Raw genomic sequence first — 57671 nt, 5'->3', positions numbered from 1 at the left:
AAATCCGCTCGGCGCACCCCGTCTCGACACAGACCATCGACATTTTCTCGTTCGTCGACGCCGAGCAGATTCCGCTGCAGAACATCGACACGCCCTATTACCTGGCGCCAGACAAGCGCGGCGGCAAGGTCTACGCGTTGCTGCGCGAAACCCTGAGCAAAACCAACAAGGTCGCCCTCGCCCGCGTTGTCCTGCATACCCGTCAATACCTGGCCGCGTTGATGCCGCTGGAGTCGGCGCTGGTTCTGGTGAAACTGCGCTGGCCGCAGGAAGTGCGCAGTCTTGATGAACTGGCGCTGGGCAGTGAAGTGACCAAACCGCAATTGGCCAAGGGTGAGCTGGACATGGCCAAACGTCTGGTTGAAGACATGACCTCGGAGTGGTCGCCTGAGGACTACAAGGACGAGTTCGAAAACAAGATCATGGCGCTGGTCGAGAAAAAAGCCCACGAAGGCAAGATCGAGGACGTCGAGACCACCACTGGCGAGGAAGAACGCAAGACTGCCGATGTTATCGACTTGACCGAGCTGCTCAAACGCAGCCTCGGCGGCAAGGCACCGGCCAAGCCCAAGGCCAAATCAACCAGTAAGGCGGCGCCGGCGAAGAAGACTCGGAAGGCGTCCGGGGAGTAAGCGTTGGGCCAGCTAGAGGTATGTTTGAAGTGAGGCCGCCTTCGCGAGCAGGCTCGCTCCCACAGGGAAACGCATTTCAAAATGTGGGAGCGAGCCTGCTCGCGAAGAGGCCGGTACTGACACCGCAAGTCTCAGATCAGAATAAAGATCGCCAACAACGCCGCAAAAATCGCCCACTTCTCCAGGTAATACCGCGTACGGTTGCGCTTCTTCAGCTCTTTGCCGCGCAAACGGATCTTGTAGATCTTGGTAAACAAGCGGTTGATACCACCGGTCTTGTCCCCCGCATCATTCGGCGCGCCTGCCGCTGACATCACGGTGCGGCTGAACCAGCGGTTGAACGCCGCCGCCCAGCGGTACTTCAACGGCCGCTCAATGTCACAGAACAGAATGATCCGGTTCTGATCCGTGGTGTTTTCAGCGTAATGAATAAACGTCTCGTCGAACATCACCGCTTCGCCATCGCGCCAGTGATAGTTCTCACCGTCGACGTTGATATAGCAGCCGGGATCATTCGGCGTATCCAGACCCAGGTGATAACGATAGGAACCGGCGTACGGATCGCGGTGGCGCACCAGCTTAGAGCCCGGTGGCAGCTCGGCAAACATCGCCGCCTTGATTGAGCCGATGCTCTGCACCAATTCAGTGGTGCGGGGGCACAGCTTCATCGCCGATGGATGGCTGTCGCCGTACCACTTGAGGTAGAAGCGCTTCCAGCCAGTCTTGAAGAAAGAGTTGAAGCCGACATCGTCATACTGATTCGAGCGCTTGATCTCGCCGGCACGCAACAGATTCTGGCCCTCCTCGCGAATCTCTTGCCAGTGCGCCTGCAACGGGCTCAGATCGGGAAAGTCCGCCGGGTTCAGATACGGCTTGTTGGGAATTTTCGAAAACAGATAGAGGAAGCAGTTGATCGGCGCGAGGAACGTCGAGTGGTCACTCAGTTGCCGCCCCAGCTTGTGGCGCACGCGTCCACGCAAGTGAACGTAAGCAATAGAGATGACATAAACAGCGGCAATGATGAGTTTCACGGAAAAGGGTCACACGTCAAAAGTGAACAAACTGCGCGCGTGGCGACCTGAGGCCCAGCGTCTTATGCAGCGGTCTTGATGCACAGGGCGCGTCCATGGCCCGCGCCGTTTCCGGGCGCTCGGTGAAAGGGTGGCATTTTAGCCACAGTTCGTAACCGATAGTGAACCCTCAACTGTGAAAAACTGTCTTGCCTGCTTTTGTGTAATGCCTGCGCGTCATACAAACAGGCGCAACGCCCGTTGCTCATTTCGATGGAACCACGCTTGGCACGCGCTCCTCTATCGCTTACCAATAACGGAGGAACCCCCATGATCGCCCCACAAACCGGTATGAAACCAGGTCAGCGCTATCGCATTGAAAGCGTCGAGCGCGCGCCGCAATTCTCTGGCTTTTTTCTCGATGGAAAGTATTACCTGGGGCCTGAATTGCAGACCGCCGTCGGCTGGCTTGAAGGGCAAATGTTTTTCTACGACCAGCTCGACCCGACCGGTGAGCCGGTTTATCCGGGCAGAATTGCCGGCACGATCGAAGGGCTGACGCTGGTGATGCCGGACGGCTTACGCCTGGAGATCGAAGAGGCGCCTTATCTGGCGGAACCTCTTGCGCCGGTGCGCGCCTCCCTCACCGGGCGCATCGAGCGTATCTCGCGGCAGCCGATTCGCCCTTCGCCGCTGTTGGTAGCCGGGGCCGCGATGCTGGTAGGGGTTTGCCTGCTGACGATCTCGCGCATCAGAAATCGCTGAAGGCCACCGCGTCAGCAGTGGCCCACACGTCGGTCACTGCTCCCGGGTTACCGTCAGTGCGACCACGGCGATTCGCTCGGCGCGCTCATATTCCGGCTTGAGCAATTCCTCACTGAACACGTCCGGATCGAGTTCACGATAAGTCCAGCCAAAACGTTCGCCCTTGAGCAGAGGCGCCACGGCCTCGCGGAACGGGTCCTGCCCGGCAACGATCGCTACGCCGGTATACACAAGTAACGTGCCGCCGACTTCCAGGCGCGGCAACGCCTCACGCACGATCCGCACCGACAAGCCCTCGCCCAGCGCCCCGCCGCCGTGGCGATAAGCGCGCTGTTGCTGGTCGTTCATATACGGCGGGTTGGCGATGATCAAGTCGAACTGACCTTCGACACTGGCGAGCAGATCACTGTGGTACACCGACACGTTGTTGGCCCCGGCCAGCTCAGCGTTGACGGCACTCATGCGCAACGCCTGCGGATTGATATCCACCGCCAGCACTTGGGCATCCGGCCTTGCTTTGGCGATGAGCACCGCCCCGGCGCCGCTGCCGCAGCCGATGTCTACTGCGCGCATGATCGGCGAAAAGCGCTGCTGCAACTGCGCTTCTATGGCCTGAGCGAAACGGTAGGTATCCGGACCGAAGAACACCGCATCGCTCGCGGTTGTCGGGAAGGCGGAATGAGCGAACAACCGCTCATTGAGCGTCGACCAGCGCACTTGACTGCGCCACACCGCGCCATCGCGTTCGACTACGCCGGCCTGCTCCAGCGTGGCCAGTTCTTCTGCGCGAAACAGCTCTGAAGGAAACGGCATCGACCAGCCAAACACATCACGCAGATCTTTCGCCAAAGGCGTGGCAAAGCGCTGCAGAAAACGTTCGTGGGTCAACGGCGTTGGGGTAATGAAGTGATAACCGCTGTCGAGCAGGCGCTTGCCCAGCTCGAACAGCGCTCTGTCCGATGTTTCTTGTGCCGACATGAAGCCTCCTTGTTTCAACGCAAGCGGGCGCGCAGTTGCATGAAGCGACGCGTCGCGAAAAGTCCGGCCGGACGCCAGTGCCGCTGGGGTTGCAGCCATGGCATCAACAATGACATCTGTTCGGCGGCAGGCTTGTCGGCCAGTGCCGCTTCCAGGTTGAGCAGATCGGCGTCATCGTCAAAGGTTTCTTCGACGGCAGCTTCGCGGCGTACGTAAGGCCGAGGCCGGGAGGCCGGGCAATCCTGAGTGATCCAGTCGCGCAACAGCTGTTTCTCATAACCGTTGAACACACCGAACATCGCCGCGTCGCTGCCGTCGATCAACCGCCAGAAGCGACTTTCTTCCACCGCCTCGCCGCGTTTGATCCAGCTTTTGCGCTCCAGCGCCGAAAGAAACTCGCCCATCTGTCCCGGCGTGGCCAGCCACTGATTGATGGTGCGGTTTTCGATGCGGCAGTAGTCGGAATGCATGTGCCGGCCAAAGACAGCTTTACGCTCAAGCATGGCGATGACTTCGTGGTCCAGATCAAACTCTGTGATGACGGCGGTTGTGCCTTTGCCCACGTCGTTGAGGCGATAACCGACGGCCATGCGCCGGTAGAACTCATCGCGTTCATCGCCAAGTGGCAACAGCTCGAGCATTGATTGCACTGCCTTGCGCGCATGGCCGGTGCTGGCGTTGTCGATGGTCACGTGCAGGCGGAAATAGTGCGGATCGATGCCCAGCTCCGCTAGCTCATAAGCACTGATCAACAAGTGCAGCGGCAGTTGCTCGTAGCCGAGGTTGAAGCCGATGACTTCTGGCAGAAACTGCCCGCCGAAACGTCCCAGTGCCAGCTGCACCGCGCCTTGCAGAAAATACTCGTCGGCAAGACCGCTCAGATCAGAGCATTCATGCTCGGCGAGCAGCTTGCGATAGATCACCACATGATTCTGCCGTGGCACGCCCTCGCCCAGCTCTTCAAGATAGGTATCGAGCAAATCGTCGAAACGCGGGTCCTGCCACTGCGGCAACAGCCCGGCCAACCAGGCGCCATCGACCTCTTTGGTCGGTGCCACATGCAAGATGAAATACAACGCGTGGGATTTGTTGCGGAAATAGCGGCGCGGCGCGCCCTGCTGACGTTGCTCGAGGTAATCGGCGTACTCGGCCGCCACGCTGGCGCAGCGGGTTTCCGACCATTGCAGCAGCTCTTCGGCGCTGGCCGGCAAATCGTCAGACAGCGCAGCCGCCTTGCTCAGCTGCCGGCGCAGGAAGTCCAGTGCCGCACGATCAACCGTGGAGTCTTCCGCCAGCAATCGGTCATAGAGCCGGCGCTCGGTATCCGCCGGCGTGGATGTTTTACCCGAAGACTTCCTGGTCGGGATTTCGATCAGCGACATGACTCATTCCCCTGCGTTATTGGCATTGCCTATAAACGAAAGAGTGATTGGCGCTGAAAAAAATTCCTTTTTTGTGCGAGACGATACGCTCAGTGGTGCACGTCGGTTTTTTAACCCAAAGCGGTATCGAGAAACATCATCACGCCGAAGCCAAGCATCAGCCCGAGCGTGGCCGGTGTTTCGTGGCCGTTGCGGTGAGTTTCCGGAATCACTTCATGCGACACCACAAAGATCATCGCGCCCGCCGCCAGGCCCATCGCCACCGGAAAACCCAACGCAAAACTATTGGTGATGCCCAAACCGATGATCGCGCCCAACGGTTCCATCAATCCTGAAGCGGCGGCAATCAACGCTGCACGCCCTGCGGAAATGCCGGTCACGCGCAATGCCAACGCGACCGCTAGTCCTTCTGGAATGTCCTGAATGGCAATGGCCGTCGTCAGCGGCAGGCCGATTTTCATGTCACCAGTGGCGAAGCTGACGCCGATCGCCATGCCTTCCGGAAGGTTGTGCAGGGTGATCGCCAGCACGAACAGCCAGACCCGATTGAAGCGCTTGGCTTCGGGGCCGCGCCGGCCGCTCTTTTCGTGTTCGTGGGGGACGAAGCGGTCGAGGCCGACCATCAACGCTACGCCCAAAGCCATGCCGGCAACTACGACGGCAGCGGCGAGCATGGGACTGCTCACCGCTTCCTTCGCCGCCGCAATCCCCGGCAGGATCAGTGAAAAGGAACTGGCAGCCAACATCATCCCTGCCGCAAACCCGAGCATGGTGTCTTGAGTTCGCGAAGTAATCGCCCGCAACACCAGGGCCAGCAACGCACCGATTGCCGTGGCGGCAAAACCCGACAGACCGCCGAGAGTGGCGAGGCGTAGCGTGTCGCGGCCGGTACTGACCAAACCGGTGTAGCCACTGATCAACAGCAACACGGTTACACCGACCAGGGTCAGCCAGAAAATGCGCCCTCCCCAGCCCGTGCGCGACAGGTTCACAAACCATGCTCGCACGGGAGCTGCGAACGAAGATGACGGTAGCGCCATGAAAAGTCCTCGGTTTCAGGTGGCCGGTACGAACGGCGTGGTTTCATCCAGCTGCGCCAGCGGAACATCGCTGCCACCCGGCGTCAGAATCACCTTGCGGCATTCTTCCTGCTTCTTATTGAAGATCTTGTAACCCTCGGCCGCCTGCTCCAGAGACAGCCTGTGAGTGATGATCGCTTCGGGCTGCAACTTGCCGGTTTCGATGTAGCCAAGCAGCTCCGGCAGAAAACGCTGTACGTGAGTCTGGCCCATTTTGAAGGTCAGGCCCTTGTCGAAAGCATCGCCGAACATAAAACCGTGGATGAACCCGGCATATACGCCCGGGACGCTGACCACACCACCGCGCCGGACGGCGGCGATGCACTGGCGCAAGGCCTTGCCGCTGCTGCCTTCAAGCTTGAGTGTAGCCATGACCGTTTCGGTGGTGCTGCCCTTGGCTTCAAGGCCGACGGCATCGACCACCGCATCGACGCCGCGATGGCCGGGAGTCTGGCTGGTAATGGTATCCGCCGGGTCATCGTCCTTATCGAAGTTGATCGGAATCACGCCGTAGGTGCGCTGGGCATAATCGAGGCGGTACTGGTGATGGTCGACCATGAAAATCAGCTCAGCACCGAGCATTCTCGCGCAGGCTGCGGTGAGCAAACCGACCGGCCCGGCGCCGTAGATCGCCAGACTCGAACCCTGTTTAACGCCGGCGTTGATCACCGCTTGCCAGGCAGTCGGCAGGATGTCAGAGAGAAACAGCACTTTCTCGTCCGACAGCGTGCCCGGCACCTTGAACGGGCCGGTATTGGCTTTCGGCACGCGCACCAGTTCCGCCTGGCCACCGGGAATTCCGCCATACAGACGGCTGTAGCCGAACAGCGCCGCAGGTGGCGGAATCATTTTCTTGTTCAGCGCCGCGCCAGGGCCTTCATTGGTGGTCTCGCAGGCGGCGTAAAGCTCTTGCTGACAGAAGAAGCAATCGCCACAGGCGATCACGAAGGGAATCACCACGCGGTCGCCGCGCTGCACCGCCGTGACGGCTGGGCCGGTTTCTTCGACGATACCCATGAACTCATGGCCAAAGATATCGCCATGTTCGACGGTGGGTATCTTGCCTCGGTACAGGTGCAGGTCCGACCCGCAGATGGCGGTGGCGGTGACGCGCAGGATGATGTCGTCGGCGGCTTCAAGTTTCGGGTCCGGTACGGTTTCGACGCGCACGTCATGAGCGCCGTGATAGGTCATTGCTCGCATGGCTTGTTCCTCACTCGATTGAACGAAATGGCTGCTGCTCCACTTTCCGAAGTGAAAATGGCCGAGTGAGTTCATTCGGTTTTTTGAGATTTTGATCAGCGGATATCAATTACTTCTCGGACGAGCCGATGCGAACGCCGGTTTGCCTGCCATATAACTGCCGTCTGAGTTATGCGACAATGCGCGCCAATGTCCAACAAGAACCCCGTACTCGTCGCTCAGCAGCTTGCCTTCAAAGGCCCCAGTTGCGGACGGCTTATGCGCGTTGGCTCAACTCAAGCACAGACTGGGGGGAGCTGGAAAAGCTCCAGATTGGTACTCAAGTTTGTACCAGGCACCACAGACCAGCTCTAACCCATTGATAGGTAAGGTAATTGATCTCCACAGCTAACATCACGATGCAGTTTGGCGCCAAGCCGCTGTTCGAAAACGTTTCGGTCAAATTCGGCGCAGGCAATCGCTACGGCCTGATCGGTGCCAACGGTTGCGGCAAGTCGACTTTCATGAAAATCCTCGGCGGCGATCTCGATCCGTCCGGCGGTCAGGTCATGCTCGAGCCGAACGTGCGTCTGGGTAAGCTGCGCCAGGATCAGTTCGCCTACGAAGAATTCACCGTGATTGACACCGTGATCATGGGTCACGAAGAGCTGTGGAAGGTCAAGGCCGAGCGTGATCGCATCTACTCGCTGGCTGAAATGTCCGAAGAAGACGGCATGGCCGTTGCCGAGCTGGAAACCGAGTTCGCCGAGATGGACGGCTACACCGCCGAATCCCGTGCCGGCGAATTGTTGCTGGGTCTGGGCATTCCGCTGGAACAGCATTTCGGCCCGATGAGCGAAGTCTCGCCAGGCTGGAAACTGCGCGTGTTGCTGGCGCAGGCGCTGTTCTCCGATCCGGAAGTGCTGTTGCTCGACGAACCGACCAACCACCTGGACATCAATACCATTCGCTGGCTGGAAAACATCCTGACCCAGCGTAACAGCCTGATGATCATCATCTCCCACGACCGTCACTTCCTGAACAGCGTGTGCACGCACATGGCTGACCTGGATTACGGCGAGCTGCGCCTGTTCCCGGGCAACTACGACGAATACATGACCGTGGCGACCCAGTCCCGCGAGCAACTGCTGTCGGACAACGCCAAGAAGAAAGCGCAGATTTCCGAACTGCAATCGTTCGTCAGCCGCTTCTCGGCCAACGCCTCGAAAGCCAAGCAGGCCACCTCCCGCGCCAAGGCGATCGACAAGATCCAGCTGGCCGAGGTCAAGCCTTCCAGCCGCGTCAGCCCGTTCATTCGTTTCGAGCAGAACAAGAAGCTGCACCGTCAGGCGGTCATGGTCGAGAAAATGGCCAAGGGTTTCGATGGCAAGCCATTGTTCAAGGACTTCAGCTTCCAGGTTGAAGCCGGCGAGCGCGTTGCGATCATCGGCCCGAACGGTATCGGCAAGACCACCCTGCTGCGCACCCTGGTCAACGAACTGACCCCGGATGCCGGTAGCGTGAAATGGACTGACGCCGCTGAACTGGGCTACTACGCTCAGGACCACGCTCACGACTTCGAAGACGACGTCACCCTGTTCGACTGGATGGGTCAGTGGACCCAGGGCGAGCAGATGATTCGCGGTACTTTGGGCCGGATGCTGTTCTCCAACGACGAGATCCTCAAGTCGGTCAAGGTCATCTCCGGTGGTGAGCAAGGTCGCATGCTGTTCGGCAAGCTGATCCTGCAAAAGCCCAACGTGCTGATCATGGACGAACCGACCAACCACTTGGACATGGAATCGATCGAAGCACTGAACCTGGCGCTGGAAAACTACCCGGGCACGCTGATTTTCGTCAGCCACGACCGTGAGTTTGTATCCTCCCTGGCCACGCGCATCATCGAGCTGAGCCCGAACGGCGTGACCGACTTCAGCGGCACTTATGACGACTACCTCCGTAGCCAGGGCGTCGTTTTCTAAGAGCAGCTTTTAGTTTCAAGCTGCAAGCTGCAAGTTAAAAGCCCTGTCCGTGTGACGGGGCTTTTTGCATTCGGCGTTTGGGAATTGTGGGTGCGCAGATATCCGCGAGCAGGCTCGCTCCCACAGGGGAATGCATTTCAAATGTGGGAGCGAGCCTGCTCGCGAAGGGGCCGTCAGCAGCCCCATCAATCCCAAGGGAAAGTAGTTAGCCTGCTTTCTTTTATCCCAGCCCCGCGCCATGATGTCGGCAACTCTCCCACCGCCGCCCGCGAACGAGTGCTCATGTCTGCGCAGCCACTGCCACCGCAAAGCTCCCTGGCGATCACCCTGCAGATCGTCTCCATCGTTTTCTATACCTTCATTGCCTTTCTCTGTATCGGGCTGCCGATTGCGGTATTGCCAGGTTACGTCCATGAGCAACTGGGTTTCAGCGCGATCATTGCCGGCCTGGTGATCGGTTCGCAGTACCTCGCCACCCTGCTCAGCCGGCCAATGGCCGGGCGCATGTCAGATACCCTGGGCACCAAGCGGGCGATCATTTATGGCTTGTGGGGGATTGTCCTCAGCGGCGCGCTGACGTTGCTGTCGACCTTGCTGCAAAGTTTTCCGCTGACCAGCCTGTTGATTCTGATTGCCGGGCGCCTGCTGCTTGGCATTGCCCAAGGCCTGATCGGTGTCGGCACCATCAGTTGGTGCATGGGCCAGGTCGGTGTCGAGCACACGGCAAAATCCATCGGCTGGAACGGCATCGCTTCTTACGGCGCGATTGCCATTGGTGCGCCGTTGGGCGTGGTGATGGTCGCTGAATATGGCTTTGTCAGCCTTGGCATCGCGCTTTCGGCGTTGGCGGCAGGTGCGCTGTGGTTGATCCGCAACAAACCCTCGGTGCCGGTGATTCGTGGCGAGCGCCTTTCGTTCTGGGCCGTGTTCGGCAAGATTGCGCCGTACGGCACCAGCCTGACGCTGGCCTCGATCGGCTACGGCACCCTGACCACCTTCATCACTCTTTATTACCTCAATCGAGGCTGGACCGGCGCGGCGTACTGCCTGACCGTGTTTGGCGTGTGTTTCATTCTCTCGCGGTTGCTGTTTATCTCGGCCATCGCCCGCTTTGGCGGGTTTGCCTCAGCCATCGTTTGCATGTCGGTTGAAACTGTCGGGCTGGTGCTGTTGTGGCTGGCGCCCTCCACTGCGTATGCGTTGATTGGCGCAGGGCTGGCGGGGTTTGGGCTGTCTCTGGTGTACCCGGCGCTGGGCGTTGAAGCGATCAAACAGGTGCCGAGTTCCAGCCGTGGTTCAGGGTTGGGGGCTTATGCAGTGTTCTTCGATCTGGCACTGGCGATCGCGGGACCGTTGATGGGCGCGGTGGCGTTGAATCTGGGCTATTCGTGGATTTTCTTCAGCGCGGCGTTGTTGTCGGTGACCGGGCTGGGCCTGACCTTGTTGCTCAAGCGTCGTGCACTTCCCTGAAAACAGACAATTCAATCTCCGTGGGAGCGAGCCTGCTCGCGAAGGCGTCGTGTCAGAGAAAGATGCGCTGGCTGACTCACCGCTTTCGCGAGCAGGCTCGCTCCCACAGGGGAATGCGGTGTTTGAGTTATTGATCCGCCGTCTGCATCCCCGCCCTGCTCGATTTACCCAGTGCCTGGGCAAAAAACCGTCCGGCCTCGGAGATCAGGTTGCGGTGAATATCCTCGCGATCCACCCCGTCGGCATCGGTACACAACGCCGGCATGGCGCGGATCTGCTCTTCGGTGCACGGCGCCATGAACACGAAGTGCCCTGCTCCGGCCAGCAATTTGAAGTCCGGCGCGGTGGGCAGTTTGCGCGCCAGGGCGGCGGCGTTTTTATCGAAGGCCACCAGTTTGTCGCCGTCGCCGCTGTAGAGCAGCACCGGTACGTGCACATCGGCAAGGGTGTGGCGGCCGAACTTCAGGCTCAGTGGCGCCATCAGCAATAACGCGTGAACCCGTGGATCGGCCACTGGCTGCAAGTCGTCGCGATCGACAATCAGCTCGCCCTGGGTGTTGCAGGCATCGTGATCGTCCGGGCGTTCCTGGCAATAGCGGCGCAGACGATCCAGATCCGGTTGCGCCCCGGAAAGAATCAACGCGGTCTCGCCTCCAGCCGAATAACCGATCACACCAACCTGATCAGCATTGACGAACGGTGCCAGCATGTTGTCTGCGAGCGTCGCGGTGATCGCTTGGGAAATCTGGATTGGCCGGCCGTAGAGATTGCTCAACGTGCCAAGTCGGCTGTGGTCGCGCCAGTTGTCGCCGGGATGAATCACTGCCACCACGACAAACCCCTTGCGCGCCAGCGAGGTCGCCAGATCATGCAAGGCCAGCGGCGTGCCGGTATTGCCATGGGAGAGCATCAACATCGGAAAGCGGCCGATGGCGACCTTGGTGTCTTCTCCAGCCTCGACCGAGTAACCCTCAAGCAAACTCATATGCTCACGGTCACTGGACGGGTAAAAAGCGATGGCGCGCATCGGTTGCAAATCGAGCGGGTCGAGAAAGGTCATCTCGTGATAACCGACGCTCCAGACAGGGTGGCGCCCCGGTGCGGCCTGCACTGAATTCAGGCTGCCCAGCAGGCAAATCAGCAACATTGCACAAAGATGCCTCATGAATGCCCCACCCTGTCGGACCACATCGTCGGATGTGCTGAAACTGCATAACCCGGGCCAGATTATGTAACAGCCAGAAACAAAAAACTCCGTAATCAGCCCTTGCGGAATCAGAATACAGAGTTTTTTGAGGATTGCCTGAACAGACGCTGTTCTTTACGCAAGCCTTACGCGGCGGCGAACAGTTGCTCGCTGATCTTTGCCTGCGCAGCGCTCATGGCGTTGTTGCGCACTTCTTCGCCATAGGCCAGACCTTCAGCACGGACGATCTCGATATCGGTGATGCCGAGGAAGCCCAGTACCAGCTTCAGATACTCTTCGTGAGCGATGCCGCTGGCCTGACCGGCATGGATGCCGCCAGAGGTCGACACGATTACCACTTTCTTGCCGCCGCACAGGCCTTCAGGGCCGGCTTCGGTGTAGCGGAACGTCTGACCGGCCACGGCGACGCGGTCGATCCACGCTTTGAGCTGGGTCGGAACGGTGAAGTTGTACATCGGCGCGGCAATCACCACGGCGTCGGCGGCGATGAATTCGGCCAGGGTCGAAGCGCTCAGCTCGGCTTCGTGCTGTTGCGCAGCGTCGCGCAGTTCGGCGGTGGTGCCGGCGGCAACCAGCGTGGTCGACGAGAAGTGGCTGATCGCATCTGCGGCCAGGTCGCGATAGGTAACCACGGCGCTCGGCTCGGCGGCTTGCCAGGCGTCGACGACTTGACGGCTCAACTGACGGGAAGCCGAGTTGTCGCCGAGAATGCTCGAATCGATGTGCAACAGTTTCATGTGGGTTCTCCTGAAAGAATCGCCGGCGGCGACGGAATGGAGACAATCCTACGCAACAAACCAATAGCTGATTAGTCGCCGACAATGCGATAGTTCGTCCCATTGATAGAACGACTGGAAACGCGCATGCAGGACCTCAACGATCTCTACTATTTCGCCAAAGTGGTCGAAGCCGGCGGTTTTGCCGCCGCCGGGCGCTTGCTCGGTATTCCCAAGTCACGGCTTTCGAGAAGAATTGCCGAGCTGGAAGAGCGCCTCGGTGCACGTCTGCTGCAACGCACCACTCGCCAACTGAATCTCACTGCCGTCGGTGAACGCTATTTGCGCCACTGTCAGGCGATGCTGCTGGAAGCAGAGATGGCTGACGAGGCCGTGGCGAGCATGTCCAGCGAGCCTCGCGGACGCTTGCGGGTGTCGTGCCCTACCGGTCTGGCCCATGAAATGCTGCCGACGGTGATCAGCGACTTTCTCGGCAAGTTTCCTCAGGTGCAGCTGGAGGTCGTCCTGCTCAATCGGCGAGTGGATCTGGTCACCGAAGGCATTGATGTGGCGTTGCGTGTGCGCGATCACGGTGATGAAGATCCTTTGCTGGTCACCCGCCGCTTGCGTCAGGCGCAAGCAGTGGTGATCGCCAGCCCGGCGTTCATGCAAGGCAAGACCATCAATCATCCGCAGGACCTGAAAAACCTGCCGGTACTCGGCGCGCTGGAAGCCGACCGCATGGTTCACGTCCGTCTGCTCGATCAGCAAGGCAAGAGCGTCGATCTGAGCATGGAAGCGCGGCTGGGCATTGATGACTTCGTGGTGCGCAAGGCCTGCGTGCTCGCCGGTCAGGGCTTTACCGTGCTGCCGATGATGTTCTGCGAAACCGAATTGCGTAACGGCACACTGGTGCAAGTGCTGCCGCAATGGTCATTGCCTGGCGGCTGGCTGCAAGCGGTCTATCCGCACCGGCGCGGGGTAATGCCGGCGGTGCGCGCATGGATCGATCACCTGGTCGAATCGTTCAATGCCTGCGGGGACAGATTTCTATGAAACAAGGAAGAATGAGCGAAGCCGAAGTTGCCGAGTTTTGTCTTGCCCTGCCCGGCGCGCGGGAAGATTACAAATGGGGCGGCGTGCGGGTGTTCTCGATTGCCGGCAACAAGATGTTTGCCTTGCAGGGATTACGTGGGGATTCGCTGGCGTTCAAGGTCGACAAGGATCTGTTTCTCGGCCATTGCGACCGCCCGGGGATTCATCCGGCGCCGTATCTGGCGCGGGCGCAGTGGATCATCATGCACCCGCCCTACCCGCTGGGTGCCGAGGAATTACAGGGTTTGTTGCAGCGATCGCATCAACTGGTGGTGGGCAAGTTGCCTAAGAAGACTCAAATCGGCCTGCTTTTGTAAGCATGCAAATCCTGTTGGAGCCAGCCTGCTCGCGAAGGCGGTTTGTCAGGCGACTCATCAGCGAGGATGAGATTGCGTTCGCGAGCAGGCTCCCTCCCACAGGGGATTTTCGGTGCACGTTAGATCAGCGACAGCAGGTTGGAACCGAGGAAAATCTGGTCAATCCAGAACACCTGATGCAACAACACGATCGCCCAGAACAGAATCTGAAACGATACCTTGCGCGTTTTGTGCCGGAATACCTGCTGCGCGATCAAAGCACCCGGCCAGCCACCCGCCAGTTCAACCGCATGCAGGATGTTTTCCGGCGTGCGCCAGGCGTCGGCGCGGGCTTTGCGTTTGTCGGCCCAGTACAGAAAGAACGCCAGCACACTGACAATCCCGTACGCCGCCAACGGCACCCGCGAGATGCCGCTGAACCACATCGACAGCGAGCCGAACAGCGGCAGCGCGCAGACGATCAGCAGCACCCCAAGCTTCAACTTCAGATGCTGAAGGCACCCGCCTGAAGGTCGTCCCTCAGGGCGGCGCGAGCGGGAATCGTTCATGCCTTGGCCGCCGACCAGTCCACCCAGCCGAACTGCCAGGTCGCCAGAATGAAAAGGCCGAAGGCAATCCGGTACCAGGCGAACGCTGCATAACTGTGGCTGCCGATGAACTTGAGCAGGCCGCGTACAGCAATCATGGCGAAGATGAACGCCGTGACAAAACCAATGGCGAATACCGGGAAATCCGCCGGTACGAACAGGTCGCGGTATTTGTAACCGGAATACACCGCCGCACCGACCATGGTTGGCATGGCGAGGAAGAACGAGAACTCGGTGGCCGTCTTGCGCGACAGGCCGAACAGCAACCCGCCAATAATTGTCGAGCCGGAACGCGAGGTGCCGGGAATCATCGCCAGGCATTGCGCGAAGCCGATTTTCAGCGCGTCGGTCCAGCGAATCTCGTCGACGGTTTCCGCATGCACTTCATGCTGGCGCTGTTCGGCCCACAACATGATGATCCCGCCGATGACCAGCGCCGCCGCGACGGTAATCGGGTTGAACAGGTATTCGTGGATCAGATCGGCAAAAATCACGCCGAGCACTACGGCCGGCAGGAAGGCGATCAGCAGGTTGGCGGTGAAACGTCGTGCGCTCGGCTGGGTCGGCAGGCCGATCACCACGTCGAGGATCTTGCGCCGAAACTCCCAGACCACCGCGAGGATCGCGCCGAGCTGGATGATGATGTTGAACGCCATGGCCCGTTCGCCGCCGAAGTTCAGCAAATCGGCGACGATGATCTGGTGTCCGGTGCTCGAAATGGGCAAAAACTCCGTCAGCCCTTCTACAACTCCTAGAATCAGTGCCTGCAAGGCGGTCCAAAGATCCATCAATCCCCCAAAGAGCGATGCACGCGGGCATGCCCCGATAGTATTTTTTCGTTCACTGCGTCCAGCGTAGCCGGTAAAAGCTGTAGCGATTGCGCGCGCACAGGATCCACACGAAACGGTAAAAATTCCGTGAAATATCAAAACCGGATTCAGGTTTTCGCGCGCGGGGCCGAAATCCTAACAGACAAGCCTTAATAGCGCTCCCCGCGTTAGGCGGCTCAAGTCGCGCAATCGCGAGCCCACAGCGGTGGCTGGATGCTGGCGATCGTTTATTACAAGAACAAGAATCCGGAGTGACAGCGTTATGAACAGCTTGCGCAGTGTGTCGATCAGCCGACGCTTGTGGCTCATCTTGATCGTGGCGGTGGTCATGTTGCTGACCTTGGGCGTGCTGATGCTCAAGCAGATCCATGACGACCTCTACCACGCCAAGGCGCAGAAAACCCAGCACGTGGTGCAGACCGCCAGTGGCCTGCTCACCTATTACCAAGGTCTTGAGACCGCTGGCACCCTGACCAGGGATGCCGCGCAAAAGCAGGCGCTGACCGCGATCCGTGGCCTGCGCTACGACCAGAGCGACTACTTCTGGATCAACGACCTCACGCCCGTGATGGTCATGCACCCGACCAACCCCAAACTCGAAGGCCAGAACCTTTCGGCGATCCGCGACCCGGACGGCTTTGCGGTGTTCAACGAAATGGTCGCCATCGCCAAGGCAAAAGGCGCGGGCATGGTCAATTATCGCTGGCCGAAGCCGGGAGCGACTGATCCCGTTGCCAAGACTTCTTATGTGAAGCTGTTTGAGCCGTGGGGCTGGGTGATCGGCTCCGGCGTGTACGTCGACGATGTGCAAGCCGAATTCCAGGGGCAGATGATCAAGGCGTCGGCCATCGGCCTGGCGATTGCGCTGATCATGGCGCTGCTGGTGATTCTGATCGCACGCAGCATCGTCCGTCCGTTGCAGGAAACCGTGAATGCGATGGCCAACATCGCCAGCGGCGAAAGCGACCTGACCCGCAGCCTCGATACCCATGGCAAGGATGAAGTCACCGAACTGGCCCATCATTTCAATGCGTTCACGGCCAAGCTGCGCCGAGTGATTGGTGATCTGCAGGTCTCGGCCAGCGCTTTGGGCCAGTCTTCCAGCGAGCTGGGTAACGATGCCTCGCAGGCGCAGCAGCGCAGCCAGCAGCAGTCGCAGCAGATGGAACTGGTGGCCACAGCGATCAACGAAGTCACCTACGGCGTGCAGGACGTGGCGAAAAACGCCGAACACGCCGCCGCAGAAATGCGCGATGCCGAAGCGCAGGCGCAACAGGGGCAGATCAATATTGACGGCAGCCTGCAACAGATCGACAAGCTCTCGGGCACGATCGATCAGGCGGTGGAAGTGATCCGCACCCTGGCGGCGGAGAGTACGCAGATTGGCAGCGTGCTGGAGGTGATTCGTTCGATTGCCGAACAGACCAACCTGCTGGCCTTGAACGCGGCGATTGAAGCGGCGCGCGCGGGAGAACAGGGTCGCGGGTTCGCCGTAGTCGCCGATGAGGTGCGCTTGCTGGCCCAGCGTACGCAGAAATCGACGGCGGAGATTCAGTCGATGATCGAGCGTTTGCAGAATCATTCGGAGGCTGCGGTGAAGGTGATCGGCGACAGCAGCAAGGCCTCGCAATTGACCATCGAACAGGCGGGACTGGCCGGGGCGAGCCTTAATGCGATTGGCCAGGCATTACGTAATCTCAACGGTCTCAATGCGTCGATTGCCAGCGCTACGCTGCAACAGGCGCAAGTGGTTGAGGACATCAACCAGAACGTCACCCAGGCGGCCGGGCTTTCCCATAGCACCGCGTTGGCGGCTGAGCAGTCCAGTGCAGCCAGCCTGCGGCTTGGGCAACTGAGCGAACAGCTCAACGGGTTGCTGCGCCAGTTCCGGGTCTGACCGGTCACCGAGGTGAGCCCACCCCTCACCCCAGCCCTCTCCCCGAGGAGAGGGAGCAGATCACTGGGCTTTTCATGATCTGCGTTCGACGCGTTATTCCAGGTCGGCGTACCTCGACCAAACAACGCGATCAGTTCCCTCTCCCTCCGGGAGAGGTCTCTACAGTGAGGGGCTTTTGATCGCAGATCACTGGGCTTTTCATGATCTGCGTTCGACGCGATATTCCAGGTCGGCGTACCTCGACCAAACAACGCGCTCAGTTCCCTCTCCCTCCGGGAGAGGGTCAGAGTGAGGGGCTTTTGATCGCAGATCACTGGGCGTTTCATGATCTGCGTTCGACGCGATATTCCAGGTCGGCGTACCTCGACCAAACAACGCGATCAGTTCCCTCTCCCTCCGGGAGAGGGTTAGGGTGAGGGGCTTTTGATCGCAGATCACTGCGCTTTTCATGATCTGCGTTCGACGCGATATTCCAGGTCGGCGTACCTCGACCAAACAACGCGATCAGTTCCCTCTCCCTCCGGGAGAGGGTTAGGGTCGGGCTTTTGATCGCAGATCACTGCGCTTTTCATGATCTGCGTTCGACGCGATATTCCAGGTCGGCGTACCTCGACCAAACAACGCGATCAGTTCCCTCTCCCTCCGGGAGAGGGTTAGGGTGAGGGGCTTTTGATCGCAGATCACTGCGCTTTTCATGATCTGCGTTCGACGCGTTATTTCAGGTCGGCGTACCTCGACCAAACAACGCGGTCAGTTCCCTCTCCCTCCGGGAGAGGGTCAGAGTGAGGGGCTTTTGATCGCAGATCACTGCGCTTTTCATGATCTGCGTTCGACGCGTTATTCCAGGTCGGCGTACCTCGACCAAACAACGCGGTCAGTTCCCTCTCCCTCCGGGAGAGGGTCAGAGTGAGGGGCTTTTGATCGCAGATCACTGGGCTTTTCATGATCTGCGTTCGACGCGATATTCCAGGTCGGCGTACCACGACCAAACAACGCGGTCAGTTCCCTCTCCCTCCGGGAGAGGGTTAGGGTGAGGGGCTTTTGACCTGACTAATGCAGTACAATCCGCCCCCTTCTCAACTCCCCCAAGGATCACTCATGTCCGGGCTTGAACTGTTTGCCGCTGCCCTCGGTGTCATCGCGGTGTGGCTGACGGTCAAGCAGAATCCGTGGTGCTGGCCGATCGGGCTGGTCATGGTGTTGCTCTACAGCTGGATCTTCTTTGAGGTGAAGCTGTATTCGGACATGTTGCTGCAAGTGATCTACGCCGCGCTGCAGATCTACGGCTGGTGGCAATGGACCCGCGCCGGGACGATGCATGACGGTCGCCAGGTTACCCGCCTCGATGCACGCTCGATGGTGCTCGGCCTCGGCGTTGGGGCGATCGGCAGTGTGTTGCTGGGCGCGGCGATGGCGCACTGGACCGACGCCGCACAGCCGTGGCTCGATGCCGCGCTCACCGGTTTCAGTCTGGTCGCGCAACTGTGGATGGCGCAAAAACGTCTGCAATGCTGGGCGCTGTGGTTCGTCCTCGATGTGATCTTTGTCGGCCTGTTCATCTATAAAGGCCTGCACCTGACCGCCGCGCTCTACGCGCTGTTTACCTTGCTCGCCGTGCAAGGCTGGCGGGAATGGCGCGCCGATCCGGCGTTGCGCACATGAAAGTCGTCGTTCTGACTGGCCCGGAATCCACCGGCAAGAGTTGGCTGGCGGCAGGGTTGGAGCAGCGTTTCGGCGGCGTGCGCGTTGATGAATATGTTCGTCGGTTCATCGAAGACAACCCACGCGACACTTGCCTTGCGGATATCCCGGCCATTGCCCAGGGCCAGTTGCAATGGGAAGATCAGGCGCGCGCAAAACAGCCCCCACTGCTGATTCTCGACACCCACCTGCTCAGCAACATCCTCTGGAGCCAGACTCTGTTTGGCGACTGCCCGGCCTGGCTGGAAACCGAGTTACTGGCGCGCCATTACGACCTGCACCTGCTGTTGTCCCCGCAACAGATCGACTGGACCGAAGACGGCCAGCGCTGCCAACCGGATCTTGCGGATCGCATGGCGTTCTACGAAGCCACCCGCGTTTGGCTGATCCAGCACCAACAGCCGCTGCAAGTGATCGAAGGCAATTGGGCCGAGCGCCAGACGCAAGCCTTTGCGGCGGTCGAGCGTTTGCTGTCCAGATGAGCCGCCCGGCGGCTTTTATCGCAAAACTGTCCGTTTTTGAAACACTCCCGACCGCGCAAAGGCCCCGCCCAAGCGTCATTCATCATTGCGTCACGTGATCTGTTACGCCGATGAAACACCTCGGCGCAAACCCTTGTTCCAGAGCTTTCCGGCGCCCATTGCCCCGCAAGCGATCCGCCCTGTGTCTCAGCGCTGAAACAGTGCCCGCAACAGGGAATTTCCCAAAGCATGTAAGCCGTTGAAATAAAAAGATAATTCAAAAACGGCACAGCTTTCGCTCTCTCCTTCACAACGCTGAATAACCCAGCCCACTGAAGAAGGAATTGCAGCCGTGGGGAATTTCAATAAAGGCCTGACCTGCCTCCTGCTGATCGGATCAGCCGCCAGCGCTTTGATCAGCGTCAGCGCCCAGGCTGAAGGCAACGGCGTGATCGTCCTCAACCGCGACGTTCAACCCGTCGCGATCGGGCGCAATGGCGGCAAAGACCCCTATCCGACCACGGTCAACGCCAACCCTTCGGCGCGGATCAACCAGACCCTCAGCAGTACCGAACTCACTGACGGTGATTTCGCCAGTGTCGCCAGCGGCTCATCGATTCGCGGCAACATGACCACGCCCAGTTCCAACCTGCCCGGCATGAACACCCTGACCAATCAGAACGGCCTGCCCGGCATGCGTACTGGCAGCGGCGGTGGTTCTGGCGCCTCGATCTCCAACACGGTCAACCGGGCAATGAGCACCGGGCTGGCGCCTCTGACTCGTATGGCCGGAGGCCAATGACATGAATCGCACCCTGCTGCTTCTTGCCCTGCTCGGCTGCACCAGCGCCATGGCCGATTCGGCTTCAGTCAACAAGGCAAACATTCAGGATTCCGGCGCTCAGTATCGCGGCAACTTCAATGTCAACCAGGCTGCCGGTGACCAGATGCAACAAGCCAACACCAAGGCGATTGCCATCGGCACCGAAGCCCATGCCACCACCAGCGTCAGGCAAACCATCGACACGCCCGCCAGCCGCGCCATCGACGCGAGCGCCAACATCGGCGGCAACTCTTTCAGCAATGGCAACGGCATCCTCGGTGTTAACCAGGGCGCCGGTGCCAACAACCAAATGGCCAACGTTACGCGCGTCAGCATCAGTGCCGGCCCGCAGAGCGTTGACGACAGCGCCCTTTCACAACAGAACGTGGCGTTTATACCGAGCTCAGGAGCAACTGGTACCTCAATCGGCAGTCGCCAGGTCACGACCAGTGATCAGGCCTTCACCGGCAGCCGCGGGGTAATCCAGGTGAACCAGAGTGCCGGGGTGGGGAACCGCATGGCTAACACCCTGAGCATCCGGGTCGCAGACTGACCCAAACAAAAAGCAGTGCAATTAGAAAAGTCCCAACACTTAACCAACTAATAAGCACGACGGAGAAACAACCATGAAACCTACAATGGCTCTCAAACCACTGGTTTTCGCACTCGCAGCAGTGATGGCAATGGCAGCACAGGCTGGCGGCCGTGGTGACAACGACGGTCATGGTAACGGGCACGGCAATGGTCACGGCCAGCCACAAGGTCCGAATCTTGAACAACTGCTGCAGATCACCGCAGGCGCCGGCGCCGCTGTACTTGACGCACAAAACAGCGACGGCAACGTGGTGAAAAACCAGGGCACCCTGAACAACGCCAATGCCAGCGACTCGCTCAACGGCTCCAACGGCAACATGGGTGCCAACGTGGCGGGCGGCGACGGCAACCAGCAGGACAACGCTGCTGCGCTGGCTACCGCTGACGAAAGCTTCATCTTCGGCAATGCTGTTGCCGCCTCGAGCGCGACTCAGGTGAACAACAACAACTACGTGAAAAACTCTTCCACCTTCAACAACGCCAACCTCACCAATACTGGCAACAACGGTTCCGGCAACATCGGCATCAACGTGACCGCCGGCAACTTCAACCAACAGAAAAACAACCTCGCCATCGCCGTTTCCGGTGGTCGTGTAGCGCAGGCTGCCGCCTCTGCCAACCAGTCCTCGACTGGCCTGGTCGTGGAAAACAAAGGCGTGCAGGCTTACAAAACCGACACCCTTACCGGTACTTATGCAGCCGCTGGCGTGTTCAAAGCCAAAGGCACTGCGACCATCGAAGACGACAACGACCATGGTGGTTGGGGTAACCGTGGCGGCGGCCATGGCGGCAACGATGATCAGAAAGCCAAGTTCGAAGCCGTGGGTACTTTTGGCCTCGCTGGCGTCACCACCCAACAAGTGTTGACCAAAGATGGCTGGAAAACTCCTGTCGTCAACAACGCCAACATGACCAACTCGATGAACAACTTCTCCGGCAACGGCGGAGCCAACGTCTCGGCGGGTGTGGGCAACCAACAAAGCAACTCGCTGTCCATCGCCGCAGGTTGCAAAGCCTGCATGTAATCGCGATCGAAACGAAAGCCCCGGCAACGGGGCTTTTCCTCGGTTCCACAAGGCGTATTCGATCATGCGGACTCCTGCCCTCCTCGCTCTGCTTTGTCTGTGCGGCCTGACTCAGGCGGCCCAGATGCCCGTCGCTGCCCTGCCGGGTGGCGTGCTGGTCTACAAGGATGTGCAAAGCATTCGTGAGCGCAAGTTTGCCGACATCGTCGAACAGAAAACCGACTTCAGCTGCGGCGCTGCTGCACTGGCGACGGTCCTGCGCCAGGCCTATTGGCTCGACGTCGATGAGGAGCACATCATCAAAGGCATGCTGGTCAACGCTGATCAGGACCTGGTGCGAACCCAGGGTTTCTCCATGCTCGACATGAAGCGCTACGTAGAAAGCATCGGCATGCGCGCCCGTGGCTACCGGATCCCGCCCGAGAAACTCGAAGCGGTGACCATTCCGGTGGTGGTTCTGATGGACATTCGTGGTTACAAGCATTTCGTCGTCCTGCAGCGTTCGGACAAGGATTGGGTCTACATCGGTGACCCGGTTCTCGGCCACAAGCGCTACAAGCACGACGACTTTGTCAAAGGTTGGAACGGCATTGTCTTTGCCATCGTCGGCCCCGGTTACGACAAGGCCAACGCCTTGCGCAGCCCTCCGGTGCCGCTGACGGCGAAGAACTCGCTGGACAGTTTCAACCCGGTCAAAGATGCGGAATTGATGGATTTCGGGTTCATTCAGAGCGACTTCTTTTAATCGCCGAGTTAGAGAATGGGACTGGATGTCCCGGGAGCAGCAGATGAAAAGCTCATACTGGCTGGCCGCCGCCTGCCTGGCAGCGAGTGCGTCAGGTTTAGCCCATGCCGGATTCAAACCCATCGAAATCAAGGACCAGGAGCTCGCCGAGCTGCGCGGTCGTTACGTCATGCCGGGGCGGATCATCAGCTTCGGCATTGTCATGAGCAGCACCTGGCGCAACGCCAGCGGCGACTTGATCGGGGCCACGACCTCGATGCAGATCCAGGCCGCAACCGTCAAACCGGAATTCTACGTCTCGACCATCAAGGAGTCGGGCAACGGCAGCGCCCTCACCGCAGGCACCGGCAGCGTAATCGGTGGCGCCGGCCTCAACAGCAGCCAGGGTGTGACGCAAAGCGTACGCGCCGCCGGCGATGGCAACACCGCCAACAACAACGTCGCGATCAACATCAGCGAAGCCAGTCAGGCGCCGGCACTGGTGCCATCGCAAGGCCAGGCCCTTATCGCCGGACAAACCATTACTGGCAGCAACGGCGCCGGCAGTGTCGCGGTTTCGGCCAATGGTGGTGGCGTGCAAATGGCCATTCAGGCCAGCGGCAATCAAGGCACGGCACTGCAACAAGTCGCCCAGGGCGGGCTGCTGCAGAACACCCGATTGCTGGGCAGCGCCAACGTGGTCAACAACCTTACGCAACTCAACGTCGTACTGAACAATAACGGCAGAAGCGCCGGTGCACTGGATTGCAACCTGACCCAACTCGGGGCCCTACGCAATATCGGATATTGAACTACGCTGAGTCTCGATCATTGGGCTTAAAGGGACGGCTTATTCATGTATCGATCAGTATCACTGCGTGCCGCAGTGTGTTTGAGTACCCTTCTCCCGGCGGCAATGCTGCAAGCAGCACCCGACGCCGATGTAGAAGCCCTGAAACGGGAACTTCTGGAACTGAGACAACGATACGAACAACAACAACAAGCGCTGGCGGTACTTGAACAACGGGTCCGCCAGGTAGAAGAAACACCCGCCGCCCCACCGCCAAAACGGCTGGCGAAATCGCCGTCTGACATGAAAGGCAATCGCGTCGCCGCCGGAGCCGCCACAGGCACCGGTGCGGCCGCTGCATCGGGAGGCGCCGCCGGGGGCAGTGGCGCTTCCTACGGTCAATCGCTGGCCGATGATTCACAACCGGCGCAGAGCGTTTCCAACCTGTATGACGAAGCCAGCGGTTTCTTTGGCGGCGGCAAGTTCAGCGTGGAAACCGGCCTGACCTATTCACGCTACGACACCCGTCAGTTGATCCTGAACGGTTTCCTTGCGCTGGATTCGATTTTCCTCGGCAACATCAACCTCGACCGGATCAAGGCCGACACCTGGACCCTGGACCTCACCGGCCGCTACAACTTCGATAACCGCTGGCAGTTCGACCTGAACGTGCCGGTGATCTATCGCGAGTCGACGTATCAATCCGGCGGCGGCAACGAGGGCGCGGCTGGCGTAACAACAGAAGAAACCGTCACCAAGGATCCAACCATCGGCGACGTCAACTTCGGTATCGCCTACAAGTTCCTCGACGAATCGGTCAACACCCCGGACGCCGTCGTCACCTTGCGCGTCAAGGCGCCGACCGGCAAAGACCCGTTCGGCATCAAACTGCGCCAGACCGACGCCAACTCCAACCTGTTCGTCCCCGACACCCTGCCCACCGGCAACGGCGTCTGGTCGATCACGCCGGGTATCTCGCTGGTCAAGACGTTTGACCCGGCGGTGCTGTTCGGCAGCCTTTCCTACACCCACAACCTCGAGGAGTCGTTCGACGACATCAGCTCTACGGTCAATCAGAAAAACCCGGGCAAAGTGCGCATCGGCGACAGCTTCCAGATCGGTGCCGGTATCGCCTTCGCGCTCAACGAGAAGATGAGTATGTCGTTCTCGGTCTCCGACCTGGTGCAACGCAAAAGCAAGCTGAAACAGGACGGCGGCGACTGGGAATCGGTGGTGTCCAGTGATGCCAACGCCGGTTACTTCAACGTCGGCATGACCATCGCAGCCACCGACAACCTGACGATCGTGCCGAACTTGTCGATCGGCATGACCGATGATGCGCCGGACTTTTCGTTCAGCCTGAAATTCCCGTATTACTTCTAAAAGCAAAAGATCGCAGCCTTCGGCAGCTCCTACAGTTCGTGTAGGCGCTGCCGAAGGCTGCGATCCTTTGATCTGTCGGCTTTTCGCTGCTGGTGCAACTCGCGACCACTTATCGGAAATACGTCCGCACCTGTCAGATCTGACAGGTGCGCCCTACCGCTGAATCCGCTTACATGACTCCAGCGCCTCGCACCTTGCAACAGGCCGTAACGGAGCATCGACATGAACCAGACGCCGGATGAAAACCGCATTCTCGCTCTGAATCCACCCTTTGTTTTGAAACAGGCCGTTTTGAAGGATGGGGGCTACGACGGTGGCATTTCGCTCGAGACCGTCGAAAATGATTTGCTGATCATCGTAGATCCGTGGGTAGGGATGGCGATGTATGACAACTGTAAAATGTATTTTGATGGCGTCGAAGTTGGGACAATTCCGGTCGATGAAAGCAACTTGAATAAGCGGCTCGAATTCAAAGTCCCCAAGGGTCAAGTCACCAATGGCGAAGCACTGATCGTTTACACCGTACAGCGCTTGGGTCAGGACCCGGTTAGCTCCGAGCCGGTACGGCGTGTGTGGGTCCAACTCACACAACCAGGTGGCACCGATAGCGACAGCGAAGAAGGCAACTCCGGCCTGATCTATACGCTTAGTCCGGATCCGTCCAATGGCGTGAATGAGGATTTGGCCCGGCGGGGAATCCGCATGAACATCGTACCCTATGAGAACATTGCCATCTTCGACACCATTCGGTGCCGTTGGGGTGATCAGGTGGTGACGTACTACCCGGTCACCAGAGAGCAGATCGACGATCCGGTCAACCATCCGATCTTCGCCACCTTCACCGAGGACGTCATCAGGGCGCAAGGCAACGGCAACAATATCGAAGTGAGCTATCAGGTCGTCGACCGGGTGGGTAATCTGCCGGATCCGAAGGCGCGGTGGGCGAAAATCACTTACGTCTCGGTGGATCTGAACAATCGCTTGCCGGCGCCGACGATCTGGGTCAACGGCCAGAACGTCACCACCATCGACCTGAAGGTACTGGGCACGAGCGACGCCGCCGCCCGGGTTTACTTCACAGGCGCCGACTACCAGGCTGGTGACAAGGTCGTCCTGACCTGGGCCGGTACGACGTCTGGAGGACAGCCCGTGACCGTCGGCCCGCTGGAAAAAACTGTCGACAGCGTGCCCGGCCATCACGACTTCCCGATCCCGAACGACAAGATCACAGCGATCGTCAACGGTTCGGCCAAGGTCGGCTTTCAGCTGCTGCGCGCCGGCGCACCTGCGCGCCCCTCCAATGACATTGTGATCGCGGTCACCGGCGAAGCCAGTCAGTTGAAACCGCCAACGGTTGTGCAGGCGCCCGATTACAGGCTGAACCCGAATCTGCATCAAAGCGGATTTACCGTGGTGTTTGACACTTCGACGTTTGGCGCCAATCACGAAGTGCAACTGGAAATCGCCGGCAGACCCGGCGCCGGCTCAGTGCCTCCCCAGCACAAGCCGGTGGCGGGACAGTCGAAAGTGCAATTCGATATCGATTCTTCTATCACCGGGGCAAATCTGCAGCGCAGTGTGGAATTGAAATACAACTTGATCGTCAATGGCCAGCCGACGCCTGTGCAGAGCGTGACGTTGTTGATTGGCGAGTTGCTGCAATCGAGCATGCCGATGCCGAAACTTGAGGGTTTTGATGGTGAGGTGCTGGATGTTGGAATGCTCAACGATGACACGAAGGTTTTGTGTGAGGCTTGGCCATTTCAGCAGGCGGGATTACCGATCTGGTTAAGGTATGTGGAGACGTTCACGAGTGGTGGAGAGCGCGTCAAGGAGCAGTTTGTCGGGGCGGCGCATGATCAGGTAGGGGGGCTTGATTATTTGGCTGAGGTGGAGTGGTTGCGCGGGTGTAAGGCTGATTCGAAGTTGGCTGTTGTATTGAAGGTGGGATTGCATGCGGGGGCGGTTGAGACTGACGCGGTGGCGTGTCGGGTGAGGAGTTATGGGGTCAAGGCTGGGTTGGATGATTTGACTACGTTTGATGGCTATGACTGGAATCATTGGGCGATTGGTGTTAGCGGAGGGTATCAATCCAAGATTTCTTATTCTTCAGATGAATACTATTTGGAGTCTCTACCAAGTTCTAATCCAGACAATACAACTTTATGGATCTGTAAGTCCTTTCATGGTATTGAGGCAGGCGATCTGGTCGAATTTAGCTTCGAATATAGAAGCCCAGGCATTTCAAGAGCATCATTCGCACAAAACAATAAGACCGAAATCATTACGGACGGAGTTCCATCTAAATTATGGCAGAAAAAAAGCTTGGCATTTTATGTTGCAGAATCTCCGACACCTCGCACGCTAATGTTGGTATTTAGTGCAGGATTTATCTCGCAGCCAACCCACGTGAGAAATATTAGATTAAGAGCAATGCGCGACTTGACTGACATGTCGGAGGCGGGAATGTAAAAATTCCCCTCAAAATTTTCTTCTAAAACCAATGGTATTTAAACTCAGGTTCACACTCACCTAATCTGATGCTTATGCAACAACCGATAAAAAGTAGGCCGCGAAACTCCGAGGACTTTCGCGGCCACACTCAAATTATCACTGTGTCGGTTCAACACATCACACAACGCCTGCCGTTCCGCCCGCGTCTTATAATCCTCCAGCGTGCCCATCGGCGTTGCGATCGAATGCTGGCTGATCAATCCCAAATCCCGCGCCTCGATTTGCCTCCCCTCCGCCAACACCAACCCACGCCTGACCCGGTTAGCCAGCTCGCGCACATTGCCCGGCCAGTCGTGCTTGCCCATGGCAATCAGCGCATCTTCGCTGAAGCTTCTTGGCCGGCGCCCGGTTTCATGGCTGTAGAAGTGCGAAAAGTGGTTGGCCAGCATCGACAGATCGCCATGACGTTCACGCAACGGCGCTGTGACCACTTGCAGGACGTTGAGCCGGTAATAAAGGTCTTCACGAAAGCGCTTCTTCTCGATTGCTGCTTCCAGGTCAACGTGGGTTGCGGCCAACACGCGTACATCGACCGGTATCGGCTGACTGCCCCCTACCCGTTCAATATGCTTTTCCTGCAGAAAGCGCAGGAGATTGGCCTGCAATTCCAGCGGCAGGTCGCCGATTTCGTCCAGGAACAATGTGCCGCCATTGGCCGCTTCGATGCGTCCGACCTTGCGCTGGTGTGCGCCGGTGAACGCGCCTTTTTCGTGGCCAAACAATTCGGACTGAATCAAATGCTCGGGAATCGCCCCGCAGTTGATAGCTACAAACGGTTTGTTGTGGCGCTGGGATTGGCGGTGCAAGGTGCGCGCGACGAGTTCCTTGCCGGTGCCGCTTTCGCCGCGAATCAGCACGGGCGATTCGGTCGGGGCCAGTTTGCTCAGCAGTTTGCGCAGTTCGCGGATCGGCTTGCTGTCGCCGAGCAGTTCGTGCTCCGGCTGATCGACATGAATCGTACCCTGCCCGCGCAGGCGTGCCATGCCGAAGGCGCGGCCGAGGGTGACCTGTACGCGGGAAACGTCGAAGGGCAAGGTGTGGAAATCGAAAAACCATTCACAGACGAAGTCACCGACGTTCTGCAAGCGCAGGACTTCCTGATTGAGCACGGCGATCCACTCGGTGCCGCTGCGGCTGATCAGCTCTTTGACGGCTTCGGGTCGTTCCAGGTGGTAGGGCTGCAAACGCAGCAGGCCGACATCGCAGGCCCGGGATGCGGCGTTTTCCAGATTACAACTGTCGACATCCCAACCCACAGCGCGCAATCCGGGCAACAGGCGATAACAGTCGTCGCAGGGATCGACCACCAGTAAACGTCTCGATGCAGGCGCTTCGCTCATGACTGTTCCTTGGCGCCAAATTTGATAAATGATCGTAAAAACAGTCATTTGGCAGACCCGGTTGTAACACTAGCAAGATTTTGACGGGGGCTTGTACCGATTGCTTATAGGCTGGGTATTAAAAGAGTTATAAGAAAGTTGGTTGTTAGTTAGCTATCGACTATTTGCCGTGAATCAAAGAGCGACCCCTCACCCTAGCCCTCTCCCGAGGGAGAGGGAACTGACCGAGGTGTTTACGCGAGGTCAGCCGATCTGAAAGACCGAGCCGAACTTGAGTTTGAAAAGCCCACAACTCGGCTCCCTCTCCTCGGGGAGTGGCTGGGGTGAGGGGTGAATTCAGCGCGGTGTTCGGACATGTGCAGGTTTAATGAAACGAACTTACGTTATGTAAAGAATCTGAAATTTCTTTGTTTCACGTGTGACCCGCCCCCCGGTTGCGTGCATCAGTACAAGTAACCCGCCGCACGGTAAGCCCAACCGACGGCACATCATTTGATTGGGCGCCAATAGAGAGAAGACCCCATGACTGCCCCGCTGCGTATCAACGAAGCTCTTTTGATTGCCAACCACGCGTTCAAGCCTTTTCAATGCGTGGCCTGGGCGCCGCAAGACGGCAATGGCGAACTGAGCCTGACCGTCGTCGACCGCACCAACTCCCACATCGGTCGCAAACAGATCCCGAGCAGCGCCTACTCTGACCCGGCGCAACTCGAACAACTGCTGCAGCAGGCCCGCGCCGAGCTGAGCGAAGACGGCCACAAGTTGCAATCCTGGTCGATGCCACACTGATAACCGAACTAGGGCGGATGACGTTAAAGTCATCCGCCCTTGTTGTATGCGTAGTCAAATAAGCAACGTACTTGCAGCGCAGTTTCATCCAAAGTACTTGGCTCGCTTGCGACTGGTTCAACAAGACACTGTTCTGGCACAGTGCGACCGTCGTCTGTTTATTCGTCCAGTTGTACTTCTCGCGGTTCAGGGATTGAATATTTCGCTCGTGCAGTCAGCCTCCCAACTACCGGGTATCGGCTCAGGCACAAGGAGACGCGTGCATGTCCACCCTGAGCCCTTACGCGCTGCCTACTGCATGGACCGCCCCCGTTTCGCTCGACCCGACATTCGCCATTGGCGGTGTTGCGCAGGTGTACTTTGCCGGCAGTTTGTCCAGCCAGACCCAACATGTCGAGCTTGATGCACAGGGCCGGATTCTGGTGGCCGCCAAGGTCGGTACGGCCAAGGGAAGTCGGTTCGGCCTGGCGCGGCTGCTGGCCGATGGGTCGGCGGATTTGTCGTTCGGCTTTCAGGGCAGCGTGATCGGCAGTTTCGTCGAGGGTTTCGAAGCCAAGGCCGGCAAGGTTCAGGTGTTAGCCGACGGCAAGATTCTGCTGGCCGGCCTGCATTATGAAGACACCCAACGCACCCTGCCCGCCCTCGCCCTGTTCGATGCCAACGGCCAGCCAGACCGATTCTTCGGCGATGACGGTTTCCAGGTGGTGCGGCTGCCCGGCGAGCTGTCCATGGGCACCCGCGACAACTGGTTGCCGCCGGGCGTGCCGGGCGTCGAAGCCTGTGACTTTGTGGTGCAGGAAGACGGCCGTATTCTGCTGATCGCCAACCATCATTTCAGCCTTGCCGACCACGCCGGCATATTGATCCGCCTGCAACCCGATGGATTTCTCGACGAATCATTCAACGGACGCGGATTTGTAGTGGTCCGCCACCTGCTGCTCAATACCTGGCTGAGCACGCTGTTGTTGAAGGAGGATGGGCGCATCGTCGTCGCAGGTTCCATCGACTTTCCTCAGCAAGGCCTGTTGGCGGTGTATCGGCCCGATGGCAGCCTGGATGAGCGCTTCGCCGTCGATGGCTTCATGGCCTTCAAGGCCCACGGCAACAGCGCTCAGGTCAGCCAGATCATTGAGTGCGATGACAGGCTGTATTGCTTCGGCAGCAGCCGCGATCCAATCCGCTGTTTGACGTTTGTCCTGCACGCCAACGGTCGACCGGACCTGCACTGTCATCATGGCCAGCCACAGGTGTTGGACATCGGCCCCAGCGGATGCCAATGGAACGCCGCCCAGCAAATGAGCGACGGCCGCATCGTCGCCGTGGGCGCGACCATCGGCGGAGTCGAAGCTGACTTCATGGTGGCGCGCTATCAACTCGATGGCAGCCTTGATCCAGCGTTCGGTGAGGGCCATGGCTGGTTGCGCACGCGACTGGGGCGAAGTCTCGATACCGCCAATTCACTGACCGTACATACTGACGGGGCGATTGTGGTAGGTGGCTATTCGCTGGATGGCAACTACCGGGCAATGGTTGCGCGTTATCTGAATCCATAGAGCATTCAACAGAATCGAGGTTATCGGCGACTTGATCTTCCTTGAAACATCCGGCAACTTTCGCGCTTCTAAATAAAAGGAGCAGCCGATGTCCGGTTCAATCGCCCAGGCGTTCGCGCACAACTTCCTCGGGCAATCGCCACGCTGGTACAAGGCGACCATCGTCGGTTTTCTCATTCTCAACGCCGTGGTGCTGTTCACCGTCGGGCCGGTCGCCGCAGGCTGGTTGCTGGTGATCGAATTCATCTTCACCCTGGCCATGGCCCTCAAGTGTTATCCGTTGATGCCCGGCGGCTTGTTGTTGATTGAAGCGTTGCTGTTGAAGATGACCACGCCGCAAGCGCTTTACGATGAGTTGCTGCACAACTTTCCGGTGATTTTGCTGCTGATGTTCATGGTCGCTGGCATCTACTTCATGAAAGATCTGCTGCTGTTTCTCTTCTCGCGACTGCTGTTGGGCGTGCGTTCGAAAGCAATTCTGGCGCTGATGTTCTGCTTCTTGTCGGCGTTTCTTTCGGCATTTCTTGATGCGTTGACCGTGACAGCGGTGATCATCAGTGCGGCTGTCGGCTTCTACTCGGTGTATCACCGGGTCGCGTCGGGCAACGATCCACGTAAGGACAGCGAGTTCGCTGACGATCAGCATTTACCGTCGCGACACCATGAGGACTTAAATCAATTCCGCGCTTTCCTGCGCAGCCTGTTGATGCACGGCGCGGTCGGCACAGCGCTCGGTGGCGTCTGCACCTTGGTCGGTGAGCCGCAGAACCTATTGATCGGCCATGAAATGGGCTGGCATTTCGGCGAGTTCTTCCAGAAGGTTGCCCCGGTGTCGCTGCCGGTACTGGCGGCGGGTCTGGTCACTTGCGTGCTGCTGGAGAAGCTGCGCTGGTTCGGGTACGGCACACTGCTGCCGGACAACGTCCGCGCCGTGCTGGCCAACTACGCTGCCGAGGACAACGCCAAACGCACGCCTCGTCAGACGGCGGCGCTGCTGGTGCAAGGGGCGGCGGCGCTGATCCTGATTGGTTGCCTGGCGTTTCACCTGGCTGAAGTGGGCCTGATCGGATTGATGGTAATCGTATTGATCACCGCGTTTACCGGGATCACCGACGAGCATCGCCTGGGCAGCGCGTTCAAGGACGCCATGCCGTTTACTGCACTGCTGGTGGTGTTTTTTGCCGTGGTGGCGGTCATTCACGATCAGCATCTGTTCGTCCCACTGATCGAGTGGGTCTTGGCGCTGCCGATGGATCAACAGCCGGGCATGTTGTTCATCGCCAACGGCTTGCTGTCGGCGATCAGTGACAACGTATTCGTTGCGACCATTTACATCACCGAAGTAAAACAGGCTTTTCTGGCCGGACACATGACTCGCGAGCACTTCGAGACATTGGCGATTGCGATCAATACCGGTACCAACCTGCCGAGCGTGGCGACACCTAATGGTCAGGCAGCGTTTCTGTTCCTGCTGACCTCGGCGATCGCGCCGCTGGTGCGGTTGTCATACGGGCGCATGGTGTGGATGGCGGTGCCATATACGGTAGTGATGGGACTGCTGGGCTGGTATGCGGTGAGCTATTGGCTCTAAGCCACACTGAATAAACCTGTGGGTTACCGGGGTTTGCACGCGCCGCGAAAACCTGTGGGAGCGAGCCTGCTCGCGAAGAGGTCGTGTCAGGCAACGAATCTGTTGAATGACACACCGCCTTCGCGAGCAGGCTCGCTCCCACATTGGTTTTTTGTTGTGTCAGTGCGTGAGGATGTATTTCTCGATCGCCAGGACCACGCCGTCTTCAGTGTTTGGCGCTGTAACGACATCAGCCTGGTGCTTCACCGCCTCTTCCGCCTGGCCCATGGCAATCGAAAAGCCAGCGCATTTGAACATCGCCGGGTCGTTGCCGCCGTCGCCGATGACAGCGGTTTGCTCCAGCGGCACGCCGAGGTATTCGGCGATGGTCGTCAATGCCGTGCCTTTGTTGGCCTCAAGCGCCGTAACGTCGAGATACACCGGCTGCGAGCGCGACACTTGCGCCATGCCGTTGACCTTGGGCAGGAGCTGCGCCTCCAGCTCAATCAGCAACTCAGTGTTGTTGCTGGTAGCGACGATCTTGTCGATGCGCTCCAGATACGGTTCAAAACTCTCGACCACCACCGGCGGATAGCCGAGGCCACTCTGTTCACGTGGGACCATCGGCCCGTGCGGGTCCTTGAGCAGCCAGTCGCCGCCGCTGAACACCCAGATTTCCACCTCCGGTTGATCGGCAAACAGTGCCAGTGCGATCAGCGCGGTCGTCGCCGGCAGATAATGCGCGGCCAACAGCGTGCCGTCCGCTTTGACGATGGTGCCACCATTGAACGCCGCTGTCGGCAGATCAACGCCTAGCGCCTCGATCTGCTGCAACATGGCTTTCGGCGGACGGCCGCTGGCGAGGCTGAACAGCACGCCGGCATCGCGCAGCGAGCGCACGGCTTCGATGGTGCGTTGGTTCAGCGTGTGATCCGGCAGCAACAGCGTGCCGTCCATGTCGCTGAGCAAAAAACGTATGGGTTGTATTGGCAAATCACTCATCCCAGGCCATGCCAGACGCGACCATCGCGAGTCAGGAGATCTTCGGCTGCTTGCGGGCCATCTTCGCCGGCCGCGTAGGTCTCGACGCTGGCGTCCTGCTGCCAGGCATCAAGGAAAGGCTGCACCGCTCGCCAACCGTTCTCGATGTTGTCGGCACGCTGGAACAGCGTCTGGTCGCCGGTCAGGCAGTCGTAGATCAAGGTTTCGTAGCCGGTGGAAGGCTGCATCTCGAAGAAATCCTTATACGCAAAACCCAGCTCGATATTGGCCATGTTCAGCGCCGGCCCCGGGCGCTTGGCCAGCAGGTCGAACCACATGCCTTCGTTTGGCTGGATCTGGATGCGCAGGTAAGTCGGTTGCAACTCGTCGACTTCGGTGTCGCGGAACTGGGCGTACGGCGCCGGTTTGAAACAGATGACGATCTCGGTGTCGCGCACGCTCATGCGCTTGCCGGTGCGCAGATAAAACGGCACGCCGACCCAGCGCCAGTTGTCGATCATCACTTTAAGCGCGACGTAGGTTTCCGTGGTGCTGTCGGGCGACACGTTGGCTTCTTCGCGATAACCCTTCAATGGCTGACCATCGCGCTCGCCGGCGCTGTACTGGCCGCGCACCGAGTTGGCCCGGGCTTCTTCCGTCGACCAGGGACGAATCGCCCCGACCACTTTGGCCTTCTCGCCGCGCACCGCGTCAGCACCGAAAGCAGCCGGCGGTTCCATGGCGACCATGGCCAACAGCTGGAACAGGTGATTGGGCACCATGTCACGCAATGCGCCGGTGTGTTCGTAAAAGCTGCCACGGGTTTCCACACCGACGGTTTCCGCCGCGGTGATCTGCACGTGGTCGATGTAATGATTGTTCCAGAACGCTTCGAACAGGCTGTTGGAGAACCGGCTGACCAGAATGTTCTGCACGGTTTCCTTGCCCAGGTAATGGTCGATGCGGTAGATCTGCTTCTCGCTCATGACCTTGAGCAGGCACGCGTTCAAGGCTTCGGCGGTGTGCAGGTCGGAGCCGAACGGCTTCTCGATCACCACCCTTCTGAACGCTTCGGGCGTTTCTTCAAGCAAACCGGCGCTGCCGAGACGGCGTACCACTTCGCTGAAGAAACGCGGCGCGGTGGCCAGGTAGAACACCGCATTGCCGGTGCCGCTGTCGGCGATTTTCGCCGCCAGGGCTGAATAGGTGTTGTCGTCGAGGAAATCGCCCTGGACGTAGCTGATGCCTTTGGCGAGCTTGGCCCACAAGAGCGGATCAAGCATCTGATCGCCCTTGCCGACCTTCGCCGCCACTTCCGTGCGGATGAAGTCTTCGAGCTTTTGCGCGAAGGCTTCATCGGTGATGGCGTTGTGGTCAACGCCGACGATCCGCAGATTTTCGTCGAGCAGGCCGTCGCGACTGAGGTTGTACAGCGCCGGCATGAGCAGGCGCTTGACCAGGTCGCCGTGGGCACCGAACAGGAACAGCGTGGTCGGTGGTGCGGGTTCTGCCTTGGATTTTCTGCGGATCGTACGGGTCATTTTTTCGCGGTCTCCACGTGGCCGCCGAAGCCGAAGCGTTGTGCCGACAGGATCTTGTCACCAAAGGTGCCCTGCCCGCGCGAGCGGTAACGGGAGAACAGCGAGTTGGACAGCACCGGTACCGGCACCGCTTGCTCCATGGCCGCTTCAATGGTCCATTGGCCTTCGCCGCTGTCAGCCACGGAACCGGAGAAACCGTCGAGCTTCGGATCGCTGGCCAGCGCATCGGCAGTCAGGTCCAGCAACCACGACGAAACCACGCTGCCGCGACGCCAGACTTCAGCGATATCGGCCACGTTCAGATCAAATCGCTGATCTTCCGGCAGGCGTTCGCTGGATTTGGTCTTGAGAATGTCAAAGCCCTCGGCGAACGCGGCCATCATGCCGTACTCGATGCCGTTGTGAATCATCTTCACGAAGTGCCCGGCGCCGGCGGGACCGGCGTGGATGTAGCCATGCTCGGCGCGGTGGTCATCGGACTTGCGATCCTTGGTGCGCGGAATGTCGCCCATGCCCGGTGCCAGTGCGGCGAACAGCGGATCGAGACGCTGCACGGTTTCGGCATCGCCACCGATCATCATGCAATAACCGCGTTCCAGGCCCCAGACGCCGCCGGAGGTGCCGACGTCGATGTAGTGCAGGCCCTTGTCGTTCAGGGTTTTGGCCCGGCGAATGTCATCCTTATAGTTGGTGTTGCCGCCGTCGATGATGGTATCGCCGGGTTCGAGCAGTTCGCTCAGGGTGTTGATGGTGTCTTCGGTCGGTGCGCCCGCCGGCAGCATGACCCAGACCGCGCGCGGCTTGTCGAGGCCGGCAACCAGTGCTGGCAAGTCGGCGACGCCGGTGGAGCCCTCGGCGACCAGGTTATCGATGAAAGCGGTATTGCGGTCGTAAACAACGGTGGTGTGCCCGTTGAGCATCAGACGTCGCGCAATATTGCCGCCCATGCGGCCCAGTCCAATAATCCCGAGTTGCATGTGCTGATGCTCCTTACTACAAATAAATGTGTGTCATTGGTTATAGCCCAACGCGACTGATGGAGGTTAGTCCAGAGCGTTGCGATGAAGTTTCCGGGCATTGTGCCCGATCCAGAGTGATAACGCCCCGAATCCTGCCGAAGACACACCGACCATGAAAAATAAAAAAGTTCCCTTCCAGGGCAAAAGAAATCAAAATTGGCGCCGATAGTAAGTCAAGCGCCTCAAAACGAGGAGTGACTTACAGTTGATGCACGCCATTTGCGAGGTGAGCAATGGGCACAGTACATACAGCAATGCCGCCACAAACCCTCTACGTTACGATCCGTCGCGATGAATTGCGCCAGTTGAAAGACGAGCGCGACCAGTTGAAGCACGAATTGGCGCAATTGCGCGCATTGACCCAGGGCTCGCAGCCGCAACCGCGTCCGGTTGTGCAGCGCGCACCCCACGCCTGATCCCCGCCTGCTTCGGGAACGGCCCTCGTCGTTCCCGACACGTTGCACCTCTGACCGCTTGATACACACCAACAGCGGCGCTTAACAAATCTTTCACAAGCCCTTGGGGATACTCCGCCCCATTCTGGCCGTACCTGCGCGTGCGGCCTCTGTTCGTCGGTGTCATGGAAGCGTTCCGGCGTGGGTCTGATGATTGAGCTGGAGCGCTGAATGACATTGTTCAAACGCAGCAAAACGACTGCGACCGGTTTCGACTGGGCCGGATTCATCTGGTTGTTCGTCTTCTTCTGGTACTTCTCGGGTATCACCCAACTGCTGATCCAACTGACCGGCACGTCCGGTTTCACGGGATTTCGTCAGGCATTCGTGATGAGCGCGCTGTGGCTGGCGCCGATGCTGCTGCTCCCCAAACAGACGCGTCTGCTTGCGGCGGTCATTGGCGTGGTGCTGTGGGCCTGCTCGATGGCCAGCCTGGGTTACTTCTTCATTTATCAGCAGGAATTCTCGCAGAGCGTCATCTTCATCATGTTCGAGTCGAACGTGTCGGAAGCCGGCGAGTACATGACCCAGTATTTCGCCTGGTGGATGATCCCGGCGTTCCTCGCCCATACCGCGTTCGCCTACTTTCTGTGGACGCGCCTGCGCCCGGTGTACATGCCCCGTGGTCGCGCACTGGTTGCAGCCACCGCAATCGTGATCGCCGTCGCCGGCTACCCGCTGATCAAACAAACCATGCGCATGGGCAATTTCGCTGAAGGCTTCGAGAAATTCGAAACCCGCATCGAGCCCGCCGTGCCGTGGCAGATGGCCGTGGCATATCACCGCTATCTGGAAACGCTGGGGGACATGCAAGGCATGCTCGACAGTGCCAGCAAGATCGCGCCGCTGAAAAACCTCAAGGACGCCTCGGCCGGTCAGCCGGCGACGCTGGTGCTGGTCATCGGTGAATCGACCAACCGCCAGCGCATGAGCCTCTACGGATATCCGCGCAACACCACGCCGGAACTGGACAAGCTCAAGGATCAACTGGCGATCTTCGACAACGTCATCACCCCGCGCCCTTACACCATCGAAGCGCTGCAGCAAGTGCTGACCTTCGCCGATGAGCAGAAGCCGGATCTGTACCTGTCGACGCCATCGCTGGTCAGCGTGATGAAACAGGCCGGTTACAAGACCTTCTGGATCACCAACCAGCAGACCATGACCAAGCGCAACACCATGCTCACGACCTTCTCCGAACAGGCTGACGAGCAGGTGTACCTGAACAACAACCGCAACCAGAACTCGGCGCAATACGATGGCGACGTCATCGAGCCGTTCAACAAGGCGCTGGCCGATGCGGCGCCGCGCAAGCTGATCGTCGTGCATCTGCTCGGCACGCACATGAGCTATCAGTACCGTTATCCGCCGACGTTCGACAAGTTCAAGGATCGCCAAGGCGTTCCGGCTGGCGTGCGTGACGATCAGGTACCGACTTACAACAGCTATGACAATGCCGTGCTGTACAACGACTTCGTAGTCTCGAGCCTGATCAAGGACTACGCCAAGACCGACCCGAATGGCTTCCTGCTGTACCTGTCCGACCACGGTGAAGATGTCTTCGACTCCGCCGGCCACGGCACGCTGGGCCGCAACGAAAACAAACCGACCGCGCCGATGTACACCATCCCGTTCATGGCCTGGGCCTCGCCGAAGTGGAAGGAAAACCACGACTGGAACTTCGCCGGCGACCTCAGCCGCCCTTACAGCAGCTCGCAACTCATTCACACCTGGGCGGATCTGGCCGGGTTGAGTTCCGATGAACTGGATCGCAGCAAAAGCCTGGTCAGCGACAGCTTTGTACCGCGCAAGCTGTTGATTGGCGACCCGTACCAGGCACCGCGGCGGGCGTTGATTGACTTCAGTTTGATGAAGCCAAAGCACCCGGATCCGGCGGAAGTCGCGCAGAAGTAAAACGATAAAGGGCCGAGAAGGCCCTTTTTTGTGCCCATCGACCGCGGTGCTTCTGTAATACGCCGCAATATTTGCGCTGAACCAGCGTTAACCCATCGTTAATGGCCGCGCCGCAGACTTCTTTCGCGGTCTGCTTCACGGACGAACCGACTCCCACTTGTTCAGTAGGAGGCACCATGAAAACCACCACTATCATCCTCACCACCTTGCTCGCCCTCGGCTCCACCAGCGCCTTCGCTGAAGGCGGTGCCGAACGTATGCGTTATTACTACGACAATTTCCCGGTCCAGCACGCGCAAAGCGAGCAAAAGGCCGACTCCAGTGCGAAAGAAATTCGCGTCCCTGCTGACCAGACGGCGCAGGTGACCGACTCTTATCGCGACTGAGCTTTACCGAGCAACCGATGAACCTTCCGTGGCTCCGCTCTGGCCCGGGAGATGACAGTTAGGCGCCCTCATTGGGGCGCCTTTTTTATGTTGGTGATTTGCGGTGAGGAGCCTTCAGGCCTGCAAGTCCTTTATCCAGAACAGCATCCGCCCGTGATCTGGATTGAACATCCCCGGTGCAAAGCCGAATTTGCGATATGAACCCTGCGCCACCGCATTGCCTTCCAGCACTTCCAGGGTGATCTTGCAGCAGCCGCGCTGACGGGCGATCTCTTCTACCTTCTGCAGCATCTTCTGACTGAGCCCCAGGCCGCGAAATTTGCCGACCACGGCGACGTCGTGAACGTTGACCAGCGGTTTGCAGGCGAAAGTGGAGAAGCCTTCAAAACAGTTGACCAGCCCCGCCGGTTCGCCGCCGACGAAGGCCAGCACGCTGAAGGCATGCGGGCGGCGGGCGAGTTCTTCGGGCAGGCGTTGCAGCAGTTCGGGCGCGATCGGATGACCGCCGCCCATGGGATCTTCGGCGTAGTGGTTGAGCACGATGCCGATGGCTTCGGCGTGCACCGGGTTGCTGTAGCTGGCCTGAAGTACGAGTATTTCTGCGGAATCCATTTCCATCCCCGATAAGCAAAAAGCCCCGGCGCGCAAGGTGCTAGCTGAAAGGCCTGGGGACATTAGCTTGGGTTTGAATGGGCGGGCAATCGGAAATTTGAAGATCAGGCTGCGATCTGTTGCGCTCAGTGGCCCCAGATGAGCTCTTCGGTCCAGCCCAGTTCGGCGAAGTCTTCGGCGCGCAATGCGCTTTCGCCGACACAGAAAAATTCATCCAGTTGCGGTGGCTTGACCGTAGTGCCGCTGAGCATGGCGTGCACCTGGCCACGATGATGGAGCTGGTGCTCGAACAGGTGCGAGAGCATGCGCAGGCGGCTGTCATGTTGCGGTTCGTCGCGAGCGATAGTGACGATTCTTGGCAGATCGGCATCGCGCAGTTGCTCGCAATAGGCGATCAGCCGGCGATCGACGCGGGCCTGCTCTGCACGCAGCGCCGCAGCCTCGGTAAACGGCTCGTCTGCATTGAAGAAAACATAGCAATCCGGGTGCGGCTCGTCCCCGCGCAATTCGCGCTCCAGCGCATCAACGTAGAACCAGTCGCAGGTGAGGATGTGATTGAGCGTGAGGCGGATGCTGGGGAAGAAGCTCACCCGTGGCGCCGCCAGTTCAGTGGTGTCGAGCTGGCTCCAGGCCTTGGCCAGGCGGTGATTGGCCCAGGCATTCTGATAGGCCATGGTCAGCAAATGATGGGACAGCGGTTGACTCATGTCGGCGCCCTCTTCTTTCAGGCTTCAGCGAAGCGCTGCAATTGCATCTCCCGCAAACGGCTGAGGGTGCGGCGGAACGGGAATTCCAGATAGCCCTCGGTGTACAGCGCCTCCATCGGAACGCTTGCCTCGACGTACAGCGGCACCTTGCGGTCGTAGCATTCGTCGACCAGCGCGATAAAGCGGCGAACGCCATCGTCGTGCACCGATAACTGTGGCAGTTCCCGGTCGCCGGCGACCACGCGCTCAGCGCCGTCTTCGGTACCGCGCGCAATGCGTCCCTCACGCTTCTGTGCGCTGAGGTTCGGTACTTCGCTCAACAGAATAGCCCGGTAGCGATCACACAGGGCAATGAAGTCCATGGCGGCGAAAGGTTGCTCGCACAAATCGCTGTAGCGGCACCACAGCACGGATTCGCTGGCTCGCACCACGTTGAGTGTGCGGTGGCCCACGGCGACTGGCTCATCGCTGACAGCCTCATCTGCAGCCAGCGAGTTGAACACGGCACCCAGTGCGCTCGGCGAATCGGTCGCGCTGACAAAATAGCGCTGTTCGATCGCTCCGGGATGCAAGCGATGATCCTCGGCGCCATTCACCGCCACCACTGTCATGTGTGCCTTGATCGCCGCAATCGCCGGCGTGAAACGGTCGCGGTTGAAGCCGTCCGCGTACAGATCGTCCGGTGGCAGGTTGGACGTGCAAACGATCACCACGCCTTCGTCAAACATCACTTGAAACAGCCGGCCGAGAATGATCGCGTCGCCGATGTCATTGACGAACAGTTCATCGAAGCACAGCACGCGCACTTCGCCGGCCAGCTCTTTGGCCAAAGCGCGCAATGGATCGGCGATGCCACTGAGTTGAAACGAACGCTGATGCACCCAGCCCATGAAGTGATGAAAGTGCTGACGCCGCGCCGGCACGCGCAGGCTCTGATAGAACTGATCCATCAGCCAGGTCTTGCCACGACCGACCGGCCCCCACAGGTACACGCCGCTGACCGAACGGGCACCGGCGTGCAAGGCTTCATGGCATTTTTGCAAGGCCCAGACCGCGTGTTCCTGGGCTTCATCCTGGATGAAACCCTTGTGGTCGACTGCGTATTGCCAGGCACTGAGGGGGGAGTCGAAAGTCATGCGCGGGAGTATGCCACGGGCGATTGGCCATTGCTGATTAACGGGCGTGGACGATCATTGTGGGAGCGAGCCTGCTCGCGAAGGCGGCTCGTCAGTCACCGAGATGCAGACTGAGCCACCGCTTTCGCGAGCAGGCTCGCTCCCACATAGGCAGTAAAACCTGACCTTTCAGGCAGTTATTGCTCGTTGCCCTCGCCGCCCTCTTCCGGCATTCTGCGCACCCATTTTCTGACCCGGCCCCGCCTTGCGGCGCGCACATCACCATGACCGCCTCTGACAAAACCCCGCGCAACAACGACCTGATCTACGGCCTCAACGACCGTCCGCACCTGACCGCCACGGTGTTCGCCGCGTTGCAGCACGTGCTGGCCAGTTTCGTCGGCATCATCACCCCGACCCTGATCATGGGTGGCGCCCTCGGTCTGCACAGTGAAATCCCCTACCTGATCAGCATGGCGCTGTTCGTCTCCGGCCTTGGCACCTTTGTCCAGGCCAAGCGCTTCGGTCCGGTCGGTTCCGGTCTGCTGTGTCTGCAAGGCACCAGTTTTTCCTTTATCAGTGTGATCCTCAGCGCCGGGTTCATGGTCAAGGCGCGCGGCGGTGGCACTGACGAAATCCTCTCGACGATCTTCGGCGTGTGCTTCTTCGCTGCGTTCATTGAAGTGGTGCTCAGCCAGTTCATCGGCAAGCTGCGCATGCTGATCACCCCGGTAGTCACCGGCACGATCATCACGCTGATGGGTCTGTCGCTGATCAAAGTGGCGATGACCGACATCGCCGGCGGCTTCGGCGCGCCTGACTTGGGCGCAGCCAGTCACGTATTTCTGGCGGCGCTGGTGATCGGTACCATCGTAGTGCTGAACCGTGTCGACGTGCCGTTTCTGCGCCTGGGCGCGATCGTCATCGGCCTGACCCTTGGCTACGTGGTGGCCTGGCTGATGGGCACGGTGGATTTCGCTTCGATGCCCGAAGTGCCGCTGGTCAGCGTGCCGGTGCCGTTCAAGTACGGCTTCAACTTCGATTGGGTGGCATTCGTGCCGGTGGCGGTGATTTTCCTCGTGTCGCCGCTGGAAGCGGCCGGTGACCTGACCGCCAACTCGATGATCTCCCGGCAACCGGTGAAAGGCCCGTTGTACATCCGCCGGATCAAATCCGGCCTGCTCGCCGATGGTCTCAACTCGGCCATGGCGGCAGTGTTCAACAGCATGCCGATGGTGACGTTTGCGCAGAACAACGGTGTGATCCAGTTAACCGGCGTGGCCAGCCGCTACGTGGCGTTTTTCATCGCCGGGCTGCTGGTGTTGCTCGGTTTGTTCCCGATGATCGGCGCAGTGCTGCAACTGATGCCGAAACCGGTGCTGGGTGGCGCTGAACTGGTGATGTTCGGCACCGTCGCCGTGGCCGGGATCAAGATCCTCGCCGAGGCCGGCCTGCATCGACGCAACATGCTGATCGTGGCGATCTCGCTGGGCATGGGCCTGGGCATCGCGGCGGTGCCGGAAGTCCTGCGCGAACTGCCGCAAGCGCTGCGCAACATCTTCGAATCGCCAATCACTGTCGGTGCGTTGTGCGCTATCGTGCTGAACATCTTCCTGCCGGAAGAATTCATCGAGCTGGAAGAAGATGATTTCGACCCGGAAGCGTCGATTCTGCAGGTCATGGAAAACCCCGACGTCGCCGCCAAAGGTGAACCCGGCCAAGCGGCGGCTGTCGCACAGTTGAACCGCTGACGTCACGCCTCGAAAAAAAGGGCTGCACCGGCGACGGTTCAGCCCTTTTTTTGTCGAGAGATTTTTATGCGCCGCGTCCACGCTGTCATCCTGTCGCTTGTGCTGTTGTCGCTCAGCGCCTGCGCACTGTTTCCCAACCGCGATCCGGTGAACATCAACGTGGTCGGCCTCGAACCGTTACCCAGCCAGGAACTGGAAGTACGCTTCGCGATCAAGCTGCGCGTACAGAACCCCAATGAAACGGCGATCGATTACAACGGCATCGCCCTGGATCTGGAGGTCAATGGTCATTCGCTGGCTTCGGGTGTGAGCGATCAGAGCGGCTCGATCCCGCGTTTCTCTGAAGCCATTGTCACGGTGCCGGTCAGCGTCTCGGCGTTCTCGGTGCTGCGCCAGACGTTGGGCCTGAGCCAGACGCAAAGCCTCGATAACCTGCCCTACGTGCTGCGCGGCAAACTGGCGGGCGGGTTGTTCGGCACGATGCGCTTTACCGACAGCGGCAAGTTGAGCCTGCCCAAGGCGAGTGCGGCGACGTGGTAAAAAGTTTTCTGATCGGGCACCGATCCCTGTGGGAGCTGGCTTGCCAGCGATAGCGGTGCATCTGCCAAAAAGATGTCGACTGACATGGCCCCATCGCTGGCAAGCCAGCTCCCACAGGTTCAAAACAAGTTTCAAGGTCAGGAGTTGAACCGCACCCCCGGCTTCGCGCGTTCATCAACGGTCAACTCGAAGACATCCGGCCGCGCGTAGTGGCCGACCACATCGTAGTCGTACCGCGCGCGGATCAGTTCATCGGTGTCGATTTGCGCCGTAAGCAAGCCCGCTTCCCCGTGCAACGGCCCCGCCAGCACATCGCCCATCGGCCCGACAATCACGCTGCCACCGGCGATCAACGGCCGATCACCCGGCCAATTGGCAATCTCCACACCCAAATCATTCGGCGAGGCCTGCACCTGACAGGCGCTGACCACAAAGCAGCGGCCTTCGTGGGCGATGTGGCGCATGCTGACCTGCCACATCTCGCGCTCGTCCACGGTCGGCGCGCACCAGACCTCAACGCCTTTGGCATACATCGCCGTGCGCAGCAGCGGCATCATGTTTTCCCAGCAGACCACCGCGCCAAGTTTGCCGACCTGGGTGTCGAACACCGGCAGCGTCGAGCCATCACCCTTGCCCCAGATCAGTCGCTCGGTGCCGGTGGGCATCAGCTTGCGGTGTTTGCCGAGCAGCCCGGCCTGCGGGTCGAAATACAGCACCGTGCAATACAACGTGCTGCCAGCGCGCTCGATCACGCCGATCACCAGATTGGCCCCGGTACGCGCTGACAATCCGGCCAGCGCGTCGGTTTCGGCGCCGGGCACATCGATGGCGTTGGCAAAATACCGCGCGAACGCCTCACGCCCCTCGGGCAGTCGGTAGCCCAATTGGGTGCCGAAGCCCTCGCCTTTCGGGTAGCCACCGAGCAAGGCTTCCGGCATCACCACCAACGCGGCGCCGGATTCGCGGATTGCGTCTTCCCAAGCAAGGATCTGTTCAAGGGTTTCGCCTTTGCCGCCGGGCAAGGCACCGATCTGCAACGCCGCCACTATGGATTTGGCCATCGTGTTTACTCCTTCAGGTTCAGGTGTTGCCGATTCTCCGGCGTCACGCGATCATGAATAAAGCCCTGCCGACTGCTGAATGATATGAACCAAATGAATATCGCCGACATTGACCTCAACCTGCTGAAAGTCTTCGAAGCACTGCACGATGAATCCAGTGCCAGTCGCGCCGCCCTGCGCCTGGGCGTAACGCAATCGGCAGTCAGCGCGGCATTGCGCCGCTTGCGTGAGGTGTATGGCGATCAGTTGTTCGTGCGCACCGGGCGCGGACTGGCGCCGACCCTGCAAGCCAATCAGCTGAAACCGGTGATCAGCGATGCGCTCAACAAATGCCGGCAAAGTCTGGCCATGCTTGATCCGGCGGCCAATCAATACGAAGGACGTTCGGTGGCGATCGGTCTGTCAGATGATTTTGAAATTGCTTACGGGCGCCGCTTGATCGAGGAAATCGCCCGCCATGCGCCGAAGCTGCGGTTGATATTTCGCCAGACCCACAGCCAGATCGTTGCCCGCGCGCTGATGGAACGCAGCATCGACCTGGCGATCACTGCCGGCGGATTTTCCGAGCGCCTGCTCAGTCGTCAGGTGTTGGGGGAAGGCGGCTATGCGTGTCTGGTCGACCCGGCCAGTCTCGCGCCAGGCCAACAGCAGATCGCGTTGCAGGAGTTCGTTGAACGCGAGCACATTCTGGTGTCGTCGGGGGGCTTTATCGGTATCACCGATGAGGGATTGGCGGCAGTGGGCTTGAGCCGGCGAGTCTGCGCGTCGACCACGCATTTCGCCGCGCTGCCCTTCCTGCTCAAGGGCAGTCAGGCGGTGGCGACCATCCCGGCCCATGCCGCCGCAAGCATCGCGACGCTGAGCGGGCTGGCGTTGCTGCCCTGCCCTCTGGCTTTACCGCGCTATCCGGTGGAACTGGGCTGGCGCACCAGCACGCAGATCGATCCGGTGCTGGTCAAGGTTCGCGAGGCGATTGCCACCACGTTCAGCCAGGCGTGAAGCGGATTATTTGTTCGCCGCCATCAGGCGATTGACTTCACTGCGCACCATGTTGGCGAACTCCGGCGGCGACATGCCGTCCAGCTCGGCGCGGACCCACTCGGCCCATTTGCCCTTGCGCTTGGAGCGCTCCCCAAACAAGCGCGCGGCTTCGCCTTTGGCTTTGCCCAGATTGTTCTGCCAGAGTTCGAACAGACGGGATTTCTCGTCTTCCAGCGCTGCGCGCTCTGCGAGGGATTTGTCGGCCAGATTGAAACTCATGGGGATTTATCCTGCTGCGTAAAATGGCGACATCTTACACGCTCGATGGAAATCTCCGGTGCAGGTTTTTCCCTTCTCCACGAATGACATGCAACTTTTCGCCTGCCGTTACACTCCATTGGTCACTGTCCATTCACCTGCAAGGAGTCACCCAATGGCCCGTAAAACCGCCTCGCAAGCTGCCGAAGAGCAAATCAAGGATCAAGCTTTCAGCGAGCTTCAGGCTCTGATCGAAGAATCGGACAAACTGCTCAAGAGCAGCGCTTCACTGGTCGGCGAAGAAGCAGAAACGCTGCGTGCACAAATCGCCCAGAAACTGCAGCTGGCACTGGATTCGGTGTCCAGCGTGCGCGACCGCACCAAACCCGCTGTTGAAGCCACCGAGAACTACATCGGTGGCCACCCATGGCAAACCGTGGCGATTTCCGCCGGTTTCGGCCTGGTGGTGGGCCTGCTGCTCGGCCGTCGCTGAGTTCCAGCGCCACAAAAAAAGCGAGCCTTCCGGTTCGCTTTTTTTATGCCTGCACGCTCACTCCCCCGCCAACTCCCGCAACTGCCCCAGCGTCTGCTCATCCAGCTCAATTCCCTGGGCCAGTGATCGGCCTCGCTGCAAATGCCGTCGATCCCCCGGCAGGCGCTTGAGACCGACCCCGTGCATCTGCCGTACCAGTTCCTCGCTGCGCTGGGCGAAGCTCTGCCCCGCCGCTTTGCTCGGATCGATGACGATCAACAGCTGGCCGGTCCACGGGGTTTTCGCGCCGGGATGGTTGGACCAGTCAAACTCGAATGAGAAATTGCCGCCGGTCAATGCCGCCGCCAGCAACTCGACCATCATCGACAGCGCCGAGCCTTTATGGCCGCCAAACGGCAACAAGGCGCCGCCTTCGAGAATCGCTTTGGGGTCCTGGGTTGGCTGGCCGAGGCTGTCGACACCCATGCCGGCCGGGAGTTTTTCACCCTTGCGCGCTGCGATCTGCACATCGCCATGAGCGATGGCGCTGGTGGCAAGATCGAACACAATCGGCGCGGCGTTGGCCCTTGGCGCGGCGAACGCAATCGGATTGGTACCGAACAATGGCCGATCAGCGCCATGGGGCACCACGCAGGTCATGCTGTTGACCACGCTCAGCGCCACCAGACCTTCGTCGGCGAAGGGCTCGACATCCGGCCACAAAGCGGCGAAATGATGCGAGTTGCGAATTGCCAGGACTGCGATCCCGGCATGACGCGCCTTCTCGATCAGCAAGGGTCGGGCCGCTGCCAACGCTGGCTGGGCAAAACCGTTGCCAGCGTCAACCCGGACAAACCCCGACGCGACATCTTCAACCTGTGGCACGGCATGGCCATTGACCCAACCGCTTTTCAGCGTCGAGACATAACCGGGGATGCGAAACACGCCATGACTGTGAGCGCCGTCGCGTTCGGCGTTGGCGCAGTTGACGGCGAGTACCCGTGCGACTTCGCTGGAGGTGCCGTGGCGCAGAAAAATCGTTTCAAGCAGTTGCGTCAGTGCTTCGAGGGACACTGTGGACGAGCCATGATCGTGTGGCGCAGACATCTGAAGCTCCAGAATGATTATTGGAGGGAACAACAGCGTACGGTCGATTTTGCCCACCGATTAACCCTGTCCGAGCTGCCAGCTGTCAACCCTTCGATTCATTGCCATCGGTTGGCGCGCCCTGATGCACATTTTGATCTCGGTACGTGCGGTAACTGTCTACCGCAAGTGCTCCACTCTGCGCATTTACTGTTGAGTTCCAGCCCAATGGCGCCCTGTTCAGAGTTGCAATGATGTCCATCCCGACTGCCCCGCTGTTGTTTCCAGTGATATTTGATTCACCCGGCCTGCACGCTGACCTCGGTCCGGCACACGGTCTCAACAGCAAAGACTTCGACTGGCTTGCACATGCGCAACTCGCTACGCAATCGCTGCGCAACAAGCAAACACCGCCAATGCTGGCCGAACGCATCCTGCTCAACGCCGACAAGCAACTGGCCGTGCCGCTGGCAGGCAGCTTCATACTCAGCGCAGGGCCGGATGACAACGGCGTGTTTCTCTATACGCCCTACGATGGCCTGAAAAAATTCGCTGACCGGCAAGCCCTGACTGATGCCCTGCAGAAACGCCTCGACAACGCCAGGGAAAACGATGATCTGCTGGCTTTCCTCTCGGTTTCATTGCGCAAGGAACTGGTGGAAAAACGCAGTATCACCCTGACCTGCGAAACCATCGAAGGTGATGTGTTCGAGGACCAGCAATTGGCAATCGGCGACTCTCTGGAGAGGTGCGCCCGTGACTTGCTGGACGAACTCAAACGCCTGCCATCCCTTGCAACGCTGCTGGAAAAGATTCTCGACGAACTGCTCGAAGCGCATTTTGGCGCCGTGCAACAGTCGCTTACCCGGGTCGGTTTCTATTCGGTGACTTCTTCGGATGGGAAACAGTGGGTCGACTCGCTGTCGCTGACCGAAGCGCTGTTGGTGCACTTTCACCGTCAGGGCTGGCCCCACGGTCAGCTCGTAGAGTTTACCCATCCTGGTCGTTCGGTACGCGAAGACGATCAGTCTGCCTGGACCAATGCGATCAAGTCGGCGTCGGGAAAACTGACCATGCTGTTGTTTCGACAGCTTGAGGTGTTTTGGAACGGCGCTTCATTCGAAGGCTCGCCCAGACGTACTTTCTTCAGCCAGACGGTGCAGGATCAGGCGCGCGCGGATCTGATGATCAAGCGCGAAACGCAGATCCTCACCGCCAGCGAGTTCGACGCCCTGCACAGCCTGGTACGTGAGCCAACCGTTGCGGTACGGCGGCCAACGTTCGAAACCGTGTGCCTGAGCGAAGAAACAGCCTGTGTCGAGCTGGCCGGCTCGCTGATGATCAATCACGACAAGGCTTATCTCTATACGCCCAGCCAGGGCCTGCAGGTACTCGCCGACTACGCGGATCTCAAACAGACACTGACCGCGAAAATGCGGGCTGCCGGACACGAAGACGAACTCTACGGGCTGATGAATCTGCAAGAGCGCAATCGTTACCTTGGCTTCGCTAACGCGCAGGTATCCGGGGAAAACATTGGCGGTGAGATCATGACCACGCTGTTCGAGGCCATCATCACCAAGCAACGTCAGAACGTTGAATTCGTTCTGCAGCGTTTTCGTCAGAGCGAGCGCACCACTGACATCCATGCGCTCTTCGACAAGGCGTTGGATATCCGCTCAATGATTCATGAACGGCTGCTCAAGCTCGACGTCAATCAGCGCTGGAGTACCCGACCGTTGTTTACCAGTACACCGCCATCGTCACTCGTGCAGGCAGACAAGGCTGCGCAGCAGGCGGCACTTCTGGGGCGGACGCTGGATAATCTGACCAGCCACTTCAAAGACCAGCCGACCGCGCACGCCGCAGAACAGCGCGTCTTTCTCGAAGGCATTCTGTGGAAACTGGCCCAGGCATTCGAAGACGGCCTGCGTGGTGAGGCGTACCTGCGCAGCCTCAGCGGGTCATGGCTGGAGGCGGAACGAAAGATCGTCGACACCGTGTTCGATTCCAGGCACCCGACACGCAGGGACCGCCAGTCACTCAATGGTTTTCGCCCCGATGCCTGGTCACTGACCCTCATCGGAACCGAGCCCAACGCTGCGCTGCCGCTCGCTCACTGTGTGCTGCTGACCGAGCGCGGCGGCATGGACGTGAAACATTCCGGGCGCGCCATCCTCTGGACACCGGCCCTGGGCCTGGAGCTGTTTGACGACATCGCCAATGCGCAAAAGCAATTGCAACAACGACTGGACGACAACAATCAGAGCCACACGCTGCTGGAAAATCTGCCAAAGGCGCAACACAGACTGGACCAGCAATACACCCTGGGCGAGTTTCAATTGATTAATGGCAGTGTCTCCCGAGACCGCATGCAATCTGCCATTGAACAGTTCCTGGCAGAATGTGAACTGCTGCGAGTTTGCATCAAGGAGCCAAAGACATTGGCGAGCTTCCTTGATGAAATGAAGAATGCTGTCATCGATACCAACCTGCGACGCGCGATCGATCTTGCACGAACCCTTTCGCGTCATCTGGATTACCCCGACTGGTTGCGTATGGCCTCGGCGACGGAGCAACGCACGCAACTCGCGCTGCTGGATGAACTGCGGCATGCGTTCATCGATGGCAAGGATTTCCTCGATGAGGTCCCGGCGCTGGCCACTCATATCGAGCAGACCCTCAAAACCCTGCTCGATGCCCGCTTTCCAGGCAACGAGCTCAAGCCACAGGACATCCGGATCACCCCCAATCTGATATTGGCCGGCCCTGCCTGCAACTTGCTGGAATTTGCCTTGCATCACCACAACGTCGTGCAGGGCAGCGGTTTCAAAGTCGCCTCGACAACGGCCACAGCCTTACCAAAAGAGTTTGCCCAGGCCGCGGTACGGCAATTACTGCAATCTCTTGATGTTGCTACCACCTACACCGCGAAAGTCACCGAAGCGCTGTCAGCCGACAGCCCGTCTGCTCGCACCAGCAAAGAACGGTTTTTGCGCCAGTTGCCTTGGCAATTGATGCAACACGCCCACTCGATGAAATTGCAGCAACAGCTCTCGGATACCGGCTATGACTACATTTGCCAGGTCCTCGACATGCCGGACGCGATAGCGCGCGCTGCGGTCGAGGGCGCTCATGCCATCGCTTGTCCCCTATCGCTGATCAAGACCCCAGGCGCTGATTGCGTCGACACACTCGGTTTGTATGTCTTCGGTCCGGGCGCAGGGCAAACAGGCCCCCGGATCCTCTATGCGCCTTACTCCAGGTATGTGTTTCGCGAATTCGAAAACGAAGCGCAGCTGATCGAGGCACTGAATACCCCCGGGCACTTCCAGGATTTGATCATCCGGCGTCTGCCTGAAGCTCAGCAGGCGATATTCAAGAGCCTGTTGAAAACAACGATCGGCAAAGACAGTGAAATCACTCTTCATGGCGCGCCCATCAATGGCAACGTGCTCGAGCGGTTTCACCAGGACACTCTGCGTCTTCTGCCGCAACTGTTGCGCAGCCAGCCACAGATCAATGGCCAAGCGGATTGGGAAGCGGTGAAGTTTCTGTTCAGTCACGGCGTGCGCCTGGTGCCACATTTGCTACCGGGCAAACTCGCGTCCGGTTTTTTTCTGTGGCGAAGCTACCAGGACTTCAAGGCGTCCGCCGAAGGCCTTCAGGATCACCACTGGGCAAATGCCCTGAAAAGCTTCATCGCAGGGGCGATTACCCTCTTCAGCCTGGGACGTCTGTCATGGGAAAGCGAGGCAGACACGGCCGGCTCCGAATTCGCCGCAGAGGCGCAAGCACCTGCGGGTACAGCCACAACGGTGCAAGTCGCCTCTCGCTGGGCAAAGGTGTCGCCCGTCACGCCCGCTCGGATTGATTTGCAGCCCTTTGAAAGCAGTACGGCGCTGGAATCCCTCAAGCTTGATGCCAATAAGCTGGTCTATGGGGATTCGTCAACGACGCAAAAATACGCCGCCATTGCCGGCAAGGTGTATCCGGCAGTCCAGCTCGAAAAAAACTGGTATTTGCGCAAAAAAGACGGCAGTCAGGGGCCGGCACTCGAAGAGAAAAATGCCCGTCTGGTTGTTGCAAGCGCCAGCCAGCCGGTTCATCGCTGCCGATCAAAACGTCGTGACCCTGCTCAACATGAAGTCGAGGAAAACCGCTCAATAGAAATGTATATCCAGGCCAGAGGCATGGCCCAGATCCACCGTCGCTATCCGGCCAGGGCGTTCGTGATACAGCAAGCCGTAAACCGTGCAAGAGAATACGCAGTCAACTGCCTGCATAACTACGTTACACAGCGCAGCCATCCTGCGGGCACACGGCTGGAGACGGTTTTGAAGGAGTTCTTCGAGGTGCATGAGGTAACGCCCTTGCTGCTCACAAAACTCGAGAAAGTGATAATTCCTGTCTGCCAGGAATTGACGAACCCAAAAGATGATTTGCTCTACACCGAGCGCTTCTTTACTGGTCTGAATGGGCCTGGCAGCGCCAATACCGTTGCTTTCGTTTTCAAACAGGACAAACAAAAAATAATTCATCTCACCGAGGTTTTTTTCAATCCCAGAATGGACAAATACACCGCCCATCTGCCTCCTCGATTCAATGTTGATTCACACGCACGCGCGGTAACGATTATCCATGAACTCTCGCATCTGGTTTGCGACAGCGAAGATCTGGTGACGGTCCAGGCCATGGGGCCTTATCTCGACCTTATCGACACGACGACGGCAGAGGGGCAAGCGGCCAAGGACTCGCTTGAACGTTATCGCAGGTTATTGTCGCGCTACGGCAATCTCTCGCACCTGTTTGCGGTGAAATCCGATAACCACGTCTGGACCGATCTGGACAAAATGCCGACGCATGCCGCGGATTACCTGAAAATCCTCAGCCTTACCAAAACCACAAACCTTGCAGACGCGCGCCGAGCGTTTCGCAGTCCTGTTTCAGCAGATGCGCGGGTCGACGTGATGCTCGCCAACGCCGACTCGATCGCCCTGCTCATCAGCGAACTGGGGCGCCAGCTCGACCCGCTTCCCGCGCCCATACCGCTATCGGCGACGGTTGCAGATCAGGCGGGATCCTCGCAAGCGCTGGCGTGACGACAAAAAAAATGCGCCGGCGTAACGCCAGCGCATTGCTCATGACCAGAGTCAAAAGTGATTACGGTCGGTTAGTCCTTCTGTTCGCGCAGCACATTGCCCGAGGCGCCGTCGATGCGGAACTCGTAGGCGGTGCCATCGGCCTTGCGCCCTTTGCCTTCCCAGTAGCCATCATTATCGGCGCCGATCTCATAGACTTCGACATAGCCGGCTTTGGTCTTGGCGACCTCGATGGCTTTTTCGATGGTGATCCAGCCTGCGCCGGGCTTGTCCGCCAGAGCGGCACCGGCACCGAGCAAACCAGCAGTGGCGATCAGGGCTGCGAATGTCTTTTTGATCATTTTTTCACTCCATTTATGGATAGTAGGCAGTTGCTTCCTGTTTTTTTGGGCGCCACAGGGAAAAATAAGTTCCACGTTGATGGGTAAATGCCATGACGGATGTTCTCGGCAGCCTGCCGGCGAGGTTAGAATGAGCGAAATCAGGACGAGTCAATGACCCAAGACACTCTCTCGGAAGCCGAATACGATGCGATCACCGATGCCGCCGCGCACTGGTGCATGCGTCTGCACGCCGCTGACTGCACGGACGAGGAGCGTCGCGCATTTGAGACCTGGCACGCTGCACATCCTTTGCATGCCTTCGAATACGAAGCCATGCAAGAGATCTGGGAAGTCGCCGGAGATCTGCCTCGAACCGAGCCCGAGGCACTCGCCGCGCAGCGCAAGCCTTCGCGTTCGTGGCGCAAGTTCGCGGTCATTGCTGGCGCCTGCGCCCTCGCCTTGCCACTCGCGGCTTACAGCGGCTGGAGTCTGGGCTGGGTGCCTGACAGTTATCAGCATTACGCCGCCACCGACAGTGTGCGTCAGATCACCCTGAGTGACGGCAGCCAGCTCGAACTCAACCTGCACACGGACCTGAGCTTCAGCAATTACAAACATGAACGTCGCGTCACCCTGAACAAGGGCGAGGCGTTTTTTAATGTCAGCCATGACGCGTCTCATCCGTTCGTGGTTCGCGCCGGCGACGGCAAGATCCGCGTGACCGGTACGCGGTTCAATGTGTGGATGTACGAAGATCAGGTGCGGGTCAATCTGATCGAAGGTTCGGTGCTGGTCAGCAGCAATCGCGACTTGCCTGGCGACGGTCTGCGCCTCAGTCCCTCGATGCAGGCGCGCTACCGGCATGGCGATTACGCGCCGCAAATCAGTCAGACCTACCCTGGCGATACTTCGCTGGCCTGGCGCAGCGGCCGTTTGGTGCTCGACAACCTCGCGCTGCACGACGCCCTGCCGCTGATCAACCGTTACCTCGACAAGCCGTTGATGCTGGCCGACACCAGTACCGGCGCGATCCGCGTGGGCGGCGTCTACAACATCAAAGAGATGAACCACCTCGCCAACAGCCTGCCGAAAGTGCTGCCGGTCTATTTGACGCGCAACAAGGAAGGCAACCCGGTAATCAATTCGATGCCGCAACGCCCGCCGAAAAGCTGAAGGCCGCGTCCCTTGCGGGAGGCGGCCTTCGTTTGTTTCGAGCTGTGACTGTTTTACTGCGCTGCCACCTTCCCTGCCTGATCCTGCTTGATCGTCTGCACCTGATATTGCGGATCCGCCTGGATCTGCTGTTCGGTGAACGGCAGAACACTCCACTGCTTCTTCGAAAATGCAGCAGTCTGATCCCGCGAGTATTTCGACATCGGATCACTGGATAACGAGAACGCCAGCAGCCCTTGGGCGTGCGGGCCTTTTTCATCGAAGCTCACAACTTGCAGATAGCTGGTGCCGCTGACCACTTCAAGTTTGCCGTCTTCGCGGGGCACGCTTTGCATCGCGTTGTAGATGCCCAGCGTCCCCGGCCCGCCATGAATCGGCGTTTGCTGCCCGCCGCTGCTGACCACCTGGACATCACCCCAGCGGGTGTCAGGTTTCAGGCCCATTTTTGCGACCCGCTCAACCGACGCGAGCATCGCTTCACGCAGTGCTTTGGCGACGGCAGGTTGTTCGACTGCCAGGCCGCGAGGAGTGTGTTGCGCATCTGCCGGATTGAATGCAACACGCCAGATATCCGCTGATTCAAGCAGCGCCTGCATGATGTTCTGAAAATGCACCAGACCGAGCCCGGAATCCAGATTTGCGCGGCCGTCCCAGGCTTTGAGGCTGGCGCACGCAGACTTGAGTGTCGCGGCATCGCTGCCCAGATCGGCGCCGCAGAACTTCCGCAGATCGGGCATGACCTGCGCGGCCAGATAGACCTGATCGTCCATGACCATGTGCTGCAGATCCTTGACTGCCAGCGGGCCTTTCTTGCTCAGTTCACCCAAACGATCAAGCGCGAATCGTGAGCGCAGGCCCAGCGGTTGTCCTTCCTGACTGATCAGCGGTGAATAGCCGGTGAGCGGTTGAGCCGGGTTGGCCAGCCATGCCGAATCATTGGAGTGCTGAACGAAATCCCTGCGCAGCAATTGCGGCAACTGGCTGGAAGCGAAGATGCCCTTCTGCGCCGCGTGCGGATCGACATCCCAGGCACAGCCGCTGTTGGAACCGTCCAGCACGATCATGCGCAGACCGAGGCGTGGGTCGCTGCACTTGGCAAGTTTTTCCGCGCTGACGTTCGGTACCACCGACAGGTTCATGTACAGCGTCTGGCCCTTGTCATCCACTGCCAGGGTGTTGACCCACGGAATGCCCTGGATCTTGTGCACTGCGTCTTGCAGGTCCTTTAGATTGCTGGCCTGGTTCATCGCATACCACTGTTCGAGCACGCGGTCGTTGTCGAGGTTGGCATCGCGCAAGCTGTAGGCATATTGCCTGTCCCAGTCGAGCTTGCCCGGCCATTGCACGATCGGGCCGAACTGCGAGCTGTAGATGTCGCGCGCAACCGCTACGACCTGTCCGTCAGCCTGCTTGACCTGCACGGTAACCGTCTGTTTGTTCAGTGGCAGCGACTTGCCATCGAACAAATATCGAGTCGGATCCTTTGGATCAAGTTGCAGGCGATACAAGGTGAAGTGTTTCGACGAATCGACGGTGTGGGTCCAGGCCAGATGCTGGTTGAAACCGATATTGATCATCGGCAATCCCGGCAAAGCGGCGCCCATCACATCAAGCTTGCCGGGGATGGTCAGGTGCATCTGATAAAAGCGCATCCCCCCGACCCATGGGAAATGCGGGTTGGCCAGTAACATGCCACGGCCATTGAACGAGCGCTCGCTGCCGACCGCCACAGCGTTACTACCGCGATCCAGAGCAAAACGTTGCTGACGCGCGTCGGCCAACTGGAACGCCTCGGTGTCATGCTTCACCTGCGCGGTCACTTGCGGCGGCGTCGCGCCAGCAAGGGCTTCGGCGAACTGCCCCACCCCGCCTTCAACCAGCAGGCGCCGCGTCAGTTTGACCAGATCCTCGGCACTGATATCACGTACCCACTCGCCTTGGCATTGCTGCGGCAACCCTTGCTGACGGCGTTCAGCCAGATAGCGGTTGTAACCGGCGGCATATCCCTCGACCAGGTCGCGGACCTGCGTCGGTTGCGCCTGCCAGAAGGTTTCGACCGCTTCAGGGGTATTGAGCCAGGTGAAGAACACATCACTGACGCGGTTTTGCCGTTGTTCAACAGTGAACTGCTCCGGGCCGAAATATTGGGAGCGCTGACCATTGACCGTGACGATCTCGTTGGCCAGCAGGCACAGATTGTCCTGGGCGTAGGCGTAACCGATGCCGAAACCCAGACCGCGTTCGTTTTCGGCGCGAATGTGCGGCACGCCGAAACTGGTGCGGCGAATATCGGCGCTGGTTTGTGCAGCCGGGCTCAGTGCATGGGCCGACAGGCTCAGTCCGAACAAGGTGCTGGCGAGGGCCAGCCCGGTGAGTTGCCTGGAAATAATCACGCTTGCTCCTGATCGAAAGGTCGATTGCCCCTGCGTCCACGCGCAATGAGCCTGTCGAAGAAACGAAGCTGAGGGAAAAAATTTAGCGGGTAGCCCATTGAGGCAATGCCGTCATCACAAGGCTGAGACGAATTAGCGACGAAATTTCTACATCTTTTCTTTCATGATTTGTCGTGCTGAAACGTCTTGTTTAGAGAGCGCAACAAAACCTTTCCCGATCTGGCTCTGAAAAGGAGTAATCGCATGTACAACTCGCAACTACCATCGGACGGTAGCCAGACGCCACAGGGCGTTTCGATGAGTTCGCACTCTGGCAATTTCACCCAGCGCGGCGAGCGTCCGGGCAATGAGCGTATTCGCGTGCTACTGAAGAGTTTCGGCCTACGCACCAGCCTGATTCGCCTGAAAGTCATCGACGCGCTGCTCGTGGCGGCACAGAGCAATCGTCGCCTGGGCGTACGTGGCGTACATAGCCAGTTGCTCGATCTGGACGTGCCGCTGTCGTTTCTCAGCGTGCGAGAAGTGCTTAAACGCTTGTGCGCCGAAGGCGTGATCACCTTCAACGCCGACAAGAGTTACAGCCTGCACCCGCAGGCTGCAGCGGTCCTCAACCACGAATGAGGCTCGCCTTCAGGGCTTGACCTTGCGGCGCATCACGCCGTTGATGATGACCACCACGACCGCTACGCCGATTGCCACGTACTGGAAAGTCTTCTCGGTGATCATGCCGGCATTCTGCAGCCAGGACAGGCCCAGCATGATCGCCAGTACCGACAGAGCGATCAGAATCGAATAAATCAAGCGTTGCTTCTGGGTCATTGCGGTTTCCTGAAACATTGAAATGTAGCCGGTTGCACGCCGAGCGTTCCCCGGATTACGGGTATGCGCCGGGGCAAACGGGTGCTCATGTTACCGCCCCTGAAGACTTTTGGCTGCAAGGTAACCCGACCTTAAGGCATGGCCCTCCCTGCTCTGGCGCAATCAATGCCCGCACTGACGAGGGCATCGTTGTTTGCGCCGCAATGGCAGCCAGGTAAACAGGTTTCACGCCGCGCCAATCCTTTAAACATGCCGTAAGTTTTTGAAATCTGCTGACGCAGCAAACGGCTAGGTCGGCTGTGCGCCTGCGCCTAGGCTCTGCGAACTTCCTACCACTCATAAAACAGGGATGTTCATGCAGAGAACACTTATCAATATCGGCCCCAGACAGGTTGCGGGTTTCTGTCTGGCGCTGACCGCTTTCGAACTGCTCACTTACATGGCCAGCGATGTGATCATGCCAGCGATGCTGGATGTCACCACCGACCTCGACGCGGACGTGCGGCATGTTCCCCATGCCTTCAACCTGTATCTGTTGGGTGGCGTGTGCCTGCAATGGTTGCTCGGCCCGTTGTCCGATCAATAC

52 protein-coding genes (2 of these 52 cut by a window edge) are annotated in these 57671 nt (G+C 59.1%); 30 read left to right on the top strand and 22 right to left on the bottom strand.

Annotated elements, in window-relative coordinates; genetic code table 11:
- On the top strand, positions 1-632 hold the 3' portion of the coding sequence (ku, locus tag NF676_RS13850) for a non-homologous end joining protein Ku (protein ID WP_252887934.1). The gene continues 235 nt to the left of window position 1, outside the view; only the last 632 of its 867 coding nucleotides appear in the window; its start codon lies beyond the left edge, outside the window; it ends in the stop codon at positions 630-632.
- A gap of 131 nt (positions 633-763) precedes the next feature.
- Here the strand turns inward: ku and lpxO are convergent, their stop codons facing one another.
- A complete protein-coding gene (gene lpxO, locus NF676_RS13845; RefSeq protein WP_041480397.1) occupies positions 764-1663 on the bottom strand; it encodes a lipid A hydroxylase LpxO in 900 nt (299 codons plus the stop codon).
- A gap of 309 nt (positions 1664-1972) precedes the next feature.
- On the opposite strand from lpxO, the gene NF676_RS13840 reads away from it, so the two are divergent.
- Positions 1973-2407: a hypothetical protein gene (locus NF676_RS13840; RefSeq protein WP_056785950.1), complete on the top strand. Its 435-nt coding sequence runs from the start codon at positions 1973-1975 to the stop codon at positions 2405-2407.
- 33 nt (positions 2408-2440) lie between these two features.
- On the opposite strand, the gene NF676_RS13835 is transcribed toward NF676_RS13840, so the two are convergent.
- The 4 genes from NF676_RS13835 to NF676_RS13820 all read right to left on the bottom strand — a co-directional run bounded on the left by NF676_RS13835 (position 2441) and on the right by NF676_RS13820 (position 7049).
- On the bottom strand, positions 2441-3385 hold the full coding sequence (locus NF676_RS13835) for a methyltransferase (RefSeq protein ID WP_252887933.1): 945 nt from the start codon (positions 3383-3385) through the stop codon (positions 2441-2443).
- Positions 3386-3399: 14 nt separating this feature from the next.
- The gene (locus NF676_RS13830; protein ID WP_056785944.1) at positions 3400-4767 is read right to left on the bottom strand and encodes an iron-containing redox enzyme family protein; all 1368 of its coding nucleotides are present in this window, start codon (positions 4765-4767) and stop codon (positions 3400-3402) included.
- Between the two features lie 110 nt (positions 4768-4877).
- Positions 4878-5807: a ZIP family metal transporter gene (locus NF676_RS13825; protein ID WP_252887932.1), complete on the bottom strand. Its 930-nt coding sequence runs from the start codon at positions 5805-5807 to the stop codon at positions 4878-4880.
- A 15-nt stretch (positions 5808-5822) separates the two neighbouring features.
- On the bottom strand, positions 5823-7049 hold the full coding sequence (locus NF676_RS13820; RefSeq protein ID WP_252887931.1) for a zinc-dependent alcohol dehydrogenase: 1227 nt from the start codon (positions 7047-7049) through the stop codon (positions 5823-5825).
- Between the two features lie 374 nt (positions 7050-7423).
- Between NF676_RS13820 and NF676_RS13815 the strand changes: the two genes are divergently transcribed.
- Entirely contained in the window at positions 7424-9010 is a 1587-nt protein-coding gene (locus NF676_RS13815) for an ABC-F family ATPase (RefSeq protein ID WP_016774693.1), read from the top strand.
- A gap of 282 nt (positions 9011-9292) precedes the next feature.
- On the top strand, positions 9293-10480 hold the full coding sequence (locus NF676_RS13810; RefSeq protein WP_056785939.1) for an MFS transporter: 1188 nt from the start codon (positions 9293-9295) through the stop codon (positions 10478-10480).
- 127 nt (positions 10481-10607) lie between these two features.
- Here the strand turns inward: NF676_RS13810 and NF676_RS13805 are convergent, their stop codons facing one another.
- Both NF676_RS13805 and NF676_RS13800 read right to left on the bottom strand, forming a co-directional pair.
- Complete coding sequence (locus NF676_RS13805; protein WP_150635350.1) at positions 10608-11645, bottom strand: alpha/beta hydrolase family protein; 1038 nt, start codon at positions 11643-11645, stop codon at positions 10608-10610.
- Between the two features lie 167 nt (positions 11646-11812).
- Positions 11813-12424 (bottom strand): FMN-dependent NADH-azoreductase, encoded by a 612-nt coding sequence (locus NF676_RS13800; protein ID WP_016774691.1) that lies wholly within the window; start codon positions 12422-12424, stop codon positions 11813-11815.
- 126 nt (positions 12425-12550) lie between these two features.
- On the opposite strand from NF676_RS13800, the gene NF676_RS13795 reads away from it, so the two are divergent.
- Both NF676_RS13795 and NF676_RS13790 read left to right on the top strand, forming a co-directional pair.
- The gene (locus NF676_RS13795) at positions 12551-13459 is read left to right on the top strand and encodes a LysR substrate-binding domain-containing protein (protein ID WP_252887930.1); all 909 of its coding nucleotides are present in this window, start codon (positions 12551-12553) and stop codon (positions 13457-13459) included.
- Entirely contained in the window at positions 13456-13815 is a 360-nt protein-coding gene (locus NF676_RS13790; protein WP_110645259.1) for an MmcQ/YjbR family DNA-binding protein, read from the top strand. Before NF676_RS13795 ends, NF676_RS13790 begins: the two co-directional genes overlap by 4 nt.
- Positions 13816-13934: 119 nt before the next feature.
- Here NF676_RS13790 and NF676_RS13785 read toward each other — a convergent pair whose 3' ends face one another.
- Positions 13935-14363, bottom strand: a complete 429-nt coding sequence (locus NF676_RS13785; protein ID WP_252887929.1) for a DUF1294 domain-containing protein — start codon at positions 14361-14363, stop codon at positions 13935-13937.
- Positions 14360-15190, bottom strand: a complete 831-nt coding sequence (locus tag NF676_RS13780) for an undecaprenyl-diphosphate phosphatase (protein WP_016774688.1) — start codon at positions 15188-15190, stop codon at positions 14360-14362. The genes NF676_RS13785 and NF676_RS13780 overlap by 4 nt, the downstream gene beginning before the upstream one ends.
- Positions 15191-15494: 304 nt before the next feature.
- Between NF676_RS13780 and NF676_RS13775 the strand changes: the two genes are divergently transcribed.
- From NF676_RS13775 to NF676_RS13730, 10 genes are all read left to right on the top strand, one after another.
- Positions 15495-17129 (top strand): methyl-accepting chemotaxis protein, encoded by a 1635-nt coding sequence (locus tag NF676_RS13775; RefSeq protein WP_095179989.1) that lies wholly within the window; start codon positions 15495-15497, stop codon positions 17127-17129.
- Positions 17130-18227: 1098 nt separating this feature from the next.
- Positions 18228-18791: a nicotinamide riboside transporter PnuC gene (gene pnuC, locus NF676_RS13770; protein WP_252887928.1), complete on the top strand. Its 564-nt coding sequence runs from the start codon at positions 18228-18230 to the stop codon at positions 18789-18791.
- The gene (locus tag NF676_RS13765) at positions 18788-19312 is read left to right on the top strand and encodes an AAA family ATPase (protein WP_252880093.1); all 525 of its coding nucleotides are present in this window, start codon (positions 18788-18790) and stop codon (positions 19310-19312) included. The genes pnuC and NF676_RS13765 overlap by 4 nt, the downstream gene beginning before the upstream one ends.
- Before the next feature lie 331 nt (positions 19313-19643).
- A complete protein-coding gene (gene fapA, locus NF676_RS13760; RefSeq protein ID WP_056785923.1) occupies positions 19644-20093 on the top strand; it encodes a functional amyloid chaperone FapA in 450 nt (149 codons plus the stop codon).
- Position 20094: 1 nt separating this feature from the next.
- Entirely contained in the window at positions 20095-20667 is a 573-nt protein-coding gene (gene fapB / locus NF676_RS13755) for a fibril amyloid subunit FapB (RefSeq protein WP_095179986.1), read from the top strand.
- A gap of 73 nt (positions 20668-20740) precedes the next feature.
- Positions 20741-21733 (top strand): amyloid-like fimbrin subunit FapC, encoded by a 993-nt coding sequence (gene fapC, locus NF676_RS13750; RefSeq protein ID WP_252869514.1) that lies wholly within the window; start codon positions 20741-20743, stop codon positions 21731-21733.
- A 64-nt stretch (positions 21734-21797) separates the two neighbouring features.
- Positions 21798-22478 (top strand): fibril amyloid maturation endopeptidase FapD, encoded by a 681-nt coding sequence (fapD, locus tag NF676_RS13745; protein ID WP_024012915.1) that lies wholly within the window; start codon positions 21798-21800, stop codon positions 22476-22478.
- Between the two features lie 43 nt (positions 22479-22521).
- The gene (gene fapE, locus NF676_RS13740) at positions 22522-23268 is read left to right on the top strand and encodes a fibril amyloid subunit FapE (protein ID WP_252887927.1); all 747 of its coding nucleotides are present in this window, start codon (positions 22522-22524) and stop codon (positions 23266-23268) included.
- Between the two features lie 45 nt (positions 23269-23313).
- Positions 23314-24630, top strand: coding sequence for a fibril amyloid transporter FapF (gene fapF, locus NF676_RS13735; protein ID WP_056785917.1), 1317 nt, complete (start codon positions 23314-23316; stop codon positions 24628-24630).
- 222 nt (positions 24631-24852) lie between these two features.
- Positions 24853-27102: a hypothetical protein gene (locus NF676_RS13730; protein ID WP_252887926.1), complete on the top strand. Its 2250-nt coding sequence runs from the start codon at positions 24853-24855 to the stop codon at positions 27100-27102.
- Positions 27103-27158: 56 nt separating this feature from the next.
- On the opposite strand, the gene NF676_RS13725 is transcribed toward NF676_RS13730, so the two are convergent.
- Positions 27159-28484 carry a sigma-54 dependent transcriptional regulator gene (locus NF676_RS13725; RefSeq protein ID WP_041479695.1) on the bottom strand — a complete coding sequence of 442 codons (1326 nt, stop codon included), beginning with the start codon at positions 28482-28484 and terminating at the stop codon, positions 27159-27161.
- A gap of 522 nt (positions 28485-29006) precedes the next feature.
- Here NF676_RS13725 and NF676_RS13720 point away from each other — a divergent pair.
- The 3 genes from NF676_RS13720 (at position 29007) to nhaB (ending at position 32417) form a co-directional block, all read left to right on the top strand.
- Positions 29007-29273, top strand: a complete 267-nt coding sequence (locus tag NF676_RS13720; RefSeq protein ID WP_016774677.1) for a hypothetical protein — start codon at positions 29007-29009, stop codon at positions 29271-29273.
- Between the two features lie 263 nt (positions 29274-29536).
- Entirely contained in the window at positions 29537-30826 is a 1290-nt protein-coding gene (locus NF676_RS13715; RefSeq protein ID WP_252887925.1) for an NHL repeat-containing protein, read from the top strand.
- 88 nt (positions 30827-30914) lie between these two features.
- A complete protein-coding gene (gene nhaB / locus NF676_RS13710) occupies positions 30915-32417 on the top strand; it encodes a sodium/proton antiporter NhaB (protein ID WP_056785902.1) in 1503 nt (500 codons plus the stop codon).
- 159 nt (positions 32418-32576) lie between these two features.
- Here the strand turns inward: nhaB and NF676_RS13705 are convergent, their stop codons facing one another.
- The 3 genes from NF676_RS13705 to gnd are packed head-to-tail and all read right to left on the bottom strand — an operon-like array spanning position 32577 to position 35895.
- Positions 32577-33398: an HAD family hydrolase gene (locus NF676_RS13705; RefSeq protein WP_252887924.1), complete on the bottom strand. Its 822-nt coding sequence runs from the start codon at positions 33396-33398 to the stop codon at positions 32577-32579.
- Positions 33395-34918: a glucose-6-phosphate dehydrogenase gene (zwf, locus tag NF676_RS13700; protein ID WP_252887923.1), complete on the bottom strand. Its 1524-nt coding sequence runs from the start codon at positions 34916-34918 to the stop codon at positions 33395-33397. Before zwf ends, NF676_RS13705 begins: the two co-directional genes overlap by 4 nt.
- A complete protein-coding gene (gnd, locus tag NF676_RS13695) occupies positions 34915-35895 on the bottom strand; it encodes a phosphogluconate dehydrogenase (NAD(+)-dependent, decarboxylating) (RefSeq protein WP_095179978.1) in 981 nt (326 codons plus the stop codon). The genes zwf and gnd overlap by 4 nt, the downstream gene beginning before the upstream one ends.
- A gap of 275 nt (positions 35896-36170) precedes the next feature.
- Here gnd and NF676_RS13690 point away from each other — a divergent pair, with 275 nt between their 5' ends.
- From NF676_RS13690 to NF676_RS13680, 3 genes are all read left to right on the top strand, one after another.
- Positions 36171-36353 (top strand): DUF6026 family protein, encoded by a 183-nt coding sequence (locus NF676_RS13690; protein WP_016774671.1) that lies wholly within the window; start codon positions 36171-36173, stop codon positions 36351-36353.
- 210 nt (positions 36354-36563) lie between these two features.
- Complete coding sequence (locus NF676_RS13685) at positions 36564-38306, top strand: phosphoethanolamine transferase CptA (protein WP_252887922.1); 1743 nt, start codon at positions 36564-36566, stop codon at positions 38304-38306.
- A 176-nt stretch (positions 38307-38482) separates the two neighbouring features.
- The gene (locus NF676_RS13680) at positions 38483-38692 is read left to right on the top strand and encodes a hypothetical protein (RefSeq protein WP_252887921.1); all 210 of its coding nucleotides are present in this window, start codon (positions 38483-38485) and stop codon (positions 38690-38692) included.
- Positions 38693-38806: 114 nt separating this feature from the next.
- Here the strand turns inward: NF676_RS13680 and NF676_RS13675 are convergent, their stop codons facing one another.
- The 3 genes from NF676_RS13675 to zapE all read right to left on the bottom strand — a co-directional run bounded on the left by NF676_RS13675 (position 38807) and on the right by zapE (position 41147).
- Positions 38807-39304, bottom strand: a complete 498-nt coding sequence (locus NF676_RS13675) for a GNAT family N-acetyltransferase (RefSeq protein ID WP_024012903.1) — start codon at positions 39302-39304, stop codon at positions 38807-38809.
- Positions 39305-39429: 125 nt separating this feature from the next.
- On the bottom strand, positions 39430-40011 hold the full coding sequence (locus NF676_RS13670) for a DinB family protein (protein WP_076563029.1): 582 nt from the start codon (positions 40009-40011) through the stop codon (positions 39430-39432).
- A 17-nt stretch (positions 40012-40028) separates the two neighbouring features.
- Positions 40029-41147: a cell division protein ZapE gene (zapE, locus tag NF676_RS13665; protein WP_252887920.1), complete on the bottom strand. Its 1119-nt coding sequence runs from the start codon at positions 41145-41147 to the stop codon at positions 40029-40031.
- A 263-nt stretch (positions 41148-41410) separates the two neighbouring features.
- Here zapE and NF676_RS13660 point away from each other — a divergent pair, with 263 nt between their 5' ends.
- Together NF676_RS13660 and NF676_RS13655 are read left to right on the top strand one after the other, a co-directional pair.
- Entirely contained in the window at positions 41411-42877 is a 1467-nt protein-coding gene (locus NF676_RS13660) for a nucleobase:cation symporter-2 family protein (RefSeq protein WP_016774665.1), read from the top strand.
- Between the two features lie 66 nt (positions 42878-42943).
- A complete protein-coding gene (locus NF676_RS13655) occupies positions 42944-43417 on the top strand; it encodes an LEA/WHy family protein (protein ID WP_056785875.1) in 474 nt (157 codons plus the stop codon).
- A gap of 137 nt (positions 43418-43554) precedes the next feature.
- Here NF676_RS13655 and NF676_RS13650 read toward each other — a convergent pair whose 3' ends face one another.
- On the bottom strand, positions 43555-44478 hold the full coding sequence (locus NF676_RS13650) for a carbon-nitrogen hydrolase family protein (protein WP_252887919.1): 924 nt from the start codon (positions 44476-44478) through the stop codon (positions 43555-43557).
- An 84-nt stretch (positions 44479-44562) separates the two neighbouring features.
- Between NF676_RS13650 and NF676_RS13645 the strand changes: the two genes are divergently transcribed.
- The gene (locus NF676_RS13645; protein WP_252887918.1) at positions 44563-45477 is read left to right on the top strand and encodes a LysR family transcriptional regulator; all 915 of its coding nucleotides are present in this window, start codon (positions 44563-44565) and stop codon (positions 45475-45477) included.
- A 6-nt stretch (positions 45478-45483) separates the two neighbouring features.
- Here NF676_RS13645 and NF676_RS13640 read toward each other — a convergent pair whose 3' ends face one another.
- Entirely contained in the window at positions 45484-45738 is a 255-nt protein-coding gene (locus tag NF676_RS13640; RefSeq protein WP_003224595.1) for a hypothetical protein, read from the bottom strand.
- A 154-nt stretch (positions 45739-45892) separates the two neighbouring features.
- On the opposite strand from NF676_RS13640, the gene NF676_RS13635 reads away from it, so the two are divergent.
- Positions 45893-46210 (top strand): ElaB/YgaM/YqjD family protein, encoded by a 318-nt coding sequence (locus NF676_RS13635; RefSeq protein ID WP_016774661.1) that lies wholly within the window; start codon positions 45893-45895, stop codon positions 46208-46210.
- Positions 46211-46267: 57 nt separating this feature from the next.
- Here NF676_RS13635 and NF676_RS13630 read toward each other — a convergent pair whose 3' ends face one another.
- Positions 46268-47296 carry an Ldh family oxidoreductase gene (locus tag NF676_RS13630; protein ID WP_252887917.1) on the bottom strand — a complete coding sequence of 343 codons (1029 nt, stop codon included), beginning with the start codon at positions 47294-47296 and terminating at the stop codon, positions 46268-46270.
- Positions 47297-47529: 233 nt separating this feature from the next.
- On the opposite strand from NF676_RS13630, the gene NF676_RS13625 reads away from it, so the two are divergent.
- Positions 47530-52377, top strand: coding sequence for a dermonecrotic toxin domain-containing protein (locus tag NF676_RS13625; protein WP_252887916.1), 4848 nt, complete (start codon positions 47530-47532; stop codon positions 52375-52377).
- A 71-nt stretch (positions 52378-52448) separates the two neighbouring features.
- On the opposite strand, the gene NF676_RS13620 is transcribed toward NF676_RS13625, so the two are convergent.
- Positions 52449-52718, bottom strand: a complete 270-nt coding sequence (locus tag NF676_RS13620) for a PepSY domain-containing protein (RefSeq protein ID WP_095179971.1) — start codon at positions 52716-52718, stop codon at positions 52449-52451.
- 153 nt (positions 52719-52871) lie between these two features.
- Here NF676_RS13620 and NF676_RS13615 point away from each other — a divergent pair, with 153 nt between their 5' ends.
- Positions 52872-53873 carry a FecR family protein gene (locus tag NF676_RS13615; protein ID WP_150635371.1) on the top strand — a complete coding sequence of 334 codons (1002 nt, stop codon included), beginning with the start codon at positions 52872-52874 and terminating at the stop codon, positions 53871-53873.
- Positions 53874-53926: 53 nt separating this feature from the next.
- Here NF676_RS13615 and pvdQ read toward each other — a convergent pair whose 3' ends face one another.
- A complete protein-coding gene (gene pvdQ, locus NF676_RS13610; RefSeq protein WP_252887915.1) occupies positions 53927-56266 on the bottom strand; it encodes a bifunctional acylase PvdQ in 2340 nt (779 codons plus the stop codon).
- Between the two features lie 243 nt (positions 56267-56509).
- On the opposite strand from pvdQ, the gene NF676_RS13605 reads away from it, so the two are divergent.
- Positions 56510-56887, top strand: a complete 378-nt coding sequence (locus NF676_RS13605; RefSeq protein WP_252885999.1) for a fe2+ zn2+ uptake regulation protein — start codon at positions 56510-56512, stop codon at positions 56885-56887.
- A 9-nt stretch (positions 56888-56896) separates the two neighbouring features.
- Here the strand turns inward: NF676_RS13605 and NF676_RS13600 are convergent, their stop codons facing one another.
- Positions 56897-57085 (bottom strand): hypothetical protein, encoded by a 189-nt coding sequence (locus NF676_RS13600; RefSeq protein ID WP_041480969.1) that lies wholly within the window; start codon positions 57083-57085, stop codon positions 56897-56899.
- Positions 57086-57440: 355 nt separating this feature from the next.
- On the opposite strand from NF676_RS13600, the gene NF676_RS13595 reads away from it, so the two are divergent.
- Positions 57441-57671: the beginning of an MFS transporter gene (locus tag NF676_RS13595; protein ID WP_252887914.1), read on the top strand. Its footprint extends 1017 nt past the window's final position; the window shows 231 of its 1248 coding nt (coding positions 1-231); the start codon lies at positions 57441-57443; its stop codon lies beyond the right edge, outside the window.

The organism is Pseudomonas siliginis (genome assembly GCF_024072275.1).
Classification (GTDB): Bacteria; Pseudomonadota; Gammaproteobacteria; order Pseudomonadales; family Pseudomonadaceae; genus Aquipseudomonas; species Aquipseudomonas siliginis.
Note: the sequence above shows the minus strand (reverse complement) of the source record. Positions and strands in the feature narration are given on the sequence as shown.

Bases quoted from the DNA above. Each gene is read 5' to 3' on its own strand.
- NF676_RS13840 (WP_056785950.1), top strand. From the start codon at position 1,973: ATGATCGCCCCACAAACCGGTATGAAACCAGGTCAGCGCTATCGCATT.
- NF676_RS13835 (WP_252887933.1), bottom strand. From the start codon at position 3,385: ATGTCGGCACAAGAAACATCGGACAGAGCGCTGTTCGAGCTGGGCAAG.
- NF676_RS13830 (WP_056785944.1), bottom strand. From the start codon at position 4,767: ATGTCGCTGATCGAAATCCCGACCAGGAAGTCTTCGGGTAAAACATCC.
- NF676_RS13825 (WP_252887932.1), bottom strand. From the start codon at position 5,807: ATGGCGCTACCGTCATCTTCGTTCGCAGCTCCCGTGCGAGCATGGTTT.
- NF676_RS13820 (WP_252887931.1), bottom strand. From the start codon at position 7,049: ATGCGAGCAATGACCTATCACGGCGCTCATGACGTGCGCGTCGAAACC.
- NF676_RS13810 (WP_056785939.1), top strand. From the start codon at position 9,293: ATGTCTGCGCAGCCACTGCCACCGCAAAGCTCCCTGGCGATCACCCTG.
- NF676_RS13805 (WP_150635350.1), bottom strand. From the start codon at position 11,645: ATGAGGCATCTTTGTGCAATGTTGCTGATTTGCCTGCTGGGCAGCCTG.
- NF676_RS13800 (WP_016774691.1), bottom strand. From the start codon at position 12,424: ATGAAACTGTTGCACATCGATTCGAGCATTCTCGGCGACAACTCGGCT.
- NF676_RS13795 (WP_252887930.1), top strand. From the start codon at position 12,551: ATGCAGGACCTCAACGATCTCTACTATTTCGCCAAAGTGGTCGAAGCC.
- NF676_RS13790 (WP_110645259.1), top strand. From the start codon at position 13,456: ATGAAACAAGGAAGAATGAGCGAAGCCGAAGTTGCCGAGTTTTGTCTT.
- NF676_RS13785 (WP_252887929.1), bottom strand. From the start codon at position 14,363: ATGAACGATTCCCGCTCGCGCCGCCCTGAGGGACGACCTTCAGGCGGG.
- NF676_RS13780 (WP_016774688.1), bottom strand. From the start codon at position 15,190: ATGGATCTTTGGACCGCCTTGCAGGCACTGATTCTAGGAGTTGTAGAA.
- NF676_RS13775 (WP_095179989.1), top strand. From the start codon at position 15,495: ATGAACAGCTTGCGCAGTGTGTCGATCAGCCGACGCTTGTGGCTCATC.
- pnuC (WP_252887928.1), top strand. From the start codon at position 18,228: ATGTCCGGGCTTGAACTGTTTGCCGCTGCCCTCGGTGTCATCGCGGTG.
- NF676_RS13765 (WP_252880093.1), top strand. From the start codon at position 18,788: ATGAAAGTCGTCGTTCTGACTGGCCCGGAATCCACCGGCAAGAGTTGG.
- fapB (WP_095179986.1), top strand. From the start codon at position 20,095: ATGAATCGCACCCTGCTGCTTCTTGCCCTGCTCGGCTGCACCAGCGCC.
- fapC (WP_252869514.1), top strand. From the start codon at position 20,741: ATGAAACCTACAATGGCTCTCAAACCACTGGTTTTCGCACTCGCAGCA.
- fapD (WP_024012915.1), top strand. From the start codon at position 21,798: ATGCGGACTCCTGCCCTCCTCGCTCTGCTTTGTCTGTGCGGCCTGACT.
- fapE (WP_252887927.1), top strand. From the start codon at position 22,522: ATGAAAAGCTCATACTGGCTGGCCGCCGCCTGCCTGGCAGCGAGTGCG.
- fapF (WP_056785917.1), top strand. From the start codon at position 23,314: ATGTATCGATCAGTATCACTGCGTGCCGCAGTGTGTTTGAGTACCCTT.
- NF676_RS13730 (WP_252887926.1), top strand. From the start codon at position 24,853: ATGAACCAGACGCCGGATGAAAACCGCATTCTCGCTCTGAATCCACCC.
- NF676_RS13725 (WP_041479695.1), bottom strand. From the start codon at position 28,484: ATGAGCGAAGCGCCTGCATCGAGACGTTTACTGGTGGTCGATCCCTGC.
- NF676_RS13720 (WP_016774677.1), top strand. From the start codon at position 29,007: ATGACTGCCCCGCTGCGTATCAACGAAGCTCTTTTGATTGCCAACCAC.
- NF676_RS13715 (WP_252887925.1), top strand. From the start codon at position 29,537: ATGTCCACCCTGAGCCCTTACGCGCTGCCTACTGCATGGACCGCCCCC.
- nhaB (WP_056785902.1), top strand. From the start codon at position 30,915: ATGTCCGGTTCAATCGCCCAGGCGTTCGCGCACAACTTCCTCGGGCAA.
- NF676_RS13705 (WP_252887924.1), bottom strand. From the start codon at position 33,398: ATGAGTGATTTGCCAATACAACCCATACGTTTTTTGCTCAGCGACATG.
- zwf (WP_252887923.1), bottom strand. From the start codon at position 34,918: ATGACCCGTACGATCCGCAGAAAATCCAAGGCAGAACCCGCACCACCG.
- gnd (WP_095179978.1), bottom strand. From the start codon at position 35,895: ATGCAACTCGGGATTATTGGACTGGGCCGCATGGGCGGCAATATTGCG.
- NF676_RS13690 (WP_016774671.1), top strand. From the start codon at position 36,171: ATGGGCACAGTACATACAGCAATGCCGCCACAAACCCTCTACGTTACG.
- NF676_RS13685 (WP_252887922.1), top strand. From the start codon at position 36,564: ATGACATTGTTCAAACGCAGCAAAACGACTGCGACCGGTTTCGACTGG.
- NF676_RS13680 (WP_252887921.1), top strand. From the start codon at position 38,483: ATGAAAACCACCACTATCATCCTCACCACCTTGCTCGCCCTCGGCTCC.
- NF676_RS13675 (WP_024012903.1), bottom strand. From the start codon at position 39,304: ATGGATTCCGCAGAAATACTCGTACTTCAGGCCAGCTACAGCAACCCG.
- NF676_RS13670 (WP_076563029.1), bottom strand. From the start codon at position 40,011: ATGAGTCAACCGCTGTCCCATCATTTGCTGACCATGGCCTATCAGAAT.
- zapE (WP_252887920.1), bottom strand. From the start codon at position 41,147: ATGACTTTCGACTCCCCCCTCAGTGCCTGGCAATACGCAGTCGACCAC.
- NF676_RS13660 (WP_016774665.1), top strand. From the start codon at position 41,411: ATGACCGCCTCTGACAAAACCCCGCGCAACAACGACCTGATCTACGGC.
- NF676_RS13655 (WP_056785875.1), top strand. From the start codon at position 42,944: ATGCGCCGCGTCCACGCTGTCATCCTGTCGCTTGTGCTGTTGTCGCTC.
- NF676_RS13650 (WP_252887919.1), bottom strand. From the start codon at position 44,478: ATGGCCAAATCCATAGTGGCGGCGTTGCAGATCGGTGCCTTGCCCGGC.
- NF676_RS13645 (WP_252887918.1), top strand. From the start codon at position 44,563: ATGAACCAAATGAATATCGCCGACATTGACCTCAACCTGCTGAAAGTC.
- NF676_RS13640 (WP_003224595.1), bottom strand. From the start codon at position 45,738: ATGAGTTTCAATCTGGCCGACAAATCCCTCGCAGAGCGCGCAGCGCTG.
- NF676_RS13635 (WP_016774661.1), top strand. From the start codon at position 45,893: ATGGCCCGTAAAACCGCCTCGCAAGCTGCCGAAGAGCAAATCAAGGAT.
- NF676_RS13630 (WP_252887917.1), bottom strand. From the start codon at position 47,296: ATGTCTGCGCCACACGATCATGGCTCGTCCACAGTGTCCCTCGAAGCA.
- NF676_RS13625 (WP_252887916.1), top strand. From the start codon at position 47,530: ATGTCCATCCCGACTGCCCCGCTGTTGTTTCCAGTGATATTTGATTCA.
- NF676_RS13620 (WP_095179971.1), bottom strand. From the start codon at position 52,718: ATGATCAAAAAGACATTCGCAGCCCTGATCGCCACTGCTGGTTTGCTC.
- NF676_RS13615 (WP_150635371.1), top strand. From the start codon at position 52,872: ATGACCCAAGACACTCTCTCGGAAGCCGAATACGATGCGATCACCGAT.
- NF676_RS13605 (WP_252885999.1), top strand. From the start codon at position 56,510: ATGTACAACTCGCAACTACCATCGGACGGTAGCCAGACGCCACAGGGC.
- NF676_RS13600 (WP_041480969.1), bottom strand. From the start codon at position 57,085: ATGACCCAGAAGCAACGCTTGATTTATTCGATTCTGATCGCTCTGTCG.